The sequence below is a fragment of the Xanthomonas sp. CFBP 7698 genome (assembly GCF_003600855.1).
Taxonomy (GTDB): Bacteria; Pseudomonadota; Gammaproteobacteria; order Xanthomonadales; family Xanthomonadaceae; genus Xanthomonas; species Xanthomonas cannabis.
On record NZ_PRDN01000001.1, the window covers coordinates 1,731,616 to 1,789,286 of the forward strand.

At 65.3% G+C, this 57,671-nt stretch carries 44 protein-coding genes, 1 other RNA gene and 1 riboswitch (2 of these 46 only partly in view); of the genes, 19 read left to right on the forward strand and 26 right to left on the reverse strand.

Annotation, left to right across the window (positions count from 1 at the left end):
* A protein-coding gene (locus XnspCFBP7698_RS07280; RefSeq protein ID WP_104580710.1) for a YecA family protein crosses the window boundary here: on the reverse strand, positions 1 to 208 show its 5' portion. Its footprint begins 335 nt before the window's first position; only the first 208 of its 543 coding nucleotides appear in the window; the start codon lies at positions 206 to 208; its stop codon lies off the left edge, out of view.
* Positions 209 to 443: 235 nt separating this feature from the next.
* Between XnspCFBP7698_RS07280 and XnspCFBP7698_RS07285 the strand changes: the two genes are divergently transcribed.
* The 8 genes from XnspCFBP7698_RS07285 to XnspCFBP7698_RS07320 all read left to right on the forward strand — a co-directional run bounded on the left by XnspCFBP7698_RS07285 (position 444) and on the right by XnspCFBP7698_RS07320 (position 5,246).
* Entirely contained in the window at positions 444 to 665 is a 222-nt protein-coding gene (locus XnspCFBP7698_RS07285) for a TIGR02449 family protein (protein WP_039410450.1), read from the forward strand.
* Positions 662 to 961 (forward strand): cell division protein ZapA, encoded by a 300-nt coding sequence (locus XnspCFBP7698_RS07290; RefSeq protein ID WP_039410433.1) that lies wholly within the window; start codon positions 662 to 664, stop codon positions 959 to 961. Before XnspCFBP7698_RS07285 ends, XnspCFBP7698_RS07290 begins: the two co-directional genes overlap by 4 nt.
* Positions 962 to 1,057: 96 nt before the next feature.
* A non-coding RNA gene (gene ssrS, locus XnspCFBP7698_RS07295) (6S RNA) lies at positions 1,058 to 1,241 on the forward strand.
* A gap of 409 nt (positions 1,242 to 1,650) precedes the next feature.
* Positions 1,651 to 2,241: a 5-formyltetrahydrofolate cyclo-ligase gene (locus XnspCFBP7698_RS07300; protein WP_104580709.1), complete on the forward strand. Its 591-nt coding sequence runs from the start codon at positions 1,651 to 1,653 to the stop codon at positions 2,239 to 2,241.
* Positions 2,238 to 2,708: an EVE domain-containing protein gene (locus tag XnspCFBP7698_RS07305; RefSeq protein WP_166749225.1), complete on the forward strand. Its 471-nt coding sequence runs from the start codon at positions 2,238 to 2,240 to the stop codon at positions 2,706 to 2,708. Before XnspCFBP7698_RS07300 ends, XnspCFBP7698_RS07305 begins: the two co-directional genes overlap by 4 nt.
* 100 nt (positions 2,709 to 2,808) lie before the next feature.
* Complete coding sequence (rpiA, locus tag XnspCFBP7698_RS07310) at positions 2,809 to 3,456, forward strand: ribose-5-phosphate isomerase RpiA (RefSeq protein ID WP_039410440.1); 648 nt, start codon at positions 2,809 to 2,811, stop codon at positions 3,454 to 3,456.
* Positions 3,457 to 3,877: 421 nt separating this feature from the next.
* On the forward strand, positions 3,878 to 4,324 hold the full coding sequence (locus XnspCFBP7698_RS07315; RefSeq protein WP_047696879.1) for a DUF192 domain-containing protein: 447 nt from the start codon (positions 3,878 to 3,880) through the stop codon (positions 4,322 to 4,324).
* 40 nt (positions 4,325 to 4,364) lie between these two features.
* Positions 4,365 to 5,246, forward strand: coding sequence for a SirB1 family protein (locus XnspCFBP7698_RS07320; RefSeq protein WP_039410446.1), 882 nt, complete (start codon positions 4,365 to 4,367; stop codon positions 5,244 to 5,246).
* 79 nt (positions 5,247 to 5,325) lie between these two features.
* Here XnspCFBP7698_RS07320 and XnspCFBP7698_RS07325 read toward each other — a convergent pair whose 3' ends face one another.
* On the reverse strand, positions 5,326 to 5,553 hold the full coding sequence (locus XnspCFBP7698_RS07325) for a rubredoxin (RefSeq protein WP_146093234.1): 228 nt from the start codon (positions 5,551 to 5,553) through the stop codon (positions 5,326 to 5,328).
* A gap of 36 nt (positions 5,554 to 5,589) precedes the next feature.
* Between XnspCFBP7698_RS07325 and thiE the strand changes: the two genes are divergently transcribed.
* A complete protein-coding gene (gene thiE, locus XnspCFBP7698_RS07330; RefSeq protein WP_104580708.1) occupies positions 5,590 to 6,210 on the forward strand; it encodes a thiamine phosphate synthase in 621 nt (206 codons plus the stop codon).
* A gap of 1,016 nt (positions 6,211 to 7,226) precedes the next feature.
* Here thiE and XnspCFBP7698_RS21620 read toward each other — a convergent pair.
* On the reverse strand, positions 7,227 to 10,406 hold the full coding sequence (locus XnspCFBP7698_RS21620; RefSeq protein WP_199680069.1) for a TonB-dependent receptor plug domain-containing protein: 3,180 nt from the start codon (positions 10,404 to 10,406) through the stop codon (positions 7,227 to 7,229).
* A gap of 305 nt (positions 10,407 to 10,711) precedes the next feature.
* Here XnspCFBP7698_RS21620 and hemL point away from each other — a divergent pair, with 305 nt between their 5' ends.
* Together hemL and XnspCFBP7698_RS07355 are read left to right on the forward strand one after the other, a co-directional pair.
* Positions 10,712 to 12,001: a glutamate-1-semialdehyde 2,1-aminomutase gene (hemL, locus tag XnspCFBP7698_RS07350; protein WP_104581667.1), complete on the forward strand. Its 1,290-nt coding sequence runs from the start codon at positions 10,712 to 10,714 to the stop codon at positions 11,999 to 12,001.
* A gap of 536 nt (positions 12,002 to 12,537) precedes the next feature.
* Entirely contained in the window at positions 12,538 to 15,309 is a 2,772-nt protein-coding gene (locus XnspCFBP7698_RS07355) for a LuxR C-terminal-related transcriptional regulator (RefSeq protein WP_104581666.1), read from the forward strand.
* Positions 15,310 to 15,461: 152 nt separating this feature from the next.
* On the opposite strand, the gene azu is transcribed toward XnspCFBP7698_RS07355, so the two are convergent.
* The 6 genes from azu to XnspCFBP7698_RS07385 form a co-directional block, all read right to left on the reverse strand.
* Positions 15,462 to 15,911, reverse strand: a complete 450-nt coding sequence (azu, locus tag XnspCFBP7698_RS07360) for an azurin (protein WP_047696891.1) — start codon at positions 15,909 to 15,911, stop codon at positions 15,462 to 15,464.
* Positions 15,912 to 16,131: 220 nt separating this feature from the next.
* Entirely contained in the window at positions 16,132 to 17,328 is a 1,197-nt protein-coding gene (locus XnspCFBP7698_RS07365) for a pyridoxal phosphate-dependent aminotransferase (RefSeq protein WP_104581665.1), read from the reverse strand.
* A gap of 30 nt (positions 17,329 to 17,358) precedes the next feature.
* Positions 17,359 to 17,862, reverse strand: a complete 504-nt coding sequence (locus XnspCFBP7698_RS07370; protein ID WP_047696895.1) for a RidA family protein — start codon at positions 17,860 to 17,862, stop codon at positions 17,359 to 17,361.
* 23 nt (positions 17,863 to 17,885) lie between these two features.
* Complete coding sequence (locus XnspCFBP7698_RS07375; protein WP_104581664.1) at positions 17,886 to 18,311, reverse strand: cytochrome c; 426 nt, start codon at positions 18,309 to 18,311, stop codon at positions 17,886 to 17,888.
* Positions 18,308 to 19,891: a flavin monoamine oxidase family protein gene (locus XnspCFBP7698_RS07380; protein WP_104581663.1), complete on the reverse strand. Its 1,584-nt coding sequence runs from the start codon at positions 19,889 to 19,891 to the stop codon at positions 18,308 to 18,310. The genes XnspCFBP7698_RS07375 and XnspCFBP7698_RS07380 overlap by 4 nt, the downstream gene beginning before the upstream one ends.
* Before the next feature lie 94 nt (positions 19,892 to 19,985).
* Positions 19,986 to 22,268, reverse strand: coding sequence for a TonB-dependent receptor (locus XnspCFBP7698_RS07385; RefSeq protein ID WP_199680112.1), 2,283 nt, complete (start codon positions 22,266 to 22,268; stop codon positions 19,986 to 19,988).
* A gap of 297 nt (positions 22,269 to 22,565) precedes the next feature.
* On the opposite strand from XnspCFBP7698_RS07385, the gene XnspCFBP7698_RS07390 reads away from it, so the two are divergent.
* Complete coding sequence (locus tag XnspCFBP7698_RS07390; protein ID WP_104581661.1) at positions 22,566 to 23,183, forward strand: HAD-IA family hydrolase; 618 nt, start codon at positions 22,566 to 22,568, stop codon at positions 23,181 to 23,183.
* 330 nt (positions 23,184 to 23,513) lie between these two features.
* On the opposite strand, the gene XnspCFBP7698_RS07395 is transcribed toward XnspCFBP7698_RS07390, so the two are convergent.
* Positions 23,514 to 24,740 carry an acetylornithine transaminase gene (locus tag XnspCFBP7698_RS07395; RefSeq protein ID WP_104581660.1) on the reverse strand — a complete coding sequence of 409 codons (1,227 nt, stop codon included), beginning with the start codon at positions 24,738 to 24,740 and terminating at the stop codon, positions 23,514 to 23,516.
* A 72-nt stretch (positions 24,741 to 24,812) separates the two neighbouring features.
* Here XnspCFBP7698_RS07395 and XnspCFBP7698_RS07400 point away from each other — a divergent pair, with 72 nt between their 5' ends.
* Entirely contained in the window at positions 24,813 to 25,685 is an 873-nt protein-coding gene (locus XnspCFBP7698_RS07400) for an ion transporter (protein WP_104581659.1), read from the forward strand.
* Between the two features lie 607 nt (positions 25,686 to 26,292).
* Here the strand turns inward: XnspCFBP7698_RS07400 and XnspCFBP7698_RS07410 are convergent.
* The 4 genes from XnspCFBP7698_RS07410 to XnspCFBP7698_RS07425 all read right to left on the reverse strand — a co-directional run bounded on the left by XnspCFBP7698_RS07410 (position 26,293) and on the right by XnspCFBP7698_RS07425 (position 30,187).
* Complete coding sequence (locus XnspCFBP7698_RS07410) at positions 26,293 to 27,246, reverse strand: YiiG family protein (RefSeq protein WP_104581657.1); 954 nt, start codon at positions 27,244 to 27,246, stop codon at positions 26,293 to 26,295.
* Positions 27,247 to 27,342: 96 nt separating this feature from the next.
* A complete protein-coding gene (locus tag XnspCFBP7698_RS07415) occupies positions 27,343 to 28,185 on the reverse strand; it encodes a YiiG family protein (protein WP_233548933.1) in 843 nt (280 codons plus the stop codon).
* Between the two features lie 363 nt (positions 28,186 to 28,548).
* Entirely contained in the window at positions 28,549 to 29,364 is an 816-nt protein-coding gene (locus XnspCFBP7698_RS07420; protein WP_104581656.1) for an NAD(P)-dependent oxidoreductase, read from the reverse strand.
* Positions 29,365 to 29,527: 163 nt separating this feature from the next.
* The gene (locus tag XnspCFBP7698_RS07425) at positions 29,528 to 30,187 is read right to left on the reverse strand and encodes a serine/threonine-protein kinase (RefSeq protein ID WP_047696911.1); all 660 of its coding nucleotides are present in this window, start codon (positions 30,185 to 30,187) and stop codon (positions 29,528 to 29,530) included.
* A gap of 162 nt (positions 30,188 to 30,349) precedes the next feature.
* Between XnspCFBP7698_RS07425 and XnspCFBP7698_RS07430 the strand changes: the two genes are divergently transcribed.
* Positions 30,350 to 32,455: a bifunctional DedA family/phosphatase PAP2 family protein gene (locus tag XnspCFBP7698_RS07430; RefSeq protein ID WP_104581655.1), complete on the forward strand. Its 2,106-nt coding sequence runs from the start codon at positions 30,350 to 30,352 to the stop codon at positions 32,453 to 32,455.
* Positions 32,456 to 33,315: 860 nt separating this feature from the next.
* On the opposite strand, the gene XnspCFBP7698_RS07440 is transcribed toward XnspCFBP7698_RS07430, so the two are convergent.
* The 4 genes from XnspCFBP7698_RS07440 to XnspCFBP7698_RS07455 all read right to left on the reverse strand — a co-directional run bounded on the left by XnspCFBP7698_RS07440 (position 33,316) and on the right by XnspCFBP7698_RS07455 (position 37,213).
* Positions 33,316 to 34,200 (reverse strand): bestrophin family ion channel, encoded by an 885-nt coding sequence (locus XnspCFBP7698_RS07440; RefSeq protein WP_047696914.1) that lies wholly within the window; start codon positions 34,198 to 34,200, stop codon positions 33,316 to 33,318.
* Between the two features lie 147 nt (positions 34,201 to 34,347).
* The gene (locus XnspCFBP7698_RS07445; RefSeq protein ID WP_104581367.1) at positions 34,348 to 34,944 is read right to left on the reverse strand and encodes an LON peptidase substrate-binding domain-containing protein; all 597 of its coding nucleotides are present in this window, start codon (positions 34,942 to 34,944) and stop codon (positions 34,348 to 34,350) included.
* The gene (mpl, locus tag XnspCFBP7698_RS07450; RefSeq protein WP_199680071.1) at positions 34,944 to 36,311 is read right to left on the reverse strand and encodes a UDP-N-acetylmuramate:L-alanyl-gamma-D-glutamyl-meso-diaminopimelate ligase; all 1,368 of its coding nucleotides are present in this window, start codon (positions 36,309 to 36,311) and stop codon (positions 34,944 to 34,946) included. The genes XnspCFBP7698_RS07445 and mpl overlap by 1 nt, the downstream gene beginning before the upstream one ends.
* A 338-nt stretch (positions 36,312 to 36,649) precedes the next feature.
* On the reverse strand, positions 36,650 to 37,213 hold the full coding sequence (locus XnspCFBP7698_RS07455; RefSeq protein WP_039407312.1) for an adenylate kinase: 564 nt from the start codon (positions 37,211 to 37,213) through the stop codon (positions 36,650 to 36,652).
* Positions 37,214 to 37,372: 159 nt separating this feature from the next.
* Between XnspCFBP7698_RS07455 and XnspCFBP7698_RS07460 the strand changes: the two genes are divergently transcribed.
* Positions 37,373 to 38,629, forward strand: coding sequence for a 6-phosphofructokinase (locus tag XnspCFBP7698_RS07460; protein WP_104581368.1), 1,257 nt, complete (start codon positions 37,373 to 37,375; stop codon positions 38,627 to 38,629).
* A 257-nt stretch (positions 38,630 to 38,886) separates the two neighbouring features.
* On the opposite strand, the gene XnspCFBP7698_RS07465 is transcribed toward XnspCFBP7698_RS07460, so the two are convergent.
* Positions 38,887 to 39,558, reverse strand: a complete 672-nt coding sequence (locus tag XnspCFBP7698_RS07465; RefSeq protein WP_104581369.1) for a hypothetical protein — start codon at positions 39,556 to 39,558, stop codon at positions 38,887 to 38,889.
* Between the two features lie 232 nt (positions 39,559 to 39,790).
* Positions 39,791 to 40,315, reverse strand: coding sequence for a hypothetical protein (locus XnspCFBP7698_RS07470; protein WP_047696920.1), 525 nt, complete (start codon positions 40,313 to 40,315; stop codon positions 39,791 to 39,793).
* A 247-nt stretch (positions 40,316 to 40,562) separates the two neighbouring features.
* Here XnspCFBP7698_RS07470 and XnspCFBP7698_RS07475 point away from each other — a divergent pair, with 247 nt between their 5' ends.
* Positions 40,563 to 42,590 (forward strand): sodium-translocating pyrophosphatase, encoded by a 2,028-nt coding sequence (locus tag XnspCFBP7698_RS07475; protein ID WP_104581370.1) that lies wholly within the window; start codon positions 40,563 to 40,565, stop codon positions 42,588 to 42,590.
* A 272-nt stretch (positions 42,591 to 42,862) separates the two neighbouring features.
* Here XnspCFBP7698_RS07475 and XnspCFBP7698_RS07480 read toward each other — a convergent pair whose 3' ends face one another.
* Entirely contained in the window at positions 42,863 to 43,345 is a 483-nt protein-coding gene (locus tag XnspCFBP7698_RS07480) for a hypothetical protein (protein ID WP_047696924.1), read from the reverse strand.
* Between the two features lie 197 nt (positions 43,346 to 43,542).
* Between XnspCFBP7698_RS07480 and ppa the strand changes: the two genes are divergently transcribed.
* On the forward strand, positions 43,543 to 44,079 hold the full coding sequence (ppa, locus tag XnspCFBP7698_RS07485; RefSeq protein WP_005990841.1) for an inorganic diphosphatase: 537 nt from the start codon (positions 43,543 to 43,545) through the stop codon (positions 44,077 to 44,079).
* Between the two features lie 146 nt (positions 44,080 to 44,225).
* On the forward strand, positions 44,226 to 45,341 hold the full coding sequence (locus XnspCFBP7698_RS07490; RefSeq protein ID WP_039407294.1) for an HDOD domain-containing protein: 1,116 nt from the start codon (positions 44,226 to 44,228) through the stop codon (positions 45,339 to 45,341).
* 532 nt (positions 45,342 to 45,873) lie between these two features.
* Here XnspCFBP7698_RS07490 and XnspCFBP7698_RS07495 read toward each other — a convergent pair.
* The 4 genes from XnspCFBP7698_RS07495 to thiC form a co-directional block, all read right to left on the reverse strand.
* Entirely contained in the window at positions 45,874 to 48,765 is a 2,892-nt protein-coding gene (locus XnspCFBP7698_RS07495) for a TonB-dependent receptor (RefSeq protein ID WP_199680073.1), read from the reverse strand.
* Between the two features lie 48 nt (positions 48,766 to 48,813).
* The gene (locus tag XnspCFBP7698_RS07500) at positions 48,814 to 49,707 is read right to left on the reverse strand and encodes a helix-turn-helix domain-containing protein (RefSeq protein ID WP_047696928.1); all 894 of its coding nucleotides are present in this window, start codon (positions 49,705 to 49,707) and stop codon (positions 48,814 to 48,816) included.
* 110 nt (positions 49,708 to 49,817) lie between these two features.
* Positions 49,818 to 52,160: a winged helix-turn-helix domain-containing protein gene (locus XnspCFBP7698_RS07505; protein ID WP_104581372.1), complete on the reverse strand. Its 2,343-nt coding sequence runs from the start codon at positions 52,158 to 52,160 to the stop codon at positions 49,818 to 49,820.
* Positions 52,161 to 52,583: 423 nt separating this feature from the next.
* A complete protein-coding gene (thiC, locus tag XnspCFBP7698_RS07510; protein WP_104581373.1) occupies positions 52,584 to 54,461 on the reverse strand; it encodes a phosphomethylpyrimidine synthase ThiC in 1,878 nt (625 codons plus the stop codon).
* A 92-nt stretch (positions 54,462 to 54,553) separates the two neighbouring features.
* A riboswitch (TPP riboswitch) is annotated at positions 54,554 to 54,651 on the reverse strand.
* A 298-nt stretch (positions 54,652 to 54,949) separates the two neighbouring features.
* Between thiC and XnspCFBP7698_RS07515 the strand changes: the two genes are divergently transcribed.
* Positions 54,950 to 56,884, forward strand: coding sequence for a prolyl oligopeptidase family serine peptidase (locus XnspCFBP7698_RS07515; protein WP_233548948.1), 1,935 nt, complete (start codon positions 54,950 to 54,952; stop codon positions 56,882 to 56,884).
* Between the two features lie 12 nt (positions 56,885 to 56,896).
* On the opposite strand, the gene XnspCFBP7698_RS07520 is transcribed toward XnspCFBP7698_RS07515, so the two are convergent.
* A protein-coding gene (locus XnspCFBP7698_RS07520) for a methyl-accepting chemotaxis protein (RefSeq protein ID WP_047696935.1) crosses the window boundary here: on the reverse strand, positions 56,897 to 57,671 show its 3' portion. It continues 1,064 nt past the right edge of the window; only the last 775 of its 1,839 coding nucleotides appear in the window; its start codon lies beyond the right edge, outside the window; the stop codon is at positions 56,897 to 56,899.

The following is a 57,671-nucleotide window of genomic DNA, read 5'->3' on the forward strand; positions in this document are numbered from 1 at the left end:
CGGTGGCCTGGCGCAGCCGATCCAGCGCGCCGCCCTGCCTGGGCGCCGCCTGGGCGTTGTCGGCCAGGATGCGGGCCAGCCAGTCGCCACTGTCGGCCCCACCACCGGACAACCACCCGCATAGCCCGCCGTGCAACTCCGCCGCAGAGGACGCCAGCCCGAGCTGACGGCTTTCAGTTTGCACAGCGGTTACATCAGGCAGATCCATCGGGTCATCCAGGCTAGGAACAGAAGGCACCCGCGCGAGGCGGGCGACGAGACTTTCCAGTGTATCAAGGCCGCCCGTCCCAACCGCGTTCCGGTCGCTCCATGCAGCGTTCCAGGGGCCACGCGCTGCAGCGGGTCAGGCCGGCGGCAGCCCTTGGCAGGCTTGGCTTCATGGTGCGTGACCGGCCCGTGAGCGGCGCTTGACCGTGACGCGCGCGCGCCCCTATCGTGAGCGCATGGACAACGCTGCCGCCCTCGCTCAGATCCGCGCACTCGCCGCCCGCGTGGAGGCGCTTGTGGAGCGGACGCAACGGTTGACCGACGAGAACCGCAGCCTGCGCCATCAGCAGGAACAATTGATCGGCGAGCGTTCGCAACTGCTGACCAAGAACGAGCAGGCACGTTCGCGGGTGGAAGCCATGATCGTGCGGTTGAAGTCACTGGAGCAGCACACGTGAGCAGCAACGAACCGGTCAGCGTGCGTATTCTGGATCGTGAATACACGGTTGGCGTGACTGCCGACGAACGCGAGAGCCTCACCGCTGCAGCACGCCTGCTGGATTTGCGCATGCGCGAGATCCGTGGCAGCAACCGCATGGCAGCGGTCGATCGTGTGGCGGTGCTGGCTGCGCTCAATCTTGCCCATGAGTTGCAGCAGTTGCGCGACCAACAAGCGCTCTACGATCGTGAGTTGGCGAATACGCTGGACAGCTTGAACCGTCGACTGGACGGCCTGGCCGACACACCGCGTTGAGCGCGACGTCGCACTGCCGTCGCAAAGATGAATTTTTGCGACCGCGTGCCGACGAATGGGCTAGCCATCGCGCAGCAGAGGTCTATACTTCACCTGCGTTCTCTGCTGTAAACGACAGCGTGCAAAACATTCGCCTTGTCCCTTAATTACGACCACGGGGGCGCGACGAAGCCGGGTGTGCAAGTCCGCCTTGTAGCGGGAAGCCCGATGGCCTCACAACGTCCCCACTTGAACCCCGGGTTCAAGGTCGTTTCGCCCGCATCGTCACTGCGGAGAATGCAAATCTGAAACGGCGCCTTCGGGCGTCGTTTCTTTTTGTGTGTCTGGCGCATGCCTTTGAGCACGACGCCTGCCGCGCGCAGCGAGGCAGCCCTTCGTGCCCCGGGGCGCTGCTGCGGGATTGGCCTGTCAATGATGCGACAGCCTGGGGGGCAGCCTCAGGAGCGCACGTGCGCAGCATCTCATCGGACGGAACGCACGAAGACATGTCCTCTACGCCAAGCGCGTGAGCACCGCGCTCCGCCAACCGGCCAACGAGGCGATTGCCCGGTGGCACGTACAGACCTGGTGCCCGACGTTCCGACCGGACGCCGGACGTTCAAACGGGATGTTGAACATTGCGGACATGGCGCTAGGCAGCTGGACGTGGGCCATCGACAATGTGCGCATTCGACCGCTGCGAGACACCGATGACCCAGGACCGAGACGCGCTGCGTCAGCAGTTGCGTGCGCAACGCCGCAGCCTGCCGGCCACGCAGCGACTGGCCGCCGCCGATGCATTGGCCGAACGCTTGCTGGCGCTGCCGTTCGCGCCGCAGGCCGGTGCGGTGGCCGGGTATTGGGCGATGGATGGCGAGATCGCACTGCACCGCTGGCAGCTGAGCTTGCCGGCCGGCGTGCGCTACTGCCTGCCGGTGCTGGACGGACGTGTGCTGCGCTTTGCGCCATGGCGGCCGGGCCAGGGACTGGTCAGCAATCGCTACGGGATTCCCGAGCCGGACGTGGATCTGGCCGATACGCTGGCGCCACAGGACATGGCCTTGGTGGTGACCCCGCTGACCGGTTTCGACGCGGCGTGCCGGCGGCTGGGCATGGGGGGCGGCTGGTATGATCGCAGCTTCGCGTTCCGGCATCGCCAGGCGCCGCCGCCCTGGCTGGTCGGCGTCGGCTTCGCCGCGCAGCAGGTGCCTGCCTTGCCCACCGAATCCTGGGACGTGCGCGTGGACGCCATCTGCACCGAACACGCCACCTTCCTGAAAGACGACAGCCTCTCTGCATGACTGCCCGCAAGCGCTACTGGTTGATGAAGTCCGAGCCGGACACGTTCTCCATCGATGATCTGGAACGCGTCGGCACCGAGCCGTGGAACGGCGTGCGCAACTACCAGGCGCGCAATTTCATGCGCGACGGCATGCAGGTGGGCGACGGTGTGTTCTTCTATCACTCCAACTGCAAGGTGCCCGGCATCGTCGGCATCGCCAAGGTCGCCAGCACTGCGTATCCGGACGACACCCAGTTCGACCCAAAATCCGACTACCACGACCCCAAGTCCACGCGCGAAGACCCACGCTGGATGCTGGTGGACGTGGCGTTCGAGCGCAAACTCAAGCGCACGATTGCGCTGGATGAAATCAAGCAACACGCCGATGCACTGGGCGAAGGCTTCCCGCTGATCGCGCGCGGCAATCGCCTGTCGATCCTGCCGGTGACCACCGCGCAGTGGAAGCTGTTGCTGGCGATGGAGTAGCCGTGATTGAGAATTCGGCATTGGGGATTCGCCCATCGCCGCCCCGCGTGACCTGCTCTTACGAATCCCAACTCCCCAATCACTAATCCCGAGCTCCCAAATGTCCGACGCAAAACGCCTGGCCGCCGAGAAGGCACTCGATTACGTGGAAGACGGCATGATCGTCGGCGTCGGTACCGGCTCGACGGTGGCCTACTTCATCGATGCGCTGGGCCGTATCGGCCACCGCATCAAGGGCGCGGTCTCCAGCTCCGAACAGAGCACCGCACGCCTGCGCCAGCACGGCATCGAGGTACTGGATCTCAACCACACCGGCAATCTGTCGGTGTACGTGGACGGCGCCGACGAGTGCGACCCGAACCGCTGCCTGATCAAGGGCGGCGGTGCGGCACTGACCCGCGAGAAGATCATTGCCGAGGCCAGCGAGCGCTTCATCTGCATCGTCGACCCGAGCAAGCAAGTGCCGGTGCTGGGCAAGTTTCCGCTGCCGGTGGAGGTGATTCCGATGGCACGCAGCCTGGTCGCCCGCCAGATCCTGGCGTTGACCGGCGGCCAGCCGGTGTGGCGCGACGGCGTGGTGACCGACAACGGCAACGTGGTGCTGGACGTACACAACCTGCAGATCACCGATCCGGTGGCGCTGGAGCGCAGCTTGAACCAGATTCCGGGCGTGGTCTGCGTGGGCCTGTTTGCGCGCCGCCCAGCCGATGTGGTGATCGTCGGCGGCACACCGCCGCGCGTGCTCTGACGCACGACGCGGTCGATTGTTCGTGCGCCCGACGGCGCGCAGACATCCGACACCTGGGCCGCGCCGGCAACGCGGCGTTGCAGGTGGTCTCTTCACAGCGGTGGCCGGTGCGGCGACTCTCGAACGCTGCCCGCCCGGCGCAACTCGCTCGCTGTCTGCATACAGAAGTCCGCACGCGGCGCATCTGTAAGCGGAACGTGTCGCCCCGCTCGCAGGCGGATGCAGCGCGCTACCGTTGCGGAGCGACCTTCCCGCATCCCGCGCGCTGGACGAGGCGGCACCGTGGCCGCGCGATGTGCAGCGGGCAATCGGCCCGTCCCGATGCCTTGCCCGGCACCGCACTGCATCGCCTGCCGCCGCGACTTGACGCACGCCGGTGCATGGCAGAAGGTGCGCCATCCCCGCCTCATCGGTTTGCCGCATGCGCCCTGCCCGCTTCCTTGGTCTTGCCTGTCTGCTCCTGCTTGGCGGCTGCGCCAGCGGCGGCTCCTGGGTGGAACTGGCCGGTACGCGCTATCAGGTAGAACTGGCACAGAACGATGCCGACCGGACCAAGGGGCTGATGTTCCGCGACGCCATGGACGAAGACCGCGGCATGCTGTTCATCCACGACCGCCAGGAACCGATGGCCTACTGGATGAAGAACACCAAGATCGCGCTGGATATCCTGTATTTCGACAACCAGCGCCGGCTGGTGTCGCAACAGCGCGATGTGCCGCCGTGCTCGGCCGGCGACGCCTGCCCGCCCTACCCCAGCAAGGCGCCGGCCCGCTATGTGCTGGAGCTCAATGCCGGCCAGGCCGCCAGGCTCAACCTGCAGGACGGCGCCGAACTCACTTTCAGCCCGGATATTCCCAAGCTGAAGTGATTCACAGCGATGCGGTGTCTCCTGTCAGGAAGTACCGGACTTGAACCCCGCGCCGCTTGCCGACACTCTTGTCAGCATGGTCGACATGCTCCCACTTCCCCATTGGACCGCGCTCGCCAGCCTGGACGACGATGCGGTGCCACTGATGTCCACCGCGTTGCTGATCGCACGCGACGAGTATCCACAACTGGATGCCGAGCTGTATGACACACTGGTGCAGAGCCACGTCGAGCACCTGCGCCGCGAGGTGGAGGCGATCGATCTGTGGCCGCTGAAGATGGCGGCAGTCAACCGCTACCTGTTCGATGAACTGGGTTATTCGGGCAATCACGACGAGTACTACGACCCCCGCAACAGCTATCTGAACCAGGTGTTCGAGCGCCGGCTGGGCAATCCGATCTCGCTGGCGATGGTGCAGATCGAGGTGGCCCGGCGCCTGGGCATCCCGCTGGCGGGGGTGTCGTTTCCAGGACATTTCCTGGTGCGCCTGCCGGTCGACGACGGGGTCCTGGTGATGGACCCGTTCAACGGTGGCCGCCCGCTGGGCGTGGACGAGCTGCGCGAGCGCGCCCGCCCGCACCTGGGCGGCGAAATCCCCGACGACCGTGCGCTGGCGCAGATTCTCGACCCCGCACCGCACCGCGCGATCCTGATCCGCATTCTGCGCAACCTGCACGGCGTGTACGCCGATGCCGAGCACTGGGACCGCGCCGCACGCAGCGCCGACCGCATCCTGAAGCTGGTGCCCGACCAACCAGAGGCGCTGCGCGACCGCGGCATGGCCTATCTGCATCTGGGCCATCGCAATGGCGCCCGCCACGATCTCTCGCGCTACCTGCTACTCAACCCGAGCGCGCAGGACGCGGCCCATCTGCACGAGCACCTGGTGGAACTGAACAGCCAGCGCGCGCGGGCGCACTGAGCCCCGAGCACCCTCTAGCCGCTCAGCCGCACGGCATGGCGCGGCAGGTGGTCGATGCCCGGTCCGGGCAGGCAAGCGGTCAGTCGACTTCCACCATTTCGAAGTCGTCCTTGGTGACGCCGCAATCGGGGCAGGTCCAGCTCTCGGGCACGTCCTGCCAGGCGGTGCCGGGCGCGATGCCTTCTTCGGGAATGCCGTCGGCCTCGTGGTAGAGGAACCCGCAGACCACGCACATCCAGGTGCGGTAGGTGGTGGTGGATGTGTCGCTCATCGGATAATCGCGGTCACGCAACGGTGGGGCCAGCATTGTCCCATCCCATCCACCGCTTTCGGAAGCGCTGCCATGCCCCAACGCCTTGACGCCCGCGGCGTGTACCTGATCACCCCGGACGAGCCCAATACCCAGCGCCTGCTCCTGCGCACCGTGCCGTTATTGCCAGCAATCACCTGGCTGCAATATCGCAACAAGCAGGCCGATGGGGCGCTGCGATTGCGCCAGGCCAGCGCCCTGCGCGAGGCCTGTGCGGCGCACGGTGTGCCCTTGATCATCAACGACGATGCGCAACTGGCCGCGCAGGTCGGTGCACAGGGCGTGCATCTGGGCGAGGACGATGGCGAGGTGGCAGCCGCACGCGCGCGGCTGGGGCCGCAGGCGATCATCGGGGTGTCGTGCTACGACGAGATCGAGCGCGCGCGCGCCGCCGCCGCCGCGGGTGCCAGCTATGTCGCGTTCGGTGCGTTTTTCCCGACCACCACCAAGCAGACCACCCGGCGCGCGACGCCGGCGCTACTGCAGCAAGCGGCCGAGCTTGGTCTACCCCGGGTGGCGATCGGCGGCATCGCAACTGCGCAGGTGCCCGCGCTGGTGACTGCAGGTGCCGACCTGATTGCCGTGGTCAGCGGCGTGTATGCGGCGCCAGATCCGGTCGCAGCAGTGCAGGCATACCGCGCAGGGTTTGCGTGATAATGCGGCAAGCGTTGAAGACGATCGATGCTGGCTGCGTCGTACGCCGTCGCGCAGGATTGATGCCCTGCTTGCACCAGGCACACCGACCATCGTGACGGGGCCTTGCCCGCTCACCGTCGCGGGACCCTTGGCGTCCCGCAATCGGTGAGGACACCGCATCACCCACCTGGCTGGTCGTTTTGTCGAAAAACGAAGATGCCGCGTCGCCAGCTTGCCGGCTGCTTGTTGAAACCTGTGCGCACCGACCATCTCCGTTGGTCCTTGCCCGCCCACCGTCGCGGGACCCTTGGCGGCATGGATGGCGGGCCAGAGCTACATGGACGTACTTGCAGCGTGTCCCGCGATGGTGGGCGGGCAAGGGCCCTGCAGCAAAGGCGAAGATGATCCGCTTTCCACCTGTTCTGCCGGTATTGAGCAGTCAGGTCGAGACGGCTGCACTGTGCTTATCGCGATCGCTTGGCTGTCTTCACGTCTGGTCGAATGCGCGGTGCCCTCACCGCTTGCGGGACACGCCGTGAATCCGTCCCTGGAGGCTCGGTGGCGGCATCCATGCCGCCACACGGTCCCGCAATCGGCGAGGACACCACGCCAGACAGTTGGTTGGTGGTTTTGTTGAAGAGCAAAGGCACCGCGTCGCCATTTGCCAAGCGCTGGTTGAGAGCCTTGCCCACCGACCATCTCGACTGGTCCTTGCCCGCCCACCGTCGCGGGACCCTTGGCGGCATGGATGCCGCCACGGAGCTACATGGACGTACTTGCAGCGTGTCCCGTGATGGTGGGCAGGCAAGGGCCCTGCAGCAACTTCGCAGATCATCCGCTCTGCGAAGTTGCTGCAACCTGCGCGTCGGGGCTGTTCGACTACATCGGACAATCTGCTTAGCCAAGCCATCACCCAGGCTGCGTGCCTTCACTCGTCACGGTGACATCAATTCGGCCGGCCATCACCCAAAACAAAAACAGCGACGCGTGCTTTCACGCGTCACTGCCGGGACTGCCGTTGTCGCGTGATCCGATCAGAAATCGTAACTCAACGTCACCCGGCCAGAGCGCGGTGCCTGGTAGGCCACCACCTGATTCCATAGCGGGTTGGTGGTGTTGTCGGGCAGCTGCGAGAACGGATAGATGTTCGTCGCGGTCTGCTCGTTGGTGATGTTGAACACGTCGAAGCGCAAGGCCAGCTTGCCGTCGGCAAAGGCCGGCTTGTAGGTCACGCCCATGTCGAGCTGGGCGATCCAGCCCAGGCGCCCCTGCGAGCCCGGAGGCGATGCCACGCCGGTGCCGGTTTCCGGGTTGTAGCAGTAATGGTAAGGACCGCCGGTGATGGCGCTGCCGCCGTAGCCGGCCGGATCGCGGCCGCTGTATTCGGTGCCGTAGTAATTGCCCAGGCAGTTATGCGGCGCGCCGGAGATCAGGCTGAAATTGGCCGAGGCGCCCCATTGCGGGTTGAACTGGTAGAAGCCGAACAGCTTGAGCTGATGGCGGTGATCGTTGGATTGATCGCCGTTGAAATGTTCCATCAGTGCTGCGTGGTCCCAGCTCTGCGTTGTGGAAACCGACGCCTGGCCCTGATAGCTGCCGAGTGCGCCGCCGGTACGCCACAGGTCCGAACGCACCTGGCCTTCGGTGGTGCCGTAGCTATGCGACCACACGTAGTTGACCTTGGCGTACCACTGGCCGTCGAACGGACGTTCCAGGTTGAATTCCACGGCCGAATAGTTGCGCTTGAACTTCGGGAAGCCCGCCGCTTCGCGGCTGACCGACACCTCGTGGAACTGGCCGTCGGTGCCGATCACACCCCAGGTGTTGGTCTGGCCGGGATTGATCAGCGAGGCGCCTGCGACTTGCGAGAAATCAATGGTCACGCCCTGAGCGGCGGCCGCGTTGATCAGCGCAGTGTTGGAGACGTCGTAGTTCTGGTCGTCGATACCGGCATTGAGACGCCGGTGGGTACCACGCACGCCGAGCACCCAGCCGCTTTCGAGCTGCTTGGTGAAACCCAGGATGACTTCGTCCTGGTTCTCGCCTTCGATGTCCTTGGCCACTGCGGTGCGCACATCGGCGATGCGGCCGAAGCGCGAATTGGCCGACACGGCCGAGCCGAGCTGCTGCGCCAACACCGGCGTGCCGTCGGCATTGATGCCGCTGTAGGTGAAATAGGTATCGGTGGTGGTGGCCGGTGTGAACAAGCTGACGGCCGACAGCGGCAGACCGAGGTAATAGCGGCCAACGTTACCGAACACCTTCAGGCTGGAATCGCCATTGACGTCCCAGCTGAAGCCCAAGCGCGGCGCCCACGCGTTATCCACTTCAATGTAAGGGTCGCCGAACGGGGTGTAGTTGGTGAACTCGTCCTTGCGCAGGCCGATGCTCAACAACAGGTTGTCGGTGACCTGCCACTTGTCTTCGATGTAATAGGCGCGTTGCTTGGCCTCGTAGGAGTACAGGCTGGTGTTGATGTTGCGCACCACGTAGTAGCCGCTGGACCCGTTGACCGGATCGACCAGGCCCGGGCTTGGCGCGCCGATGCCGCCGGCTTCGTTGGCCGACTGGCTGACCAGCCCTCCGGTGGCCAACCCGTTGGGGTCGTTGGTCTGGCCGTAGGTCCAGGCAAAGCCCGGCCCGGACAGCACCGAGCCGACGTCGATGCCTTCGGACTTCTGGTTGTCGATACCGAAGTTGAGCGTGTGGTGGCCGAGGCGCCATTCCAGATTCAGGCGCTGATTGTCTTTCTTGTATTCGCGATCCGGCGAACTGACCGAGGTGACCAGCTGGTTGCCGATGCGTGGCGTGCCGCCGGTGTAGGCCGGATTCTGCAACGCCGCGCTATTGATCACCGGTCCCCCGGCCGCGTTGTAGTTGAACGGGGTCAGCTCGTCGGGTGTGCGCATCTTGCCGTACAGCGCGGTCACGGTGAGGTTGTCACCCAGGTAGCCGGTGTACTTGCCGGTGAACAGCGTGGGGCCGGTCTTCCAGGTGGATTCGTCGGTGAAATAGCTGCCACGCGTGCGGTTGACATAGTCGTAGCGATAAATCGAACCGTTGGTCTCCGCCTCATCGCTGGCACCGGTCACCTCGATCAGGTGGTTGTCGGTGATGTTCCAGTCCACCTTGGCGTACCAGCGCTTCTGCTTGTAGTCGTAGTCGGTCAGGCCGCCGGTGCGGCCGTTGTCGGTGTCGCGATTGGTGCCCACGCGCACGCCATCTGAATCCACCTGCTCTGCGGCCAGGAAGAAGAACAACTTGTCCTGGATGATCGGGCCACCGACGTAGGCGCTGTAAGTGGTCTGGTTGGCCTCGGCTTCGCTGGCCGGCTGGTACAGGCCATTGGCCGCACGCGCGTAGCGGTAGGCGGCGTTGTTGACGGTGCTGGCCTGGCTGTCCGAGCGCCAGTAGATGTCGCGCTGGTTGGCACGCAGGCCGTTCGGCTCCCAGATCACCGCCGCGCCGAACTTCCACTCGTTGGTGCCGCGCTTACCGATCTGGTTGATCACACCGCCGTTGGCGCGCCCGTACTGCGCGCCATAGCCGCCGGTGAAGATTTCCTGCTGGTCGATGGCACCGTACGGCAGGGTCAGGCCGCCGAGATTGTTGCTGATGGTGGTGGTGTTGAAACCGTTGAGGTAATACGCGTTTTCGCTGGCGGCCGAGCCGCCGAAGCTGGGCAACGAGCCGCCGAGCGGGCCGTTGTCGAAACCGCCGCTGTTGACCACCACGCCCGGCGCCAGCAGCGCGATCGCTTCGGCGGTACGGCCCAACGGCAACTGCGCCAGCTGCTCGGCGGTGACCACGGTGCGGGTATCCACGCTGCTGACGTCGATGGTGGCCAGGCTGGCCGCGTTGACGGTGACGCTGTCCAGGGTTTGCACGCCGCTCCCCGCGGCGCTGGCGGCGAACGACACGTCGGTGTTGGCGCCCACGGTAATGGCCACGTTCTCGCGGGTTTCCACGACCGCGCCGTCGCGCTTGACCGTCACCTTGTAGGTGCCCAACGGCAGATTGCCGGCGGTGTACCGGCCACGCGCGTCCACCGGCACTTCGCGGCTGAGGCCACTGTTGTTTTCCACTACCACGCTGGTGCCGCTGCCCTGCCCCACGCTGCCGACGATGCTGCCGGTGGTCGACTGCGCGTGTGCACCGCCGATGGCCACCACCAGGGCCAACGCCAGCGCACGCTTCTGGATACTACGGTTCATGCTTTCTCCCCAAGTCTGGAACGGTCGGCAAGGCGACTGGATGAACGGGGCCAACGGCCGCCGGAATCACACTTTCTGAACATCTGCAGCGGGGCGCCAATGACCGCATGCCATCAGCTCATGCCCAAACGCCCGGTCCCCTCGTGTCCGATCATAGGCAGCCGGGTTGCCCTACCCGCTGGCTCCGACGGGTAGGCGGGCCTCTGCCGGGTAGGCGCGCGAGGCCGCAGGCCTGACAATGGCGAACGCGATGCCCGCTGCCGGGCATCGATGTCCCCACTGGTATTCCTCAAGGATCTGCGCGCATGAACCACACCCGCTCCCACGCCCTGTTCGCCCAGGCGCAGACGCTGCTGCCCGGCGGCGTCAACTCACCCGTGCGGGCGTTCAAGTCGGTGGGCGGCGAGCCGTTCTTCGTGGCCCGTGCCGACGGCCCTTACCTGTACGACGTCGACGACAACCGCTATATCGACTACGTGGGCTCATGGGGCCCGATGATTGGCGGGCACAACCACCCGACGGTGCGCGAGGCGGTGGAACGCGCGATCCGCGACGGGCTGTCGTTCGGCGCGCCGTGCGCGGCGGAAGTGACGATGGCGCAGACCATCACCCGGCTGGTGCCCTCGTGCGAGATGGTGCGCATGGTCAACTCGGGCACCGAGGCCACGCTGTCGGCGGTGCGCCTGGCGCGCGGCGCCACCGGGCGTAACCGCATCATCAAGTTCGAAGGCTGCTACCACGGCCACGGCGACTCGTTCCTGGTCAAGGCCGGCAGCGGCATGCTGACCCTGGGCGTGCCCACCTCGCCGGGCGTGCCGGCCGGCTTGAGCGAGCTGACCGCCACGCTGAGCTTCAACGACTTCGAAGGCGCCACCGCATTGTTCGACGAAATCGGCGCCGACGTGGCGGCAGTGATCATCGAGCCGGTGGTGGGCAATGCCAACTGCATTCCGCCACTGGCGGGCTATCTGCAGCACCTGCGCACGTTGTGCACGCGGCATGGTGCGCTGCTGATCTTCGACGAAGTGATGACCGGCTTCCGCGTGGCGCTGGGTGGCGCGCAGGCGCTCTATGGCGTCACGCCGGATCTGACCACCTTCGGCAAGATCATCGGCGGCGGCATGCCGGTGGGCGCGTACGGCGGCCGGCGCGAGCTGATGGAGCAGATCGCCCCGGCCGGGCCGATCTACCAGGCGGGCACCTTGTCGGGCAATCCGGTGGCCATGGCCGCCGGCCTGGCGATGCTGGAACTGGTGCAGGAACCGGGCTTCCACGCCCGCCTGGGCGAGGCGACCGGCGTGCTATGCGAAGGCCTGGAAGATGCCGCGCGCGCGGCCGGCATTGCCGTCACCACCAACCAGGTGGGCGGCATGTTCGGGCTGTTCTTCAGCGACGAGATCGTGGAGAGCTACGCGCAGGCCACCGCCTGCGACACCACCACCTTCAACCGCTTCTTCCACGCGATGCTGCAGCGGGGCGTGTACCTGGCGCCGTCGGCGTACGAGGCCGGCTTCATGTCCAGCGCGCACGACGAGGCCGTGATCGAGGCCACGCTCGCCGCGGCACGCGAGGCGTTTGCAGACGTCGCACGCTGACGCGTGACGGGGTAAGACGGCGGCCGCGCCGCGCTTCGCCTTCAGCACGTGCCGAGGGCGCAGGTGCGGCGCTGAGGCAGCCAGCCGAACCAAACGCCGGCAGCCGATAACGGCCGCCCTGATGGCGCCGGACGTGGATGCCGGCGCGGGCCCAGCGGGGCCGGGCATGCACCGCAGGGCCAAGTGAATGCGCAGGCCGCGGGCTGGGCGCGCCGGTCGGTGACGCCGGATCACACACACCTGTTCTGCGCACGCCGCTGGCGCGAGCAGACGCAACCACAACCCGATCCACCCGATGGCCCGCCTCGACCCTGGCGGCGATGGCGTGAAAACCGCTACACACTTTGCTTTTGTCGTGAGGCTGTCATACCTTTCTGAAAGGTGCTCAGGGACGGGCATGGGTGGGGACCCGCGAAGCAGCCGATCCGTCGTTGTCGCCGTCTCGGTGACCTGCGTGCCGTCGCCGCTGTTTCATCACGTTGTGCAGCGTGTCGAGCCGGCGCGCTGTTGACGCTTGCCACGGCCGCCCTCGCCTCATGCTCAAGCCTGTTGCGTTGCTCACTCCGCGCCCGTCACCGCCGCGCGACCCCGCTCTTCCCGATTGGCTGCTTGCCAGCAAGCTGGAGCCGCCTTCGCCGCACACGGGCGCGGTGATGCGCGAGGCATTGCTGAGGGCACTGGATCAGGGCCAGATGCGTCCGTTGACCCTGCTGCTGGCCCCGCCTGGGTTCGGCAAGACCACGGTGCTGGCGCAATGGCATGCGCAGCTGCGCGCGCGTGATGCGGCGTCGGTGGCCTGGCTGTCGCTGGACGAAGCCGATGCCGATGCCGCGCGCTTTGTGGGTCATCTCGCCCTGGCGCTGCAGGGTGCAGGCGCCGACGCCGCGCTGTGCACCAGCGTGATGCACCACTGCGAGCAGGACCCGCGCGATGCGGTCGCGGTGCTGATTCGCGCCCTGCGCGCGGCACCGCGGCGCATCAGCGTGATCGTCGACGACTACGACCGGCTTGGAGGCGGTCTGGTCGATGAGCTGGTGCTGCGCCTGGTGGAACACAGCGGCGGGCGCCTGCATCTGTTGCTTGCCACCCGTCGCGTGCCGGCGCTGCCGCTGGCGCGGCTGGAATTGCAGGCACAGCTCGGTCGCATCGGCAGCGCGCAACTGGCACTGGACACCGACGAAGCACGCACGCTGCTGGGGCCGCAGGTCGCGGCGCCGGTGGTGGAGACCCTGCTGCACTACACCGAAGGTTGGCCGGTAGCGCTGCATCTGGCGCGGCTGTGGCTGGAGGGCGATGCACAACGTCAGCAGGAAGTGACCGCACGCTTCTCCGGGCGCAGCACGCAGATTGCCGCGTATCTGGCCGAGCAGGTGGTCAACGACCTGGATGCACCAACGCGCGACCTACTGTTGCGTACCAGCCTGCTGGAACGCCTCAACGCCTCGCTGGCCGATGCGCTGCGCCAGCGCGACGACAGTGGCCGGCTGCTCGCCCGGCTGGAGCATTTCCACGGCCTGCTGGTGCCGCTGGATGGCGAACGCGAATGGTTCCGCTATCACCCCTTGTTTGCCGACTTCCTGCAGCAATTGCTCGATCGCGAACACCCTGGCCAGGCCGTCCAGCTGCATCAGCGTGCAGCCCGCTGGTTTGGCGACCATCAGCACCTGGCCGACGCGGTACGACACGCCGCGCATGGCCAGTGCGGCGATCTGGCGGCCAGCTACATCGCGCGCGCCGGCACCTGGCAGTTGCTGCTGACGCACGGCCTGCACGAGGTGCGTGCATTGCTGCGCCACTTCGACCACCGCACCATCCGCGAGACGCCGGCGCTCAACCTCACCCAGGCGCATCTGCACATCAAGCTGGGCGAGTTCAGCCACGCGCGCCTGTTGCTGGAACGCTTCCGCGATTTCCCTGCGGCCCTGCGCGAACCGCTGCAGCGCGACTACACCGTGGTGGTGGCCGTGCTGCGCGACCGCCTGGACGAAATCTGCGGCAACCCCCATGGCCTGACCCAGATCGCGGCACAGGCGCGCGCACTGGACGAGGACGACCAGCTTGGCCGCGGCATGCTGCTCTGCATCTGCGCCACCACCGCCATCGCCCAGAGCGCGTTTGCAGTGGCAGAACGCTACGCACTGACGGCACGCGAGGCAATGCAGCGCGGCGGCAGCGATGCGGGCGCCGGCCAGGCGCTGCTGGCGCTGGGCCAGAGTTTTTTCTACCGCGGGCAGCTCGGCGACGCCGAGGCATGCTACCGGCAAGCGCTGCACGGGTGCGCGCACACGCCACAGCCGGACCGCGTGCTGGAGGCGGCCGGCCAGTGCCTGCTCGCGCAGCTGCATTACGAGCGTGGCCACCACGACGACGCGGCGGACCTGCTGCATCCGGCACTGGAAACGCTCGAGCAACACGATGCCGGCGTGGATGTGCTGGCAGCCGCGTACGACACCGCATTGGGACTGGAGCGCGTGCGCGACCATAGCGGACGCAGCGCCCTGGCGGTGCTCGACCATATCGAGCAGATCGCCCACGGGCGCAAGCTGATGCGGCTGTCCGAGCTGGCATCTGCGTGGCGCTTGATGCTGCTGCTGGAACATCCCGGCAACGCGGCCATCGATGTGCTGATCGCGCGCACCGGCGGCGAATCCTCGCTGGCACACACATTGCGCGCGGCGCACCGGTGGCGCGATCGCGCGGCGATGGGGTTCGCACTGGCACGCTGGCACCGCCTGGCCGGACGCAGCAGCGCAGCGCTGGTCATCCTCGGCCAGATCGAGCAGGCCTGCCTGAGCAACGACAACCTGTGCCATCTCGCGCGCACCCGCGCCCGCATCGCGCTGGTGCTGCAGCAACGCGGCGAACTGCTCGCCGCCCTACCCCACCTGTACAGCGCCCTGGACCACGTGGCGCTGACGCAGAGCTGGCAGGCGATCGTCGAACTCGGCCTGCCCGCCAAGGCGATGCTGCGCTCGCTCCGGCAGCACGACCCGCACACCGTGGGCGGCACCACGCGTGCCTTGACCATCCAGGCCCTGCTCGAACGCCTTAGCGGCGACGACGATCCTTCCAGCGACGTGTTCAGCGAGCGCGAGCTGGAAGTGCTGGCGCAACTGGCGCGTGGCTATTCCAACAAGCAGATCGCCCGCCACCTGCACCTGTCGGAAAACACGGTCAAATTCCATCTCAAGAATCTGTACCGCAAGCTCGATGCACGCAGCCGCGAAGGCGCATTGGCGCAGGCGCTGCAGCGCGGCGTGTTACGCAGCGGGGACGTCCAGCACGCAACGGACGCAGCGCCACCGTGAGGGGCGTGCACGTCATGGTGCCTGCCTGGCGCGCCTGACATGGCGGGAACGGCGCGCGACCACGTAGCGATGCAGCAGCGTCGTTCACACGATGCCGGAGGCAGCCAACCGATGCACCGCGCCACAGGGACCGGCCCGGTGGCGCGCCGCGGTCATCCGAAGCTCAGCGTGCCCTTCATCATGGCCCAGTGCCCGGGAAACGAGCAGAAGAACGTGTACGCGCCGCCCTTGGTCAATGCGCTGGTGGGAAAGCTGACGGTGGTGCTGTCGCCGCCGCCGATGACTTTGGTATGCGCGATCACGCGCGCATCGGCCTTGGGCAGGTAGCTGTCGGCAATGGTGGAGCGCACGCCGGCGTTGGCAACCGCCTGGAAATCGGCGGACTTGGTCAGCACCCAGTTGTGGCCCATCACCGTGGCGGCCATCTTGCCGGAGTGCTTGAGCGTCAGGTCCACCTGCGTGCAGTCGGGCGCCAGCTTGATGGCGCTCTGGTCGAACTTCATCTGGTCGTTGCCGGTGATGGTCACCGCACATGTCCGGGCCCAGGCCGAAGGTGCCATCAGCACCAGGCCGAGCACGGCAATCGTCGAAAACAGCTTCAAGGCACACTCCTGCGATAAGAAATACGCGATGCATCCAACCCCACCGACGCTCGCGCTGCGCCGGCCTTACCAGGGTACTGCCTGGCCGCGATCTACAGAACCTCGCCTGCAGCTCGCGTGCGCGTAGCGAGCACGGGCAGCGAGCAGATGCCACCGGGGCATCGCGTGTTGCAGATCGCGCCTGCCACCGCGCACACCATGCCAGCGCGCAATCCCTGCCTCAGGCGTAATGGAAACACCCATCCAGTGACGCATGCGCCGCGACCTGCGGCACCGGCAAGGGGCCGCGCTTGCCGGCCATCACCTGCACGAAGGCCTGCTTGAAGCGTGCCATCTCCGCCTCGGTACCCACCGTGATCCGCGACCAAGTGGGCCACACCGGCCAGCTGCGGCCGATGAAGACCCCATGCGTTGCCATGTCGTCCTTGAAGCCTGCGGCCGGCCGCTTCACATCGACCATGAAGCAATTGCTCTCCGATGCCGTGCAGGCATAGCCCTGCCGGACCAGGAAATCGATGACATCCTGCCGGGTGGCCGCGGTGCGTGCACGCCGCTGCGGCACCAGCGCCGGATCGCGCAGGCTGGCCAGGCCTGCGGCCGCTGCGGTCACCGGCAGGCTGTTGACGCTGTAGAACATCAGTTTGGCCAGCAGCTCCGGGCGTGCGGCCGCGTACCCCAAGCGGATGCCGGCCATGCCGTAGAGCTTGGAGAAGGTGCGCAGCACCACCACGTCCTCGCCGGCAGCGACCATGTCGACCACGCTGCGCGTGCTCTGTGCGAAGTGGATGTAGGCCTCGTCCACCACCAGCACGCTGCCCTTGGGCTTGTGCGCGAGCGCATAGTCCAGGTCCTTGCGCGCAGTCACCGAGCCGGTGGGATTGTTGGGGTTGCAGATGTAGATCACGCCTGCGTTGGGGTCGGCCGCGCACATGGCCTGCACGTCGTGCGAAAAATCCTTGCGCAACGGCACCTTGATCAGCCGCGCACCATTGCGGGTTGCCGCGCGCCAGCCCGATTCATAGGTTGGGTCGGCGGTGACCAACGCCGCACTCGGCGAAGTGAAGGCCAGCATCGTGTAGTCCAGCGGTTCGGTGGAGCCGGCGTAGGCCATCAAGTGGTCGACCGGCAGCGTGAGTTCCGCGGCCAGGGTATTCATCAGTTCCATTTGCACATCGCGCAAATAACGCCCGCCTTGCGGTGCGATCTGCGCGATGGCCTTCACTGCGGCCGCCGACGGTCCGTCGGGGAACTCGTTGGAGCCGATCATTACCGGTGCCAGCGTGTTGGCCGCGGTCGGTGCAACGGCGACGGAACGTTCGGCGGCACTGGCCAGTAGCGGCACCGTGCCGGCACCCGCAGCACCGGCGAACAGGGCCGAGTCCCGCAGGAACATGCGGCGCGACATATCAGGTTTCATCACAACCTCCAGCAAGGCGCCGATAACGGCTCAGGGACGTACGGCGACCACTTCGATCTCCACGCGGTACAGCGGGTTGCCCAACGCCGCGATCTGGAACGCCGAGCGCGCCGGCAGGTTGGGCTGTTCCTTGGTGCCGAAGAACTGGCGATACCCTTCCATGAAACCGTTGAAGTCCATCTTGCCGCCCAGCGCGGGGTCGCCGACCAGAAAGACCTGCATCTTCACCACATCACCCATGCCCAACCCGATCGCGGCCAGCTGTTGCTTGATCTGGTTCAACACGCTCACCGTCTGCGCCTTGGTGTCGCCATATGCGGCAGCGGAGTCCTTGGGCGCACTGGCATCCACCACTGCCGGCACCTTGCCGCTGACGTACACCGTGGCCTTGCCGGCGGGGATTTCCACCGCCGCGGCAATGGGGAAATCGCTGTTGGGAATCTTGTGGCGAATCACCTCGGCCGCGTCGGCGGCGGCAACGCCCGCAGAACAGATGAGGGTGGCGATGAGGGCGCGTGCGATGGGACGGTACATGGCAACTCCTTGGCAGGGAAAGATCAATGGCGTAGCAGCTTCACGTCGTCGGCGGTGACACGTTCGCTGTGATCGTTGCCGAAATGGGTGCGCACATAGCTCACCACTTCGGCCACCTGGCGATCGTCGAGCATGTCACCGAAGCCGGGCATGCCGGCGTGGCCGTCGAGCACCATCATGGTCACATAGGGGCCGGCCGCCAGCTTGGGGTTGGCGGCAAGCGCGGGATACTCGCCCGCACCTTGCGCACCGTGCCCGGCAGGCATGTGGCAGCCCTGGCAGATGGCCTGGTACACCTCCTGTCCCGATGCCTTGGCAAAGCCCTGCTGCGGAAACAGCTGGGTGGCATCGGAACTTTGCGCCCGCGCATCGCGCAGGCCCGACGGCAACAGCAACGCGCCGATGACCAGCGCGACGGCGGCGACCAGCGTGCGTGGCAACAGGCTCATGCGCGGCCTCCTGCGGCAAGCACCCTGCGATGCAGACGGCCGACGACATCGTGCGCAGACAGGATCGCGCCCTCCTGCCAGGCCGGGATGTACGACACGTGCTCGCCGGCCAGCGCCAGGCGCCCGTCGATCTGGCATAGCGGTTCGTAATGCTCGGCGCGCGCCTGCTCGGTCCACATGCCGAAGCAGCCATGCGTGAACGGCACGCGGTGCCAACCGACGGCGATGCCGTTTTCGAACTCACGTGGATACTGCGGATGCAGCTGCGTACCGTATTCCACCGCCTTGCGCACGCGCTGCTCCGGCGTCATCGAGGTGAACTGGTAGGCATCCAATCCCCAGACATAAGCACCGAGCAATACACCTTTGCCGGGGCTGTGATAGCCGGTGCTTGGGTAACTGATCAGGGTGATCGGCAGATCGGTGTAGCTGATGCCGCCGTAGATCGCTTCGTCCTCTTCCCAGAAACGGCGTTTGAATTGCAGCCCCACCTTGACCGATGCCGCGTACGGCACCTTGCCGATCGCGGTGGTCATCGCGTCGCTGGCGGTCACCGGAATGCGGCTGAGTACCGACAACGGAATCGTGCAGATGCACCACTCTGCGCTGGCGATACGTTCTTCGCCGCCATGCGCCGCATCCTGCCAGGACACGCGCACGCCGCTGCCGTCCTGGTCGATCCTGGTGACCTTGGCGTTGTAGGTGATGGCATCGCCAAGCTGACGCGCGAACGCCTTGCCGATCTGGTCCATGCCGCCCACCGGCTGGAACATGGTGGTCTGCATTTCGTAGTTGTTGCCGGCCGCCAGCGTGGTCCACAGGCGCGAGCGCAGCACGTCCTGCACGCTGAAGGGGTCGGAGAACTCCGGTTTGCCCGACAGACCGCCACCGGGATACCGCGCAAAGCCGCGCCGCTCGCTGCTGTCCTTGCCTTTGACGTAGCCAAACTTCTGATCGAGCGCGCCCCAGGTGCGCAGCGATTCCAGCAGCAGTTCCTGATCCTCGCGGCTGACGGCCGTGTCCAGGGCGTGCTGCTGCGTGCACTTGGCCAGCAACTCCGAGACATGGCCCTTGTAATCGGCATCGATGGCGCGAAAGCGCTGCGGTTTGCCGCCGAAGCCTTTTTCGCTATGCAACAGCGCGTTGTAATTGACTTGGTTGAAGGCTTCCAATGCCACCCCGAACTGCTTGCAGTAACTCAACACCGCCTTGTGGTGATGCGGAATGCGCCACGGCCCCGGGTTGAGATACAGCCCGTCGTCGAACTGGCAGTGCTGGGCGGCACCGCCCAGCTCGGTGTAGCGGTCGCCGCCACGCAGGGTCCAGTTACGCCCGCCGGGCCGGCCGTTGTATTCCAGCACCTGCACGCGGTAGCCGGCCTTGCGCAACTCGAAGGCGGCGCTCATGCCCGCAAGACCGGCGCCCAGGATCAACACCGATGCGCCCTTGGGGTCGCCATCCAGCTGCAATGGCCCTTTGAAATTGGATTCGGCCGCCATGCCCAGGCTGCTCATCGCCTGGTACATCATGGCGCCGCCGGCGGTCATGCCGATGCGCGCCAGCAATTGCCGCCGCGTCATCGCCCCAGAGTAATTGCCTTGCGTCACTGCATAGTCCCCTGCATGTCATGGACAAACGCACGCGACCGGCCGCACGGCCGGTCGCGGCTGTGTTTCAAAACCGGTAGGACAGGCTGGCGAACAACTGGCGTGGCGCGATCAGCTGATACGAGCCGGAGCTTTCATTGGGAAACACCGCACCGATCGCATCGTCCTTGTCGAACAGGTTGTAGACCGACAACTGCAACCTGCCGCCTGCCAGGAATCCCCCGTCGCCGCCCTGATAGCCCACGCTGCCGTTGACGATGAAGGTGGCATCCACCTGATCGGTGTTGAGCGTGTCGCCGTAGCGCTTGCCGGTGTATTTGGTATCGAGGTTGGCGAAGAAGCGCTCGCCTTCCCAGCCACCGTTGACGCTGAACATCACCTTCGGTGCGTCGGGCACATCGTTGCCCTTAACTTGTACCAGATTGCCGCTGACCGGGCCGAAATAGTCGTCCTGGAATTCGGACCTGTTCCAGGTCAACGATGCACCCAACCGCCAGCCTGGCGCCGGCTTCCACATGCCCGACAGTTCCGCGCCATAGGTCTGCACGTCGCCGACATTGGCGTACACCGTGGGAGCCACCACCAGCGGGTCCGGGTCGGTCAGCGCGATGATGCGGTTTTCGTAGTCGATCTTGTAGGCGGCCAGATAGCCGCTCCATTGCGTGGATTCGGCGCGGATGCCGATATCGATATTGGTGGACTCCTCCGGGGCGATGTCCGGATTGAACGCGCCGGAGGTCAGCGCCAGGCGCGGTGCCGAGCTGAAGTTTTCGGCGTAGTTGGCAAACACCTGCACACCATCGGCCAGCTGGAAACTTGCACCCACCTGCGGCTGGAACCAGTCGCTGTTCTTGATGGTCACATTGCGCCGCACACCGATATTGAAATCGTCCAGGTTGGCGATGCCGTTGTAGTCGCGTTTGACATCCAGGCCCTTGGCACCGAACTCCATCGTCAAGCGGTCGTCGAGCAGGCGCAGCGTGTCCTTGATGTAGAGCTGCTTCACCTCGGTGGAGAAGTGGTTGTCGTAGTAGATGACGATCGGCAGCGCGCCCTTGAGCAGCGCGCCAGTGGCCGGGTCCAGGTTGTACAGCGGACGCACCTGATCGAAGTCGTAGTTTTCGTACCACGCGCCGACTTCGAGCTTGTTGTGCTCGGTCTCCCACGACACCGCCGTGGTCACGCCGTAGCGATCGCCACCCATGATTTCTTCGCGCCGCGTCATCGCACCGACGCGAGTGACAGTGCCGTTGGCATCGACGATCTGCGGGTCGTTGATGGCGATGTCGGTACGCCCCGGCGTGCCGGCGATGGCATCGTTGTACAAGCCGGTGGCCGTGCTCGGCGGTGTGCCGCCGACGCCGTAACCATGCTTGTTTTCGTAATAGCCGGTGAAGGTGAAGCCGATCGCATCGTTGAACAGGAAATCGCCGTGCAGGCTGAGCAGCGAATCGCGCCGGCCGTTCTGCCATTCGCTGTAATGCTCGGCGTCTACTTCCGGGTTGCCGGTGATGCGTTCGTGCAGGTCCCACGCCACCGACCCGTCGGAGTTGTACGACTGCACGTCGTAGTCCTTGCGGTTGTTGTAGATCCAGCCGAGCGTCAGGGTGCCCGCGTCCCAGGCCTGGCGAATCTTGGCTTCGAAGTGATCGCTCTTTTGCGTGGCCGGTTCCATGTCCCACACCCCGCCCTGCGTGCGCGAGGCGGAGAGATACGCGCTGGGGCCGCCTTCCCACCAATCCGGCGTATCCAGGCGCACGAAGCTGCGCACCAGATCGTCCGAACCGATGGTCTGGGTGAGATTGCCGCTCCAGCTGTCGCCGCCCTTCGGCGGCAGGCTGGTGTAGCGGATCGCACCACCGAGTGCGTGATACGACGGCTGGGTGACATCGCCCGAGCCGGCCGACACCGTGACGTCGAGCAGGTTCTCGCTGGACACGTACCGGGTGATCGGCCCGCCTTCGCGGGTGTCGAAGGTCTCGATCGGAATGCCGTCGAGCGTCACGCCGATCTGATTGGCGGAGAACCCGCGGATGGTCATTGAGTCGCCAAACTCGTATAGCCCGAATGGGTCGGTGGTCTGCACATTCACGCCGGGCAAGCTGGCCAGCAGTTGCTGCGGTGCCACGCCCGGCACCTGTGCCTGGATCTCGGCAACCGAAATCGATGCGGTGGTCCGCGTGGAGCCGGTGCCCACCACGCTGACCGCATCCAGCGTGCGCGCATCCTGGGCGGCGGCTGGCAGGCTGTGTGCGCCGGCCAGCAACAAGGTCATCGACGCCAGCGTGTGGCGCGAGCGGGTGGTGCTGAGGATGGCGGCGACCGAGGCCGCCAGGTGATCGGTATTCAGGCACTTTCGCATGCAATCAAACCCCTGGAGACGTGTAGCGTGCTGAGTGACCGGGCGCTCCCCCGAGACCGGCTGACACCGCAAATGCGGCATGCATCGACCATAACCAGCACAGTTCCGCCGCAACCGCGGTGCGGAGGGTAGGGTTGGCGCAGGCGGGTAGGTTCCTGCCGGATTCAAGACTCTGAATACGTCTCGCGGCGACCTACCTGCGCGGTTTCGGGCATAACAGGTCTTGCGCGCTTGCCATGCCGCGACAGATCGACAACGCTGCGCAGCCACCGCACGAGTACATCTATGCCGCCCGCACCGCCGTCGCTGCTGTTGCTCGATTTCGATGGCGTGCTCGCGCACTACGCGCGGCCACGGCGCATGGCCGCGCTGGCGGCGGCGGCGGGCTGCACACCGCAGTGGGTGCACGAGGTGCTGTTCGTGCAGGGCCTGGAGCGCGCCTACGACGCCGGCACGATCGACACGCAGGCGTATCTGGCGCAGTTGAGCCAGGGGCTCGGGCACACGATCGATCGCGCCACCTGGCTCGCGGCCCGCGTCGCCGCCTGCCGCGCCGACCCATCGGTCGTGACGCAGGTGCTGGCGGTGTCGGCGACCACGGCGGTGGCGGTGCTCACCAACAACGGCCCGCTGATGATGGACGCGATCGAGCGGATCGTGCCGCCGCTGTTCCCGCTGTTGCAGGGCCGCGTGCTATGCAGCGGCGCACTTGGCGGCCGCAAACCAGATGTACAGGTGTATCAGCGTGCGCTTGCGCAGCTCGGCGAACGCGCCGAGCGCACGCTGTTTGTCGACGACCTGTTCGTCAACGTGCGCGGCGCACGCGCGGCCGGCCTGCACGCCGACACCGTGCGCGACGCCCGCGCCTTACGGCGGGTGTTGAAGCGGCACGGCGTGGGATAAGTGTCGGGAATCGGGAATCGGGAATCGGGAATCGGGAATCGGAAGCGTTGCAGACCGCAGCCAAGAGCGGTACTGCATGCAGCTCCGACAACCCAGCGCACGCCACCAGACAACACCGCGATGCCTTCAGCCCCTCTCGCCTCGGGAAAGGGGTTGGGGCGAGGGTACGAAGGACGACACCCAACTCGCAGCAGCGAGCTGAGCCCCCGCATTACGCCGGAACCTCAACATCAAATAAGCGACAGACCACGCAATCACGCCTGCCAGACTGCGCACGCTCACCCCAAGCCAAGCCCCATCATCCTGCACTTCGCAGGACGCAGGCATCCATCACGACTGCGCGACATACTCGGCAATCGCCAGCCGCAAACGCGCCAACCCCTCAGCCAGCTCGGCATCGGTCAGACTGAGTGCCGGCACAAAGCGCAGCACATCCGGTCCAGCCTGCAGCACCAGCAAGCCGTGCTTGGCGGCCAGATCCAGGATTGCCCCCGCCTGACCGGCATGCGCCGGTGCCAGCACCGCGCCCAGCATCAGGCCGCGTCCGCGGATCTGCGCAAACAGATCGAACTCGGCATTCAATGCCTCCAGCCCTGCGCGCAACGCCGCCGATTGGCGCTCCACGTTGGCTGCAATCTCCGGCGAGGCCAGCTTACGCAATGCCACCCGCGCTACCGCCGCGGCCAGCGGATTGCCGCCGAAGGTGGTGCCGTGCGCGCCGAACTGCATGGTCTGCGCTACCTTGGGACCGGCCAGCATCGCACCGATCGGAAAACCGCCGCCCAGCGCCTTGGCCAGCGTCACGATGTCCGGCGTCACCTGCTCCTGCCAATGCGCAAACAGCGTGCCGGTGCGGCCCATGCCGCATTGAATCTCGTCCAGCACCAGCAAGGCGTCGTGCTGATCGCACAGCGCGCGCGCACGGGCCAGGAAGCCCGGCGCGGCCGGCATCACCCCGCCCTCGCCCTGGATCGGCTCCACCATCACCGCCGCCACGTCGCCGCTCGCCATGGCCGCTTCCAGCGCCGCCACGTCGTTGAAGTCCACATAACGGAATCCACCCGGCAGCGGCTCATAGCCTTCCTGGTACTTGGGCTGCGCGGTGGCTGTCACCGAGGCCAGCGTGCGGCCATGGAAGCTGCCGCGGAAGGTCACGATGACGCGCCTGTCGGCCGGGCGCCCCTGGCTGCTGGCCCACTTGCGCACCAGCTTGATCGCCGCCTCGTTGGCCTCCGTGCCGGAATTGCACAGGAACACGTTTTCCGCAAAGCGCGAGGCGGTGACCAGTTCTTCGGCCAGACGTAGCGGCGGCGCGCTGTAGAAGATGTTGCTGGTGTGCCACAGCTTGCCGGCCTGCTCGGTGAGCGCGGCCACCAGGTCCGGATCGTTATGGCCCAGCCCGCTGACCGCAATGCCGGAGGACAGGTCCAGGTACTCGCGCCCCGCATCGTCCCACACGCGACTGCCCTGACCGCGCTCCAGCACCACCTGGCGCGGGCGATACACCGGCAGGTAGTAGTGCGCGAGGGACAGGGGCGAATCGGCAGCGGTGCTCATGATGGTGGGTCACAGACGCGGAAGGGAGACCGGCATTCTCGCGCATTCGCGCGGCTGCGGCACAATGCGCGCATGCGCCCCTTCTCCGATCCTCAGCTCACCCCCGCCACCGACGACGGCTGGCGCCGGCAGTGGTTCGACATCATCTACCGGCACGACACCCGCCCTTCGCGCAATTTCGACCTGTTGCTGGTCGCGGCCATCCTGGCCAGCGTGGTGGTGATCATGATCGACAGCGTGCCGCGCATCCATGCGCACTCGGCGCACTGGCTGGTCCCGCTGGAATGGGCGTTCACGGTGCTGTTCACCGTCGAATACGCGCTGCGTCTGTCGGTGGTGCGGCGCCCGCTGCATTACGCGCTCAGCATCTGGGGCGTGATCGACCTGCTCTCGATCCTGCCCAGCTATCTGTCGTTCTTCGTGCCCGGCGCACAGACGCTGCTGGTGGTGCGCGTGCTGCGCATCCTGCGGCTGTTCCGCATTCTCAAGCTCACCCGCTACATCCAGGAAAGCGGGCAATTGGTGGACGCGCTGTGGCGCAGCCGCCGCAAGGTGCTGGTCTTCCTGTTCAGCGTGCTCACCATCACCGTGATCGCCGGCGCCACGATGTATGTCATCGAAGGCCCGCAGCACGGCTTCACCAGCATCCCCACCAGCATGTACTGGGCCATCGTCACCATGGCCACTGTGGGCTTTGGCGACCTGGTGCCGCAGACCACGCTGGGCCGTTTCGTCACCTCGGCGCTGATCCTGATCGGCTACAGCATCATCGCCGTGCCCACTGGCATCTACACCGCCGAACTGGCCAGCACGCTGCGCGACGGTGGCCACACCGGCAAGCGCGATACGCGCAACTGCGCCCGTTGCGGGCTGGAAGGCCACACGGCGGACGCACGCTATTGCCGGCAATGCGCCGAGCCGCTGCCGGAGATCTCCAACGGCTAACGCGGTGCTGCGGACCTGGTGCGGCGAACGCAACTATTTCGCGGCCTTCCACAGCCCAAGGCCCCACCGAGTAGCGATGGATAGTTCGGATAGATCAGTCGTAGAGCGATGATCTGTCGCTTGGCTGCAGGGCCCTCGCCCGCTCACCATCGCAGGACACGCCGTGAATCCGTCCCTGGAGGCTCTGGCGCGGCATCCGTGCCGCTCAAGGTCCCGCGACGGTGAGCGGGCGAGGACCATCGACGATGGTCGTTGTGCCGGTGCAAGCAGAGCATGACCTGCGTGTTCGTATAAAGCGCCACCACTTAGACGCACCACTCAGTTGTTCAAGACAATCCAAGAATGAGCAGGCTTCCAATGAAGCCACCTTGAATCTTACTGGTGCGGTGCCCTCGCCGCTTGCGGGACCCTTGGCGGCATGGATGCCGCCAAGGAGCCTCCATGGACGGATTCACGGCGTGTCCCGCAAGCGGTGAGGGCACCGCGCACTCGACCGACTAGGTTTTTAACTCCATCTAAATCAGGCTACTCGAAATAGCCGTGCCTTTGAAACTTGCTACTCACCTGATCGATCCGATCCACAACGCGGCAGCGAAAGCGCACAGCCTCAGTGCGACATGCGATTACTCATGTCGATCAGATCGTTGTAACTGGCCAGCACTGCCTGGCGCGTGCCGCCCGGTGGGAGCGAGCCGCTTTCCAGCAGCATCTGCTCGCTCTTGTTCAATGGTGTCTTGGTCCGGATACGCTCGACCAACCGCCCCGACTCGCGCGCCAGCTTGTCGGCAGAGCGTTCCATGTGGCCCCACATCGCATCGCCCTGGCCGACCTTGGCCTTCTGCGCCTCTTCCAGAATGCTTTGATAGCGCGCGAGCTGGGACTGCGCTGCGGCAAGATCCGGCGTGTCGTTGTCCAGCACCTGCACCAGCTGCTTGCCCTCGCCGATAATCTTCAAGTGATACCAGGACGCGCTGCGGCCTTCCTCTTTTTCGATCGTATCGATCTGGGCCTGACGCCGCGTGTCTTCGTTATGTTCAAGCGCGGCGTTCATGGCCTCGCCGGCTTCGAAGAATGCGTGATAGGCCTGCATCAGCGGCGCGTGCAGCGCCTTCATGCCCTTGCCGTCATCGCGCAGATAATCCTCCCGGTCGTAGTAGCGCACCGCTTCCCCGATACGGTCGTTGAGCGTGGTGAAGCGTTCTTGATAGGTCTTGGCCACCGGGTCGAGCTCGGGGTTGGCCGGCGTTTGCGCCAACGCCGCGGTCATCGGCGCGCCGCATTCGTCCACGTGATGCGACAGCACCGTGCCCGGGGCCCGGATACCGCGTTCCTTGCCGGTCGGACCCGCCTCGGGGTCCTGCATCCAGCCGATATATTGCTGGTAGCTCTCATGGATCGGCTGCTCGACGCCGTTGAAACACGCGATGTAGGCATTGATCTTGTCGGCGCCCTCCACCGCAGCGGCAGGTGCGTTTTTCTGGCAGCCGGCAAACAGCGCGGCAAAAGCGATCGCTGCGGTGAGTGGCACATAACGAAGTTGGTGGATCATCTTGTGTTCCATTGATGGTTGAAGAAGAAGGCCGCCGCGGCGTGCGGCCGAAAGGTATCTGGCGCAGCCGATCGCCCGGCACATGTGTGATGGCTGAGGCAGCACTGACTATTGACGATTGCTTTCGGACACCAGCGCGTTGTAGGTGTCGAGCAACTTGCGCGACGAGCCTTCGGGCGCCATCAGGGGGTTATCCAGCCAGCCCTGCTCCATCTTGCTATACGGCGTTTTTTCGACCACGCGTTTCACCCGCGCCTTGGCTTGCCTGCGGAAGTTTTCCGCGGCGGTTTCGAAGCTGTTCCAGCTCAGTTTGCCCGGCTCCTGGTTGGCCACCTGGGCGTGCGCCTCATCGCAGAGACGGTTGAAGCCGTCCAGCAGCGCGTTGGCACGTGGCACGTCGAACGACTCTTCTTCCAGCGCATCGGCGATCTCCTTGGCGTCGAGCATCATCGCCAGACGGTAGTACGCGCGCGTACGGCCCCCGCCCTGCTCCAGGGTTCTGAGTTTTTCGCGCTGCACCGCGTCGTTTTGCAGGTCCAGTTCGGCACTGAAGGCGGTACTGGCATCGGCGTAGGCGGACAGCGCCTCCATCAGCTGCGGGTGCAGCTGTTTGCCCTTGGCGAACTGGTCGTCTTCGTAGTCCTGGCGCGTGTAGTAATCGGCCAGCGCGTGACTGATCGGCTGCAGTGCCTTCAGGGCCGCACGATAGTCGCCTGCTGCCTTGTCCAATGCCGGTAGCACCGGTGTCACCCCAGCGGCCGCGCGGACCGGTGCGTCGCACTGCTTCATGTCGTGATCGTCGATATCGTACGGACCGGTCATGCCGGACTCTCCACCGGTCGGACCGGCGAACGGGTCCTGCATCCAGCCGGTGTAATACCTGGCGCCGGCGTGGACCTTTGCGTTGACGCCGTTGAAGCAGTCGATGTAAGCGGCAAGCTTGGCAGTCACGCCCTGCACGGAATCCGCCTGTCTTTCAGACGTTTTGGCACCGGCAAGTTCGGCACCAGTTGCAGGCTGCTGCGGCTTGCCGCCACACGCGGCCGCCAGGACAGATGCCGCCAGGACGAGCACACGGAACTTCGGAGACACGCGCGACACATCCTTGTTGGAAACGTTTTCAGCCGGGCACCATAGCAAACCCTGCCGTGAACCTCGTGTGCTCGCTTCAGGTGGTATGCGAGGCTGCCGGATCTGCACGGCGCGACCGCTGGTCGAACGCACCCACACGCTAAAATCGCGGTACCTGCGTGCGCCGCTTCCCGTTCGCGCTCCGCAGCCCGCCAACGACGCGGGCAGTGATGTTCGCTGCACTCAATCCAGAAACAGATCCGGCAACAACGCATGCGACGGGTCGACCGCGTAACTGCTCAGGTCGGTGATGCCGGCCTGGGCCAGGACGTCGTCGTCGATCAGGAACTGGCCATGGAATCCGGCCGCCTCGCGCGTCAGCACCGCATGCGCCGCATCGGCCACGATCTCCGGGCGACGGCAGGCCGCGGCATCCACGCCGGGCAGCATGTTGATCGCATCGGTGGCGATCACCGTGCGCGGCCACAACGCATTGACCGCCACGCCTTGCGGGCCGAACTCGGCGGCCAGCCCCAGCGTGACCAGGCTCATGCCCATCTTCGCCAACGTGTAGCCGGTATGTGCACCCCACCACACCGGATTCAATGAAGGTGGCGGCGCGAGGGTGAGGATGTGCGGATTGGATGACCGCAACAGATGCGGCAGGCAGGCTTGCGCGCACACAAAACTGCCCCGCGCATTGACCTGCTGCATCAGGTCGAAGCGCTTCATCGGCGTCTCCAGGACGCCGCGCAACCAGATCGCGCTGGCGTTGTTGACCAGGATGTCGATCCCGCCAAACGTCTCCACGGTTGCAGCAACGGCGGCCTGCACCTGCGCGTCGTCGCGGATATCGCATTTGAGCGCAAGCGCCTGCCCACCTGCCGCAGTCACCGCCGCGGCCGCGCTATGGATGGTGCCGGGCAATTTGGGATTGGCCACCGCCAATTTGGCCGCGATCGCCACATTAGCCCCATCGCGCGCCGCGCGCAGTGCAATCGCCAAGCCAATCCCGCGCGAGGCGCCGGTGATGAAGAGGGTTTTGCCTTTTAAGGTCATGGGATTGGGGAATCGGGATTAGGGATTCGTCAGAGCTTACAGCCGGTGACCGGCGCCGAATCGGAACGCGTCATGTGCAGCTGCTGGATTCAACCGACCAGCCACCAGCCCTGCACCATCCGCCTTTACGAATCCCAAATCCCGAACAACCAATCCCCGCCCCTCAGGGCTTCGGCCCCTGCCCCTCGTTGTCTTCCCAGTGCAACACGCGACGGGTCACGAAGCGGTAGACCGGTTTGCCGGTAGCGAACCAAAGTTCGCGCACCCAGGAGGTACGCTTGAGCACGCGACGTTCCACCGGCGTGATCGAGGCCGGGCAGTACATGCGCTTGTGCTTGAGCAGATGGCGCAGATCCTCGCGTGCAAGCAGGCGCATCCAGCGCGCGCGCGGGTTGCCGCGCACGGCCAGCTGGAAATCGATCACCGCCGGGCTGCCGTCGTCCTGTACCAGCCAGTTGGCTTCCTTGGCGAGATCGTTGTGGGCAACACCACGCCGATGCAACTGCTGCAGCAACCGGCGCGCACTGTGGAAATAGGCCAGGTCGCCACGCGGCGGACGCTGGTACATGGCATCGCCCGCCAGATAGCTGCGGTCCAGATGACGCCCGTCCCAGTGCAGCAACCGTGGCGTGCGCGGCAGCCCGTCCAGCTGGCGCAAGGCCAGCGCTTCGCGACGCGCCAGCCACCAGGCCACACCGCGCAACAGCCGCGGCGCCACGCTCAGGTCGCGCCGTACGAATACCCGACCGGCGTCGCGGATCAACAGGATGCGTCCGAACGTATCGGACTTCAGTGGCAGATTGCCGGTGCGGTCGTCACTCATCCCCCATTGTAGGCGGGCACCGTGCACCGCCATACCGCCCCGGGCGTGCCTGCAGGTGGCACCGGCAGGCGCCGGCGCCTGGATGCAACCTCAGGTGAAGCGGACAGCCGGATGTGAGCACCGCGCAAGTCAGCCGTCGCCGTGCCCACCTATAATTCGGGGATGAACTCATGGATCGACGCCACGCTGGAGTGGATCGGACACCACCCCACCTTGGCTGGCGTGGTGATCTTTGCCATCGCATTCTGTGATGCGGTGATCGTGCTCGGCGCCATCGTGCCCGCGCTGCCCCTGCTGTTCGCCATCGGCGTGCTGATCGGGCTTGGCCAGATCAACGGACCGTATGCGGTGGTCTGCGCCACGCTGGGCGCGTTCGTCGGCGATGCGCTGAGCTTCTGGGTAGGCCACCGCTGGGGCCATCAACTGCATACCTACTGGCCGTTTCGCCGCTATCCGCAATTGCTGGAACGCGGCGAGTTGCTGTTCCGGCGCAACGCCTTCAAGAGCATCCTGATCGCCCGCTACGTCGGTGCGGTGCGGCCGTTCGTGCCGGCCATTGCGGGCATGTCGCACATGCCGTTCAAGCGCTACCTGGTTGCCAGCGGCCTTGCCTGCGTGTCGTGGGCCTTGCTGTTTCTGGTCCCGGGCTGGGTGCTGGGAACCGCCTACGACGCGGTGGCGGCCGTGGCCGGGCGCTTGTTCGTGGTCGTCACATTGCTGGCCGCGGTCATCGGCCTGGCCTGGGCGGTGGTGTTGTATTCGTATCGCTGGTCGGCAGGCCATCTGGATGCCTTGCTTGCACGCTTGCTGGAGTGGTCGCACCGGCACCCCGTGCTGGGCAACTGGTCGGTCAGCGTGTTCGACCCGCGCCGTCGCGAGTCGGTGCCGCTGGCGATGATGGCGCTGATGCTGCTGCTGCTGGGCTGGGGCTGGTTTGTGTTGCTGATGGTGGTGCTGGCGCATGGCGAACCGCTGCGCGTGGACCTGGCCGTGCACGACCTGATGCTGGCGCTGCGCAACCCGCTGGCCGACTACCCGATGGTGGCGCTGGCCTCGCTGGGCGACTGGCAGGTGCTGCTGCCGGCGATTGTCGCGGCCATGGGCTATCTGGCCTGGCGCCAGCGCTGGATGGCAGTGACGCACTGGGTGATCGCGCTGGCCTTCGGTCTGGCACTGACCCAGCTGCTGGGCGCCACCGTGCAGGTGGTGCGCCCGCCGGCAGCCAGCAGCGGCTTCGGGTTTCCGTCGGTAGCGGTGACCATGGCCACCATTGGTTTCGGCTTCTTCGCGCTGCTGATCGCGCGCGAGCTGCCCGGGCGTCGTCGGGTATGGCCGTACCTGGTCAGCGGCGCCATCGTTTCGCTGATCGGCTTTGCGCGCCTGTACCTGGGCGCGCACTGGCTCAGCGACGTGGTCGGCGGCATGTTGTTCGGTATCTTCTGGCTGCTGGTGCTCGGTATCGCCTACCGCCGCCGCGCCACGCGCGCGTTCTGGGTCAAACCGGTGTCGTGGATCTTTTACGGCGTGTTCGTGAGCTGCGCGATCTTCTTTGCGCCGCGCAATCTCGAGACCAAGCTGGCCAAGTTCGAACCGCCGCCGCCGTTGCTGATGGATCTGCCCGCCAGCGATTGGTGGAACGGCCAATGGCGCCTGCTGCCGGCGCGACGCAACGAGTTCGACGACGACCAGCGTTGGCCGCTGGACGTGCAAGTCGCCGGGCCGCTCGCACCGCTGCAGCGCCAGCTGGAATCGCGCGGTTGGCGGGCCCAACCGCAGGCGGGTTGGGAACAGGCGCTGCATCTGCTCGATGCCAGCGGTCGCCCGGACGAAGTGCCGATCCTGCCGGCCACGCTGGATACCCAGGTCGAAGCCTTGCTGATGGTGCGCCACGCGGCGCCCGGGCACGTGCATGTGCTGCGCCTTTGGCCCGCGGCCGCGCGCCTGCAGCCCGGTGCACAACCGCTATGGGTCGGCAGCACGCAGACCTTGCGCTACAGCCGCCACTTCAGCCTGATCGGCCTGTGGTATCCGCTGCGTGGCGTGGACCCGGCCCTGAGCGCGTTGCGCGATGCACTGAGCCCGCTGCCGCATCGCGTCGAACAGCGTCGACGCTCCAAGTTCCCGGTGATCCTGATAGACAGCACCTCGGGCAATGCGGTACGTGGCGAGGACAGAAACAACCCTGCAGCGCAGGCAGAAATCACTGCGTCCAGGCCGGCGGCATCAGGACCGCCACAGCGCGGTGATCGATCGGGCAGCAATCGCTAGCGGGCTGCATTCGCGCAGCCCGCTTGAAAAGAGCTGGCAGCACTACCTCTTGAAGGCTGTCTCGGTGGCGGTCATGTCCTGGCGTCGCCCAGATGCAGCTGAACTTTCAGGGTGAAAGGCGCTGGTCGCTGGTTGAGATCCATGCACACCGACCATCTCGACTGGTCCTTGGCCTGCAGCCAAGTCGCAGCATCGAGGGCGCGGCGCCCTCACCGCTCGCGGGACACGCCGTGAATCCGTCCATGGAGGCTCGATGGCGGCATCCATGCCGCCAACGGTCCCGCAATCGGTGAGGACACCACGCCAGACAGTTGGCTGGTGGTTTTGTTGAAAAGCAAACACACCGCGTCGCCAGCTTGCCAGTCGCTGTTGAGATCCATGCAGACCGACCAACTCTACTGGTCCTTGCCCGCCCACCGTCGCAGGACCCTTGGCGGCATGGATGCCGCCAAGGAGCTACATGGATGTACTTGCGGCGTGTCCTGCGATGGTGGGCGGGCAAGGGCCCTGCAGCAAAGGCGCAGATGATCCGCTCTCTGCCTGATCCACCAGTATTGAGCAATCAGGCAGCGACGACTGCATCGTGCGTGTCGCGAGCGCTTGGCGATCTTCACGTCTAGTCGAGGGCGCGGTGCCCCCACCGCACCAGACAGTTGGCCGGCGGTCTTGTCGAAGAGCAAAGACACCGCATCGCCAGCTTGCTAATCGTTGGTTGAGATCCATCCAGAGCCACCATTTCGACTGGCCCTGCAGCCAAGCAACAGATCCGGCGCGCTACAACCGTCCGCACCACCTGTTGAGGCAACAGGCCAATGCGCCTCAGCGCCGTTCGGACGATCCCGTTGGGCAAGCGCGAACACTCACCACAACACGCCATCCACCGGCTGCATCGGCTCCGGCGCCTGCTCGCCGATGGCCTGCAGCGCATCGATTTCAACCGTGCGGCACATGGTGTCCAACGGCAGATCGTGGATGGTGTTGGCAAATGGGTCGACCAGCTCGTCGCCGATCTTGAGTACGGCCAGGAACATCAGCCCGGCCACTGTCGATCCCACCGGCGTGGCGTACTGCAACGTCTCCACCAGACCGATCGGCAGCAGCACGCAGAAAAGCCGCGTAAACAGGTTGGGATAGAAGCGATATTGATACGGCAGCGGCGTATTTTTCAGGCGTTCCATCCCGCCCTGCGCATTGGCGATGTCCACCAGGATGCGCTCCACGCTGGCCTGCTGGATGCTGTCGATCCAGCCATCACGCCGCGCCTGCTCCACACTGCGCCCGGTGGTATCGAGCAGACCGTTGGCCACGTTGGTACGCGTGACTACCGCGGCCACTTCATCGGCGTCCAGGCGCGGCTCCAGGGCCATCGCAACCGGCAGGCGACGCAGCTGGCAGCGCAATGCGTTGACATAGGCGATCTGTCGCAGCGCAATCGTGCGCCCCAGCGCTGCAGCTTCCGGCGCGGACAGGATGCTCACACTCAGACGCACCAGGTTGCGCGATGCGTTGATCATCTGGCCCCACAGCACCCGCCCTTCCCACCAGCGTTGATAGGTGGAATTGGCGCGAAAGCCCAGGAACAACGCCAACGCCGAACCGAAGATGGTCAACGGCAGGGCGGGCGCCCGGAATGGCAGCACGTAATAGATGATCGTGATCAATACGTCCCAGACGAACAAGACGGCCAGGGTCCGCCAGACCTGGTTGAACACATCCGCCACACGCGGTTTGACATCGATGATCAAGGCTCACTCCGTGGATCGATAGCGCGTGCCGCGATGACGCGCATCCGGTGCGTGGATGCCATCACTAGCGCACTCAAGCGCGGCGATTGTGCCGTTGCAGCGGTGCAAGCGCGGTGAGGGAAGCACGCGCGCAGGCGCATGGCTCGCTTACGGCATCCAGTCCAGTAATTGGTCCAGGCGCCGATGCGGATCGTCCTGCTGCAACAGCGACAGACGTTGTTGTTCGGTCAACGGCAACAACTCGGCCAGCCGCCACCCCACCCACGCAGACTGATCCAGCAGGCCCGGGCCCACCGATGCGAATTCGCCACCGACCTGCTCGAGCATGCGCTCCAGCACGGTTGCCAACAGGCCATGCTCGGGGCGCAATTCGTCGTCGGGATCGGGCTCGCACCAGCTCACCTCGCCCACCACCAGACCGTTGTCGCGGATACGCGAGCGCTGTACATGAAAGCGCCGCGTGCCACGCAGCCGCAGCACCAGCACTCCATCGGCCCCGACATCGAAATCCTCGATGCGCACCTTGGTGCCAAATGCGGCCGGCGTCGCCGGTGCCCCGACTTCGTTGCCATCCAGAATCAGGCACACACCGAAACTGGTACCGTTGCGCCCGCATTCGCGCACCAGATCCAGGTAGCGGCGTTCGAACACGCGCAGCCCCATCGCAGCGCCGGGCAACAGCACGTTGTGCAGCGGAAACAGCGGCAGGGCGCTGGTTTCGGCACTGGCGGTGACCGGTGCCATCAGGACAACTGCGCCAGAAAACGACGCGGCGCACCATCGAACCCGCCGTTGGACATGAACACCACGTGGTCCCCCGGCTGCGCAATGTGGCCGAGCGTCTGCAGCAATGCGTCCACATCGTGCGCCACGCGTGCATCGCCACGCACCTGCGCGATGATCGGCGCCGCATCCCAGGGCAACTCGGGCCGATGCAGGAACACCACCGCATCTGCGTCGTGCAACGACGGCGCCAACGCCTGCGCGTGCGCGCCCAGCCGCATCGAGTTGCTGCGCGGCTCCATCGCCACCAGCACGCGCGCCGCACCCACTTTCGCGCGCAGTCCCTGCAAGGTGGTCGCAATGGCGGTGGGATGATGTGCAAAGTCATCGTAGACAGTGATGTCGCGCGCCCGGCCCAGCACTTCCAGCCGCCGCTTGACGCTCTGAAAACGTGCCAGCGCCGGCATCACCGTCGCCGGATCCACGCCCACCGCATGCACGGCCGCCAGGGCAGCCAGGCCGTTGAGTACGTTGTGCCGGCCCACCAGCGGCCAGCGCACCTGGCCGATCTCCACGCCACGATGCAGTACCGCAAACACGCTGCCATCGGCTTCGATCAGGCGTGCACTCCACTCGAGCGTTGCGTCGAACCCGAAGCGTTCCACCGGCGTCCAGCAGCCCATCGCCAACACCTCGGCCAGGCGCGCGTCCTCGCCGTTGACGATCAGACGGCCACGCGCCGGTACCGTGCGCACCAGATGATGGAACTGGCGCTGGATCGCCGCCACGTCAGGAAAAATGTCCGCGTGGTCGTATTCCAGGTTGTTGAGGATCGCCACCAGCGGCCGGTAGTGCACGAACTTGCTGCGCTTGTCGAAGAACGCGGTGTCGTACTCGTCGGCTTCCACCACGAATTCGCGCCCCTGGCCCAGCCGTGCCGACACGCCGAAATCTTCGGCCACCCCACCGATCAGAAAGCCCGGCGCACGCCCGGCCGCCTCCAGCAGGTAGCTCAGGATGGTGGTGGTGGTGGTCTTGCCATGGGTGCCGGCGACCGCAAGCGTGTCGCGGCCCGGCAGCACCCGCTCGGCCAGCCACTGCGCACCGGAGGTGTAGCGGCGGCCGGCATCCAGCACCGCTTCCACAGCCGGATTGCCACGCGACAGCGCATTGCCGATCACCACATCGGTGGCGTCCGGCGAGATGTTGGAGGGCGCGTACCCCTGCGTCAGCGCGATGCCCAGCGTTTCCAGCTGGGTGGACATCGGCGGATAGATGGCCTGGTCGCTGCCTTCCACCTGCCAGCCCAGCTCACGTGCCAGGGCGGCCACACCGCCCATGAAAGTCCCGGCGATGCCGAGGATGTGGAGTTTGGTCATGCCGTACATTGTCGCCGATCGCCGGAGTTGCGGGACATTCCAGTCCGCGCCACCTCCAGCCGTCAGGAAACCCCTACCGTACTGTCGGGAATTTCCCGATATGCGAACTGCGTCACATCCATCACTATGCTGAACGCCAGTCGCAGCACCCTTTGGTCCTACTCCCCAAGAGGCCAAATCCCCAGGGAGCTCATGCTGTCGGGGCTCTGAGCAAGCCCATTACTGGCGTTATTCTGCCCCGGTCGTCTCGTACGCCCGGGGTTTTTCTTTTGGGCGAACCGATTGCGGGCGCAGATGGCAGCGCGGTGACTGCAAGGGACCGGGCCTTGCGCCCGGTCCGTGTCGACTCAGCGGCCGAGCGCCTTGCTGATGCGCTCCAGCACTTCATCCAGCGAGCCCACGCCATCCACGCGTGCCAGCTTGCCGCGCTGCTCATAGAAGCCGATCACCGGCGCGGTGGAATCGGTATAGACCTGCAGGCGCTTGCGCACCGATTCCGGGTTGTCGTCTTCGCGGCCTTCGGCCTTGGCGCGGCCGGCGATACGCTCGACCAGCAGTTCGCTGGCCACGTCCAGCTGTACCACCGCATCCAGTGGCTGACCGATCTTGCTGAGCAATGCATCCAGCGCATTGGCCTGGGCCACGTTGCGCGGGTAGCCGTCCAGGATGAAACCCTTGGCCACATCGGCCTGGCCCAGGCGCGCCTCCAGCATGCCGAGCAGGATGTCGTCGGAGACCAGATCGCCGCGTGCCATCACTTCCTTGGCCTTCAGACCCAGCGGCGAGCCGGCGGCCACTTCGGCGCGCAACAGGTCGCCGGTGGAAATGTGCGGGATGTCAAACGTGTCTTTGAGACGTGTCGCCTGGGTGCCCTTGCCCGAACCGGGCGGTCCCAACAGAACCAATCGCATCAGTGGACTCCACTTTCGAATAAAAACGCGTTGCGGTTGGCGGCGTTAGACTCAAGCCTTCGCCAGCGCTGACCGTATGGTCGTGCAGCTTACCGCATCCGGGGAATGTCCCGGCACTGTCCCCTGCGCCATGTTTCCATGTGAGGAGCCTGTCCCCCTATGACCACTGGCAACTTGTTGTATGCCCAATCCGGCGGCGTCACTGCTGTCATCAACGCCACCGCCGCCGGCGTGATCACCGAGGCGCGTGCGCGCAAGGTCAAGGTGCTGGCCGCCCGCAACGGCATCCTGGGCGCGCTGCGCGAGGAGCTGATCGACACATCCAAGGAATCCGCCGCAGCCATTGCCGCCCTGGCGCAGACACCGGGTGGCGCCTTCGGCTCCTGCCGTTACAAGCTCAAGTCGCTGGAAGAAGACAGCGCCAAGTACGAGCGCCTGCTCGAGGTGCTACGCGCGCACGACGTGCGCTGGTTCCTCTACAACGGCGGCAACGATTCGGCCGACACCGCCTGGAAGGTTTCGCAACTCGCCAAGGCCTACGGCTACCCGCTGCACTGCATCGGCGTGCCCAAGACCATCGACAACGACCTCGCTGTGACCGACACCTGCCCCGGCTTCGGCTCGGCGGCCAAGTACACCGCGGTGTCGGTGCGCGAGGCCGCACTGGATGTCGCCGCCATGGCCGACACCTCCACCAAGGTCTTCATCTATGAAGCGATGGGCCGCCACGCCGGCTGGCTGGCCGCCGCGGCAGGCCTGGCCGGGCAAGGCCCCGACGACGCACCGCAGATCATCCTGCTGCCCGAACGCGCCTTTGATCAGGCCGCCTTCCTGGCCAAGGTGAAGCAGGTGGTGGACAAGATCGGCTGGTGCGTGGTGGTGGCCAGCGAAGGCATCCAGGATGCGCACGGCAAGTTCGTCGCCGACGCAGGCGGCGCGGCCGACTCGTTCGGCCACGCACAACTCGGCGGCGTCGCCTCGTTCCTGGCCGCACAGGTCAAACAGGAACTCGGCTACAAGGTGCACTGGACGCTGCCCGACTACCTGCAACGTTCCGCACGCCACCTCGCATCCAAGACCGATTGGGAACAGGCGCAAGCCGTCGGCAAGGCCGCCGTGCAATATGCGCTCAAGGGCATGAATGCCGTCATCCCGGTGATCGAACGCGTCAGCGATGCCCCGTACCGCTGGAAGATCGTGCCCGCTCCCCTGCACAAAGTGGCCAACCACGAAAAGAAGATGCCGCCCAGTTTTCTACGCAAGGACGGCTTCGGCATCACCGAGAAGGCGCGCCGCTACTTCGCCCCGTTGATCAAGGGCGAAGCCCCGCTGGCCTACGGTAGCGATGGGTTGCCCAAATACGTCAGCCTGAAGAATGTGGCGGTGACGAAGAAGTTGCCGATGTGGGAGGGCTGAGCTCAGGCAGGCGGCTGTGCTCCTGGGGCCGATGCGTCGGCACCAGGACCGACAGACGCTGGCATACGGTGCGTCGGTAACGCAGTTTGATGGTCCGTCGATATCGGCCTTTCCCTTTCAGGGACGCCTTCAGGCTAGACCAGTAGCAGGCAGCCGAGCGCCGCGCCGATGTTTTCGCATTGCAGCTCGGCGCCAGGACGCCGGCAGCGACAGATGCACACCCAGCTGTGCCTCGCGCCTCGATCCGGCGAGCGGCGTTATGGCGCCATCGCCACGTTGATGCCCAGCGTGATCCATCCACGTGGTGCGTTGAGACGGTCACCGCCGGCGACCAGATCGATGCTGGATGCCTTGCCTACTAGCCTGCGCAGTCCGACTTGCCCCCCCTGCCCGCGATGATCGTCGACGAACGCCTCGCCCAGCACGATCCATGACGCGGTGACGGTGCGCTCGACTCCGATACCAGCATTGGTAGTGTCTGGCCCGGCATGGGATGCAACGAGGCCGGCATTGAGGTGGAGTCGCGTGGCCGCGGCCTCGCCGAATGACCAGGTCAACGGCACCGTGATGTAGCTGGCACGTTGGTGTGGATCCTGCCACGACCGTTGCATGCCCACTGACAACGCCAGGCCCAGGACGTGGTGATCGGGATCGCGCAGGACCCGCTTTGCGCCGATATCCACGGACGTCGCACCGTGCCGCATAGTGCTGAGGCCCATGGCGATCTCCGTGCCAGCGACATTGCAAGCCGGCACAAGCGTGCTTGACGCACTGGCCGGCATTGCCCGCCACCACGCCTCCAACTGACACTGGCCACGCGGCGTAACGCCCGCATCGTCGACGACCATGCTGGCCGCTGCACGCGCCGACAACGGATGCCACAGCGCGAGGGCCACCAGCAGCACGGGGAAATGACGCAATTGCTTCATGCGGGTTATTCGATAAAGACGCACTGGACCGCCGTCGACGTGACACAGACCGCCGGCTCGGCATCGCAACAGGCAGGTCCAGACACGTCGCCGGGCCTGGCCCTGCCTGGCAGCAGGCATCAGCCGGGCATTGGGTTGGCGTTACTGCCAGGGAATGGGCCGTCTGATGAAGGGGCTTCCCTCCTCCACGGGCGCGCCGGAGGCGGTATCACTGCAGTCACCCAGCTTTACCTCACTGGCAGGCTTTGCCTTCCATGACTTGCTGCGCAGCGAACATCGGCACCTGCGGGATCTTGCCTGCAGCAGCCTGCTGCTTGGCGTCTTCCAAATAGATACGCGACTGGCCCTGGCCGTCGAGTTGCGGCTTGGCGTCCACCGGCTTGCGCCAGATGCGCACCACTGCCTGCTGACTTGGGCAGGCGGCGCTGGGGACGCGGATCACGTCGTTGTAAATCCAGCCCGACGCGACGCTGGGAGCGGCCTTGGCGTAGTCCACGAAGCGTGCGCGGGGCTGGCAGTTGGGGCTGCTCCGCACGACAGACAAGGTGTACGGCTGCGCGGCGTTGCCGGTGAACACGCCTTCAAGGCGTGCACAGGCTTCCGGGATCTGTCGCAAGGTATGCACGGCACCGACAGCTTGCGCGGTACCGGGCGCACGCGCCTTCAACTCTGGCGCAGGCTCTGCGGCGAATGCGCTGCCGGTCAGCAGCAGGGTGGCAAGCAGCGCGGCATGCCTGGACGCGGTAGGGTTCGACATGGAGACTCCTGGATCGGCTCGATCACGTTGGCCGCAGGCTGTCACGTGACAACTGAACCACGCGCCAAAGCCCTGAGGGTGGCGGGTCTGCAAGGCGCGGCGCATACTCGATCGCGATCCGGCCAACTGAACATCGCGACGCGCATTGTGGCCCTTGCGGCCGTCGAGTCCGTATTGGCTGTCACTCGTCGCGTGCATCGCCCCTGGTTCGTCCCGACCGGATGACATCCATTCTCTGGGAGGGGTCATGCTGGAACACTACGGGTTGTTGCTCGCGCTGGGTTGTGCGGTCTTGGCAATCGTCTATGGAATCGTGTCGGCGCGCTGGGTGGTCGCCCAGCCGAGCGGCAACACGCGAATGCAGGAGATCGCCGCGGCGATCCAGGAAGGTGCGCGCGCGTATCTCAACCGGCAGTACCTCACCATCTCGATTGCCGGTGGTGTGCTGTTCGTGTTGGTCGGACTTTTTCTGAGCTGGTACACCGCAATCGGGTTCGCACTGGGTGCCGTGTTGTCGGGGCTGGCCGGCTATATCGGAATGAATGTCTCGGTGCGTGCCAATGTGCGCACCGCCGAGGCCGCGCGGCAGGGGATCGGCAAGGCGATGGATGTGGCTTTCCGCGGCGGCGCGATCACCGGGATGCTGGTGGTGGGGCTGGGCCTGCTCGGCGTGGCCGGCTACTACGCGGTGCTGCAGGCCATGGGACTGCCGTTGGAGCAGAACCTGCATGCATTGGTCGGGCTGGCCTTCGGGTCGTCGTTGATTTCGATCTTCGCGCGCCTGGGCGGCGGCATCTTCACCAAGGGCGCGGACGTGGGCGCGGATCTGGTCGGCAAGGTCGAAGCCGGCATTCCCGAGGACGACCCGCGCAACCCGGCGGTGATTGCGGACAATGTCGGCGACAACGTGGGCGACTGCGCCGGCATGGCCGCGGATCTGTTTGAGACCTATGCAGTCACCGTGATCGCCACCATGCTGCTCGGCAGCCTGACGCTCGCCGAGGCCGGCCCGCACGCCGTGCTGTATCCGCTGGTGCTCGGTGGCGTGTCGATCATCGCGTCGATCGTGGGCGCAACGTTCGTCAAGGTCAAAGCCGGTGGCTCGATCATGGGAGCGCTTTACAAGGGCGTGATCGTGTCCGGCGTGCTGGCTGCGCTGGCCTACTGGCCGATCACCCAGTCGCTGATGCGCGACAACCTCCATGGCGCTGCCGCATTGTATGTCTGCGCGCTGATCGGCCTGGTACTCACCGGGCTGATCGTGTGGATCACCGAGTACTACACGGGCACGCAATACACACCGGTGCAGCACGTTGCAGCGGCGAGTACCACTGGCCACGGCACCAACATCATCGCCGGACTCGGCATCTCGATGAAGTCCACCGCGCTGCCGGTCATTGCAGTGTGTGCGGCCATCTGGGGTGCGTTCCACTTTGGAGGCCTTTACGGCATTGCGATCGCCGCCACGGCAATGCTGTCGATGGCCGGTATGATCGTGGCGCTTGACGCCTATGGCCCGATCACCGACAACGCCGGCGGCATCGCGGAGATGGCCGAGCTGCCGCCGGAAGTGCGCGATATCACCGACCCGCTGGATGCGGTGGGCAACACCACCAAGGCGGTCACAAAGGGCTATGCGATCGGCTCGGCCGCACTTGCAGCGCTGGTGTTGTTTGCCGACTACACCCACAACCTGCAGGCCGCCAATCCCGGCCAGGTCTTCGCCTTCGACCTGTCCGACCACACGGTGATCATCGGATTGCTGATCGGTGGATTGATTCCGTATCTGTTCGGTGCGATGGCGATGGAAGCAGTCGGCCGTGCTGCAGGTGCAGTGGTGGAAGAGGTACGCCGCCAGTTTCGTGAGATCCCCGGCATCATGGCCGGCACCGCCAAGCCACGATACGACCGTGCGGTGGACATGCTGACCCGCTCGGCCATCCGCGAAATGATCGTGCCTTCGCTGTTGCCGGTCGTGGTTCCGGTCGTGGTCGGATTACTGCTCGGACCACGCGCGTTGGGCGGTTTGCTGATCGGCACGATTGTCACCGGCCTGTTCCTGGCAATTTCGATGACGACCGGCGGCGGCGCCTGGGACAATGCCAAGAAGTACATCGAGGATGGTCACTTCGGCGGCAAGGGCAGCGAGGCGCACAAGGCGGCAATCACCGGCGACACCGTGGGTGACCCTTACAAGGACACCGCAGGGCCGGCCATCAACCCGTTGATCAAGATCATCAATATCGTGGCCCTGCTGCTGGTGCCGCTGCTGTAGGCAGGTGGTCACCGGGGTTGCGGGACCTGGCGCCACCTTACCGGCTGCACAGGGCGCAGGCACGGAGCCTGCGGCCTGTGCGAATCCTATGGCGATCAACGGCAACGCTTGGAGCGCCATGACGGAGGCAGGGTCCCTGCCCGCGCCTGCGCCCAGGCAGGGCCGACCCGCATGACGATGGTCCCGTCGTGTCACCACTCACCTGCCGCCGGACACGCGGCTCTGGCTGGAGAGCCCTGACTCGCCCGAAAAGCGCGCGTCGCGACCATCGGTCACAGGCAGCCGATCAAGCCGTCGTAAATCGGCGGTGCGCCGCCCGGCAACGGTTCGAACAGCGGATTGGTCACCGCCAACGTGCGATACAGCTCGTCCAGGTGGGTACCGGCCTTCAAGGGCGCCGTGCAACGCCAGACTCGGCTATCCGAACGCAGGTAGCCACTGCCAGGGTCGACGCTGACCTCGCTGGCACCGAAGGTCCAGATGCAGCTGCGCACCACGCCGGTGACGCGGTGGACCGAGCAGCGAAAGCGTAGTGGTTGGTAGTCGCTGAATTCGCCACCGCAGAAGGTGTCGCCGCAGATATCGTCGAAATCCCGGTCGAGCCGCTGCTCCAGATCGATGAACGCCTCCCAGCCCTCGCCATTGGCCGGCCAGTCCACCGCATCGACATACGTTGGCGGTGGTGTTGCCGCGGCGGCAACCTGTGCAGCGAGAGACAGCAGCAAGACGACGAGCAAACGCGTGAGCCTGGTCATGACGATTTCCCGAGCGGTGGATGAGCCTGCAGCCTGCGCCGCCGGCCCGTTCGCAGCGATCGGGAAGCCACTCGCGATGAATGCGGGCTATGCCGCATCGCCCCCTCAGAAGACTGCCCATTCAGTGTCGCTGCAGCGCAACAGCCGAACGCGTAGAATCGCGCTCCACACACTGCTGACGTCTCGGAGCTACCCGCATGGGCCTTGAACTGGTCACCTCTGGCAAGAATCTGCCGGAAGAAATCAATGTAGTCATCGAAATCCCCAAGGATTCGGAACCGGTCAAGTACGAAGTGGACAAGGCCAGCGGCGCGATCTTCGTGGACCGCATCCTGTCGACCCCGATGCGTTACCCCTGCAACTACGGCTACGTGCCCAACACCCTGTGCGGCGATGGCGACCCGGCCGATGTGCTGGTGGTGCTGCCGCTGCCGCTGGTCCCGGGCTCGGTGGTGCGTTGCCGTCCGGTCGGCGTGCTGCGCATGAGCGACGAAGCGGGCAGCGACGAAAAGATCCTGGCGGTGCCGATCGAGAAGATCTTCTCCGGCTACGCGCACATCGAAGACATCAACCAGGTCTCCAGCCACTGGATGGAGCGCATCGGCCACTTCTTCGAGCATTACAAGGACTTGGAGAAGGGCAAGTGGGTCAAGCTCGACGGTTGGGGCGGCGCGGCCGAGGCCAAGCGCATCCTGGTCGAGTCGGTCGAACGCTATAATTCCGACGCGCCCTGAGCCGTTGGCTGTGACACTGCTCCGCACTGCGGAGCGACCGGGATCACGCTTTTGCCGTGATCCCGGTGACCGCCTTCGGCAGATTGGGTACATTTGCCGACTGCGTTTGGCCGGCGTCCGCCGCCGGTGACTTCTGGGGAAGTGTCTTGCGTATTCTGTTTGTTGGGGACGAAGCCAGTCTTCCGTCCGACCTGATCGACTATGTCGCCGATCTCGGCGATCAGTGGCAGGCGCAGCAGGTGGCCGATGGAAATTCGGCGATCGAAGCTGCCGCGTTGTCGCCGTTCGATGCGGTCATCGTTGCACCGGTGTTGCCGGACCTGACTGCCGCCACCTTGCTGGGGCAGATCCGCACCTTGCGCCCGGACACCATCCGGATCGCACTGATCGATGCGCAGGATGGCCAGCGCACGCCGCCAGCCCGCATCATTGGCGTGGCCCATCGTTTCCTGCCGATGCCACTGGCCCCGGAAGTGCTGCTCGAGGCGGTGACCAGCCTGGAAGAACTGCGCGATCTGCTCAGCAACCCGCGCTTGCGCGCTGCCATCGGGCGCATCGAAAAACTACCCTCGCCGCCGCATCTGTATCTGAGTCTGATGCACGCGCTGGAAGAAGACGATGGCGCTGATGCGGCCGACATCGCCAAGTTGATCGCCGGCGACCCGGCGATTGCGGCTAAGGTGCTGCAATTGTGCAATTCGGCGTTCTTTTCCGGCGGCCGCAGCATCACCGACCTGCGGACTGCGGTGACCCGTCTGGGCGTGGCGACCTTGCGCGACCTGGTGCTGGCGAGCGAAGTCTTCTCGGTACAGACATTGACCCCGGCCGAGCGTAGCGCGATGCAGCGTCGCGCCCTGCTCTCTTCGCGACTGGCAGCAAAGGTGTTGCCACCGACCAGTGCAGAGTTGGGGTCCACGGCGGCCCTGCTGGCCGATATCGGCCTGCTGCTGCCCGGCGTGCGCGACGAGCGCGAGCCGCTGCTGGAAGGCGGCGACGAGCGCCTGGGCCACACCGAAGCCGGCGCGTATCTGCTGGGCCTATGGGGCCTGCCGATGCCGATCATCGAGGCAGTGGCGTTCCATCGGCATCCGCAGCGCTCCAGCCTGCGCAGCTTCTGGGTCACCGGCGCGGTGCACGTGGCCACCGCACTGGCCAGCGGCGAGGCGGTGGACGAAGAGTATCTGTCCAAGGTGGGCGTGATCACCCGCCTGCCGGCCTGGCGCGAGCAGGCCGATACCTTGCTGGGGCTTGCCGAAGCGTAAGCGGCGACGGTAAAGACGGCGATAGAAGGACGAAAGGCGCGATGACATCGCGCCTTTTTCTTTTGGTGTTTCGCCACAGCGTGACGCGGGCAGGATGCACGATGCACATCTGAAGGGCGCCGGCCTGCAGGGTCAGCAACTCCGCGCGTGGCAGGACCCCACGGACATGCAGACCCTGCAATGATGCAGCCGAATCCATCCCAACGCGGTAGCGATTGGCCTTTGGACCAAGCATGGCACCAGCCATGGCTTCAGGCACCTGCGGTGGTGACGCTGGTAACCGGCATCAGTCCATATCGGACTGCTCATACGCAGTCGGACAATCGTAAATCCCCCACGCACCGCTGTGGTGTCGCAGCGAGCCCTCCACAGGCGCTGGAGCAGCGCGTACGCATCGCACCGGAGATGCAGCAGCTTGGCGCTCACCAGCGCGCCTCATAGGCACGCCGCACGGAAGGCCCGCTCAGTGGCGGGCACAAAAAAGCGGGCCTTTCGGCCCGCTTTTTTCGACACACTTACATCGCTTCGATGATCAGAAGCGCTGGTTGTACTGCACGAACAGGAAGCGGTCGTAGTCGAGCATCGGATCGATCGCCGCGGTGCTGCTGTTGGTAATCGAATAGGTGATCGGCGGCTGCTTGTTCCAGATGTTGCGGGCGCCGACGGTCACGCTGCCGTCCCACGGAGCCTGCCAGGTGACCGAGACGTCCTGATAGGAGATCGAGCCCTTCTTGTTGGAACCGGTGCCGCCGCCCCAGCCCGGATTCGGCGTCTGGTAGTTCGGGTTGTTGCACTCGATGCCTGCCGCTGCATCCCAGCAGTAATCACGGAAACCGCCGTAGTAACGCAGGTTCCAGTTGGCCGACAGCGAACCCAGCGACCAGTCCAGACCCAAGGTGGCACGCACGCGCGGGAAGTTCCAGTAACCGGCCGAGTTTGCCCACTCTGCGCCGGCTTCCGCCTGCGACTTGTAGGTTGCCAGGTAGTTGGTGTCCAGGTTGACGGCGAACTTGCCGTAGGCGGTTTCCGGCATGCGGTAACGCACGCCGAAGTTGTAGCCTTCGGTTTCCAGACGACCCAGGTTGACGTTACCGCGGCTCAGCGTGGTGACCTGACCACTGATCGGGTCGCGACCGTAGTCGGCACAGTAGCTGGCCAGGTTGTTGAGGTAGCAGTTGTTCAACACATCATTGGCAGTGAGCGAAGTGATGATGTTGGAGATCGAGATGCGATACCAGTCCAGCGAGAAATCCAGGCCCTGCACCCAATGCGGGCTGTACACCATGCCCACGGTACGGGTGATGCTGTATTCCGGCTCAAGCTCGGCGTTGCCCACGCCCGAATTGAACGGCGCGTTGCCCTGCACGTCGCGACGGGTCACCGGGTTGCCCGCGGTGTCGGTCTGACGGTAACCGGCCGGCAGGCCTTCGCCGGCGCAGCGTGCTGCCACGCCTGCGTTGCCCAGGGAGCCGAAGGTGGCGTCGCACGGATCGGTGAAGGTATCGAACGTCTGCGAGCCGCCACCGAAGGTGTCCGACAGCGTCGGCGCACGGAAACCGGTGCAGTAGGTACCACGCACCAGCAGGTCGTCGATCGGCTTCCAGGTGAAGCTGAACTTGCTGTTGGTGGTGTCGCCGAAACGGCTGTAGTTGCTGTAACGCGCAGCCACGTCGAACGACAGTTCCTTGGCGCCCGGCAGATCCTTCAACACCGGGATCAACAGCTCCAGGTAGGCTTCGTTGGTCTGGTAGCGACCTTCCGTGGCCTGTGCAGCCAGGTCGGTGGTGTAACCGGCGCTGGACAGCTGATCCGGATAGTCGTAACCGCTGATTTCGCGGTGTTCGACGCCTGCGGCGAAGCCCAGCTCACCGGCCGGCAGATCGAACAGGCCACCGGTGACGTTGGCGGTCCACTGCTTGCTCAGGCTCTGCTGCGTTGCCTGACCCAGCGCATTGATGTACTGCAGCGCGTTCGGCGTGGAGGCCGACGGGCCACCCAGGATGTTGAACGGGGTGCACTGACCTAGCGCATTGCTGGTACCCAGGGCGATCGGAGCCGCTGCGGTACCGCACTGCACCTGACCCTGCGCATTGAGGAACGAAGGACCCAGTGCCTTCTGCAGCGCCAGCAAGTTGATGTTGCCGCGCGACACCTGCGTCACATCGTACTTGTTGTAGTTGAAGCCCACGTCCCAGTTCCAGCCGTGGCTACCAACGTCGAATACGCCTTCCAGCGCCGCATCGAAATGCAGGGTCTTGACGTTGCTTTCGGTGGTGCGCGGCAGTTCGATGGTGCGGCGGAACCAGCTGGTGATGTCCTGGCCGACCGGGTTGTAGTAGCTGCTGCCACTGATGGCGACCGGGAACTGCGGCTGCGAAGACGCCTGCAGCGGGTAGCCGGCGATCTGACGGTTCGAGTCGCGCTCGGAGTACATCGCAGTCGACTTGAAGGTCAGGCTGTCGGTCAGGTTGTAGCTGCCGGTGGTGAAGATCGACTTGTTGCGGCTGGACTGCTGCAACATCATCTGGTCGACGGAGTTGTAGTAGTCGTCGGTGGTGATGTCGTTGTGGTAGTTGGCGATGTTGCGCGAATCCGCACCCACGCCACGGCCGTCGAACGAACCGGTGTGGTTGAGGATGTAGGTTTCGCCGTTAGAAGTGAAACGGCCCCACGGACCGGTCGCGCTCAGGCTGTCTTCGATGTGGTTCGGGCCGGCCGAATAACGGGTCAGCGCGCGATCCTTGGCCCAAACCGGATCTTCATTGGTGTAGTTGGCACCGAACACCAGCGAGGCACGGTCGGTGGTGGTGCCGGCGGTGAAGGAGTACTGCTCCTTGGAACCGTCGCCACGACCGTTCTGGCCGAAATACGCCGACGCTTCCGCGCCGTCATAGTTCTGGCGCAGGATGATGTTGACCACACCGGCAACGGCATCGGAGCCGTAGATCGCCGAGGCGCCGTCCTTCAGGACTTCGATGCGCTCGATCAGCGAGCTGGGAATGGTGGACATGTCGGTCAGGCCGTTCAGGCTGCTGGTCCAACGCTTGCCGTTCACCAACACCAGGGTGCGGTTTTCGTTCAGGTTGTAGAGATTGACGTACTGGCCGCCCTGTTCCGGGTCCGAGGTCAGCACGGCAGCCTTGCTGTAAGTCTGCGTACCGGCGATCGACAGGTTCTGGAGGATGTCGCCAACGCTCACCAGGCCGGACTTCTGGATGTCCTGCTGGGAGACGGTGAATACCGGCTGTGCGGTTTCGACGTCGACCGAGCGAATGCGCGAGCCGGTGATTTCGATGCGGTCCAGCGTCGTGGTCGACGGGGCGGCGGACTGCTCTTGTGCATTGGCGGCAAAAGCCGGCGTCAACGCGATCGCAATACCGGCGGGCAAAAGGCCCAGCCGCACTGCGGAAGTGCGAAGGTTCATCAATCTCTCCAGGGTTCGTTAGTGGCGCGTTAAGCGCCCCTGTGCAAATTACGATTGCGTGAACGCCGTCGCTTTGCGCGTCACGTTACGTGGCTTTGCCGAATCTGGCGGATTGGTCGCCTGGTCGCGGTAGTGCGATGCGGAGACACCAAAGCGCGCACGAAATGCACGCGCAAAACTGCAGCAATTGTCGAAGCCGCTGGCGGCTGCCACTTCGCCGATCATCATCGAGGTATCGCGCAACAAGTCGGAGGCGCGCTCCAGGCGCAAGCGGGCCGATAAGGCCTGCGGGCTCTCTTCGTACAGGCTCTGGAAGGTCTTGGAGACATACCAGCTGGAGAAGTTGGTCAGCTGCGCCAGTTCGCTGATGCGTACTACCCGGTCGCTGTTGCCTTCCAGGTACAGCCGCGCACGCTGCATGCGACCGAACACCTGACGGCGGCGGCTACGCGAGCGACCTGGGCAACGCTGCTCTTGTTCGATGAAGTCGCGCTGCATCGCCGCCAGGTGCAGCAACAACGGGCGCGCGGACGCGCCACCGTTCTGCAGGGCCGCATTGCGCCAGAGCCGTAACGCGATGCGCAGATCACTGCGCGACAAGTGGCTGCGCCCCGGGTAGAGCGTGGCATCGGTCAACTCGGCCAGCGACTGCAGGCTGTCGCCATCCAGGCTGACGCCCACGCACAGGGCACTGCGATCGGCCTGCACGGTGGGGTGCGAATCCTTGTCGAAGGCGATCCAGTCGCCGGCACGCAGACGAAAGCGGCCCTCTTTGGATTCCACCCAGGCACGGCCGCGCAGCTGCACCCACAGCGTGAAGGTGGCGGACGTCGTGCGGATGCTGCCCAGACGCGACACTGCCAGACACGTGGTCGAGGTCGACTCGCTGGCGCCGTCCAATGACAGCGCGAGCCCGCGATCGGCAGTGATGACCTGTTGCATGTTGGCAGCCCCGTTTACAAAAGAGGGCGCAGTGTTTTGCCGAATCTGGCGTGAGTCAGGAAGTTCCGACGAAGGTGTGCCGAAATCGATCCGAAGCCTTTCCGAATAAATTACGAGGCGACTTTTCTCAATATCGTCAACAAGTTGGATATGAAGCCGACGGAGACAGACGAACGTTCGGGCAGTGCCATATAGGCGATCGAACTGCCATCCTCTTCCGCCAGCGCGACATACATCGCGCCGCTGCGCTGGTCGAGGCTGAAGCCGTTGATGGTGGTGAACTTCGCCACGTCCAGGCATTGCGCATGCTGGCTGCGCAGCTCGCTGTCATGCGTCGCGCAACTGTCGCTGGACGACAGATAGTGCACCTGACCATTGGTTCCGGGCGCCCAGCTGCGATACCGCCAGCGCGTCGGCTGCTGCGGGTCCACCGGCTGCAGCGTATCGGCCGCCAGCGTCGGCGCGATCTGCCACAGCCCGCCGCCACTCAGATGCGTGAACAGCACCTGCCCGCTGACCCGGTCCAGCCGTAGCTGCGACACGTCCGCCAGTGTGGCCAGCACGCGCCACGGCGTACTGCGGCGGTCGTACAGCGTGGCGAAGGTGTGGCCATCGTCGGCCGCAGCCACGACCAGCAAGCGATCAGGATCGGGAAGATGGATCGCCTGCAACGGCCGCGCCTGGGGCACCGCAAGGCGCACGGCCTTGCCAGTCCCCGGGGTCACTTCGAACAGCGCCGCATGCCCGTCGGCATCGCTACCGCTGACCAGCACCTTGCGCGAGTCGGCGGACCAATCCGCCGCCTGCCGCGCATCTGGCCGCAGGCCTTCGATCAGCCGCACCGAGCTGGGCTGGGTGACGTCGCCCCACCACAGCCCATATGCACCGGAGCGGTTGGAGGCGAAGATGAGTTGGCGACCGTCCGGCGCGATCATCGGCTGGTCATCGCGCCCGCTGGAGGGAAACAGGCGGCGCCGGATGTAGCCGCCATTCATGGGGTCATGAATGACCTGATACACACCAAACTGCGGCTTGCGCTGCACGAAGACCAGGTGGTCGTGCGCCACGTCCGGCGCCTGCGCATCGTCCACGCCCAGGTCATGCAGGCTGCGATCGACCAGATCCAGCCGATACAAACGCGCCTCGCTATCCACGCGGCGCCCGAATACCAGCCCGCTCCCGTCGCGTAACCAGCTCCAACCGCGAATATCGGCATTGTCATGCGTCAACCGCTCGGCGGTGCCGCCCTGCGCAGGCATCCGCCACAGGTCGCCAAGCTGCGGGTTGCGCAGGAACACGATCCACTGCCCGTCCGGGGAATAGCGCGGCGCGTAGTCGAAGTCGCCCGGCTCCGCGCTGTAGCGCAGCGCCTGCCACTGCCCGGTGTCCAGATCCAGGCGCCGAATCCGCGCGCCCTCCTGTGCGCCGGTCATGCTGCCGAACAACAACGCACGCCCGTCGGGCGACCAGCTGAAACTGAGCATGTCCGCGCCATCGCAGCGGACCACCTCGCGCGCTGCGGCCGGGCCGCTTGCCGCCGCAATCATGACCCTGCAGCTTCCATCCGGAGCCTGCCTGGAGAACGCAATCTCACGGCCGTCCGGCGACCACGCAGGCAGGCGATCGGAGATGCCGGGCGCCGGTGTTTCCAGCACGCGCGGGTAGGCGTTGTCGGTCGTCTTGACCAGGATCGACGTCCCCGGACGATCGCTGGTCAACGATGCATACGCGACCATGCGGCCGTCCGGCGACAGGCTGGGAGTGAGATCGAATCCGCCGCCTGCGGTAATCACCTGGTACGGTCGTTTGGGGCTGCCAGGCACTGCGCTCGATGTCGCCACCGGGTCGGCCGGCGCATGCAGCCAGAGCGTGCGCAGCGCCAGTCCGAGCACCGCCAGCAAGGCCACGCCCGCGATCGCCAAAGCCATCCAGCGTCGCCGCCGCGGCGTCATCGTAGCAGCGCGCAAAGATGGACCTGCCGCCGGTGCGGGAACAGGGATGGTCGGCGCTGTTGCACTCACGCGCGCTGCAGGCGCGGGCAGCGCTGCATCCAGAACTGAGGGCGCCTGCGCATGCGACAGCGAATGCGCGCCCGGCACCTGCGCCACCAGCGAGTCACTCTCCGTCTCCCACGCCACCGGCGCCATCAGCCGATAGCCGGTCTTGGCAATCGTTTCGATGTGCTCCGAGCGCTGGCTCCCATGAGTGGCCAGCGCCTTGCGCAGCTGCGTCACCGCCTGGGTGACCACGTCGTTGGTGGGCAAGGTATCGGGCCACACATCGGCGAGCAGCTGCTCACGCGTGACCACCTGCCCCGGCTGCCGCGCCAGGCTCAGCAGGACCGCCAGGGATTTGGGCGCCAGCCGCGCCACACGTCTGGCTCCGGGCGCATGCACTTCGCGCGAGGCAACGTCGACCACGCACGAGCCGACACGCAGCCGGCCAGAGGGCATTGCAGTAACGGGAGGAACACTCATCGGCAAAAAACACGCATCGGCATGCAAGGACAACAAAGGACGCATCACGCAATCCGCGCGAAACGCCAAATTCAGCAAAGGACCACGACCAACTGTGTCATGCATCCATTTGGTGCAAATTTTACCCTATGCCCCGTTGCTTCCTATGACAGGCGGCGACGTCAGGCTCTCTCTCTCTCGCCGACGAATTCAAATAACGACGATGTTCCCTTCGCGCCTTCTGGCGCGATTTTTTTATCTGCGATTCAGGTAAAACCGTCGAGAGCCTTGTGTTGTGTAATCGCTTGCAGCGCGATCGCACCATGGCACTTGCGCACCACGACGCGATCTGTGCGCGAAAACCTGAATTCCTGCTAAGCGACCTCGTCGCGCGAGCCAGGCGGCGGGAGCCTGGCGGCATCAGGACGCGCGATACACCTGTGCGCCCTGCGCCAGGAACTGCGACGCCTTTTCTTCCATGCCGGCCGACAACGCGTGCTCGGCGCCCATGCCGTGCTCGGCCGCGTAGTCGCGTACGTCCTGGGTGATCTTCATGGAACAGAAGTGCGGCCCGCACATCGAGCAGAAGTGCGCCAGCTTGTGCGCGTCCTTGGGCAGGGTTTCGTCATGAAACTCCCTGGCCTTTTCCGGATCCAGCCCGAGGTGGAACTGGTCGTCCCAACGGAATTCGAAACGCGCCTTGCTCAGGGCGTTGTCGCGCACCTGCGCCCCGGGATGTCCCTTGGCGAGGTCGGCCGCGTGTGCGGCGATCTTGTAGGCCATGATGCCGTCGCGCACGTCCTGCCGGTTGGGCAGACCCAGGTGCTCCTTCGGCGTGACGTAGCAGAGCATCGCCGTGCCGAACCAGCCGATCATCGCCGCGCCAATCGCGCTGGTGATGTGGTCGTAACCGGGCGCGATATCAGTGGTCAACGGCCCCAGGGTGTAGAACGGCGCTTCGCCGCATTCGCGCAGCTGCTTGTCCATGTTTTCCTTGATCAACTGCATCGGCACATGGCCCGGGCCTTCGATCATGGTCTGCACGTCGTGCTGCCAGGCGAGCCTGGTCAACTCGCCCAACGTCTCCAGCTCGCCGAATTGCGCCGCATCGTTGGCATCGGCAATACAACCCGGGCGCAGGCCATCGCCCAGCGAAAATGCCACGTCGTAGGCTTTCATGATCTGGCAGATGTCCTCGAAGTGCGTGTAGAGAAAATTCTCCTTGTGATGCGCCAGACACCACTTGGCCATGATCGAGCCACCACGCGAGACAATACCGGTGACGCGTTTTGCGGTAAGCGGCACGTAGCGCAACAGCACACCGGCATGGATGGTGAAGTAATCCACGCCTTGCTCGGCCTGCTCGATCAATGTGTCGCGGAAAATCTCCCAGGTGAGCGCTTCGGCACGCCCGTCCACTTTTTCCAGCGCCTGGTAGATCGGCACCGTGCCGATCGGCACCGGCGAATTGCGGATGATCCACTCGCGTGTTTCGTGGATGTGCTTGCCGGTGGACAGGTCCATCACCGTGTCGCCGCCCCAGCGGATCGACCACACCAGTTTTTCCACTTCTTCGGCGATGCCCGAAGACACCGCGCTGTTGCCGATGTTGGCGTTGATCTTGGTCAGGAAATTGCGACCGATGATCATCGGTTCGCTTTCCGGGTGATTGATGTTGTTGGGCAGAATCGCACGGCCGCGTGCAATCTCGTCACGCACGAATTCCGGCGTGATGCGCTGCTGGATCGCCGCACCGAACGACTCGCCGGGATGCTGCTTGCGCAAGATCGCATCGGTCACCGCCTCCAACCGCTGGTTTTCACGGATCGCCACGAACTCCATCTCCGGCGTGATGATGCCGCGCCGTGCGTAATGCATCTGGGTGACGTTGGCGCCTTCCCGAGCCACACGCGGCAGACGACGCGCCGGGAAACGCACCGCATCCAGCCGCGCATCGTGCTCGCGTCCGCGCCCGAAGCTGGAACTCAATCCATCCAGCGCCACGGTATCGCCGCGCTCTGCAATCCACTGCGTGCGCAGCGGTGCCAGACCGGCAGCCAGATCGATGGCGGCCTGTGGGTCGGTGTAGGGCCCGGAGGTGTCGTAGACGCTGAGCGGCGCATTGTCTTCGCCACCGAACAAGGTGGGCGTTTGCGTCAATGCAATCTCGCGCATCGGTACCTGCAGATCCGCGCGCGAGCCTTGCACGAAGATCTTGCGTGAGCCGGGAATCGGCTGGGTCACAGCCTGGGACAGCGACTGGGCTTGTTGCTGCAAAACGGTGGGCGCGGCATTCATGGCATTCGTCCTGTGTGCTGGCCCTGCGAAGGAGTCGCAGTGCGGACGAAGCGGCGGCGCTCAACACTCAGGTGCCCGTGCAGGCACGGACCCTCGCATCTAACGAAGCTTCCCTACGCCGGTATGAGCCGGATCAGGTTCGAAGGGACTATCTCAACCGCAGCGCGCTGCGGTACCCCCACTTCGGCGGCGATTAAACCACATCGTCGGGTTGTAGACGCAGGCTTTTGCAGCATCCCGCCTCACGGTCGAAACCACTCAATGAACGCGCCGAATGACTGACATGCGGCGACATTCGCCTGGCACCCTGGCTGGCTAGCGTGTCAGCACAACAACCAGAAACCCGCTCTCTCTCCCTTGCCGCCGGCCTCCGGCGGCTTTCTTTTGCGCCCTCTTGCCACCCGCCATCCCGCTTCGTTATCTTCTTGTGAAACAGGGGAACGGAAGACACGATGCGCAGGATGCAATGGAGTGCCTTGCTGGCGGCAATGCTGCTGGGATCAATGACCTGCGCTGGAATGGCGGAGCCGCCGCCCGCAGAGGCATTCGTCGAATCCGGGCCGATCTCGTCCCCCTCGATGTCTCCGGACGGCAAGCATCTTGCGGTGAGTGCAGATCTCGGGGAGGGCAGTTACGCCCTGGTGGTCTACCGGATCGCGGACATGCAATCCACTACCATGCTGCGCCTGCCGCGCTACGAATTGCCGGTGCGTATTGCCTGGGTCAGCGATCGGCGTCTGGTCATTGGCAAGGGCCGCAAGCTCGGCTCGCTGGAGGAGCCGATGCCGATGGGCGAGATCATTGCCACCGACCTGGATGGCAGCAACCAACGCTATGTGTATGGCTACCAGCAAAGCACCCGCAATGCAGGGCTGGAGCGTGGATTCGGCTATATCGAAGGGTTGCCGAGCCGTCGCAATGGCCATTTCTACATGCGCCGCCTGTCGCTGGATTCGCGCCACTCGATGCTCTACGACGTGGATGCGAACACCACGACCCATCGGTTGATGGCCGACATCGATGTCCCGCGCCTGCGCTTCGTGCTCGACAATGAAGGCGTGGCGCAGTACGCATACGGCACCGATGACCAGGACAACTCACTGCTGTTTCGCCGTGCCGCAAACAGCTGGACGCCACTGACCCACATCCAGGCCAACTGGCGTCCGGTGGCGTTTGCCGAGCAGCCCGGGCGCGTCTATGGCTGGTACAGCGAAGGCGGCGGCCCGTCGTCTTTGATATCCAGCGACCAGGATGGTCAGCAGCGCAGCGTGCTGGCGTCCGATCCGTTCTACGACGTGGATGATCTGCAGTGGGGACCAACGCCATTTGCACCGTTCGCCGCGCGGCTTGGACCGGGCCGACCCACGCTGCGCTACTTCGCGCAGGACACGTCCCAGGCACAACTGCATCGCAGCCTCAGCGAGACGCTGGCGGGGCAGTACGTGGATTTCATCAACTTCACCGAGGATGGCAGCACCCTGCTGCTCAAGGCCTACAGCGACCGCGATGCCGGCGCCTGGTACATCTTCAATCGCCCGACCAATACGCTCAAGCTGGTCATCAAAGCCCGGCGCGCCCTGCCGGCGACGCTGATGGGCGAACGGCGCATGGTGCGGTTCCAGGCCCGTGATGGGCTGACACTCGATGGCGTACTGACCGTTCCGGCCACGGCCGGCCAGGGCGCGCCGGCTCCGATGATCCTGCTCCCGCACGGTGGCCCGCATGCCGACGGAGACGGTTGGGCGTTCGATACCGATGCGCAATTCCTCGCCAGCCGCGGTTATCTGGTACTGCAGGTCAATTATCGCGGCGGCCTGGGGCGCGGCAATACCTTCGAGCGCGCCGGCTACCGCCAGTGGGGTGAACGGATCCAGGACGATCTGGTCGATGGCGTGCGCTGGGCAATCGCGCAGGGCCTGGCCGATCCGGCGCGTATCTGCAGCTACGGAGCCAGTTTTGGCGCGTACGCGGCAATGATGGTGCAGGTGAAGGCACCCGAGCTGTTTCGCTGCGCGGTTGGCATGGCCGGCATCTACGACCTGCAGATGATGTACAGCAAGGGCGACATCAATCAGAGCGATTACGGCGTCAATTATCTGGAACGCGTCATCGGTCGCGACGCTGCCGACCTTGCTGCGCACTCGCCTGTCTCATTGGCCGATCGAATCAAGGCACCGGTACTGCTGGTGCATGGCGAAGAGGACGAGCGCGCGCCATTTGCGCAGGCCAAGAGCCTGCGTGCTGCGCTGACACGCAGCGGCAACGCGCCGCAATGGGTGTCCGTGCCCAAGGAAGGCCACGGGTTTTACAAGGAGGCCAATCAGATCGCGTTCTACCGCACGCTTGAACAATTCCTCGCCAAACAGCTGGGCAGTGCGGCAACTACATCTGCGAGCGGTCGGGTACCTGCCGCACCGCAGTAAGCGCAGCGCCGCTCACTCCAGCGTGTAACCCACCCGCAGGCCGCCCCAGTGCTTGCGATCGACGAAGATCGGGGCCGACAGGTCGAACATGATCTGACCGGTGTCGCGGCGGTAGACCTGCAGGCGGTACGGGTCGGTGTGTGCGCCGACGCTGCGGCCGACGCGGTCGGTGAACTTGCGCTTGGTGCGGTTGCCGACCAGGTCGCGCTTGGCATCGCCGGTCAGCGCTTGGGTGAAGCGCAGGTTGTGGGTGGGCACGTAGCCGTCGGGATTGGCGCAGATGGCAAACACGATCCACGGGTGCGCATCCAGCAGCGGCTCCTGCAGCGGCGGCAACACCTGATCGCAGAGCGCGTCGAAGTCGGTAGTGAACTTGGGCGGTTCGACACCGGCGATCGGCGTGTAGGTACGGGCAAACAATGCGGCTTCATCGATCTGGCCGCGCGCAATGGCCTGCGCCAATGCCGCCCCGATCTTGCCTGCGGTGGCCACGGCCAGCTCCTTGACGCGCGCGTGCCGGGGCACCTGCAGCGGGTCGGCCGGCAACCGGAACAAGCCCACGCAATCGCGCAGGGTTTCGGTACCGCGCTCCAGCGCTTCGCTGCGTTCGGCCACATGCGCGGCGTGCTGCAGATTGCTGCGCCCCAGGGCCACCACGCCATCCACGGCGCGCTCGATGCCGCGGATCTCGCCGTCCTGTGCCTGGATGCGCCCGGCCACCGTGGTCATCGCGCTGCTGGCCTGCCCAAGCACGCGGGTGATGCCGTCGAGCACCGCTTCGGTGCCG

Coding starts and splice junctions, on each gene's coding strand:
- XnspCFBP7698_RS07370 (WP_047696895.1), bottom strand. CDS start 17,862: ATGTACCGTCCCATCGCACGCGCCCTCATCGCCACCCTCATCTGTTCT.
- XnspCFBP7698_RS07305 (WP_166749225.1), top strand. CDS start 2,238: ATGACTGCCCGCAAGCGCTACTGGTTGATGAAGTCCGAGCCGGACACG.
- rpiA (WP_039410440.1), top strand. CDS start 2,809: ATGTCCGACGCAAAACGCCTGGCCGCCGAGAAGGCACTCGATTACGTG.
- hemL (WP_104581667.1), top strand. CDS start 10,712: ATGAACCACACCCGCTCCCACGCCCTGTTCGCCCAGGCGCAGACGCTG.
- mpl (WP_199680071.1), bottom strand. CDS start 36,311: ATGTACGGCATGACCAAACTCCACATCCTCGGCATCGCCGGGACTTTC.
- XnspCFBP7698_RS07395 (WP_104581660.1), bottom strand. CDS start 24,740: ATGAGCACCGCTGCCGATTCGCCCCTGTCCCTCGCGCACTACTACCTG.
- XnspCFBP7698_RS07400 (WP_104581659.1), top strand. CDS start 24,813: ATGCGCCCCTTCTCCGATCCTCAGCTCACCCCCGCCACCGACGACGGC.
- XnspCFBP7698_RS07315 (WP_047696879.1), top strand. CDS start 3,878: ATGCGCCCTGCCCGCTTCCTTGGTCTTGCCTGTCTGCTCCTGCTTGGC.
- XnspCFBP7698_RS07430 (WP_104581655.1), top strand. CDS start 30,350: ATGAACTCATGGATCGACGCCACGCTGGAGTGGATCGGACACCACCCC.
- XnspCFBP7698_RS07325 (WP_146093234.1), bottom strand. CDS start 5,553: ATGCTGGCCCCACCGTTGCGTGACCGCGATTATCCGATGAGCGACACA.
- XnspCFBP7698_RS07420 (WP_104581656.1), bottom strand. CDS start 29,364: ATGACCTTAAAAGGCAAAACCCTCTTCATCACCGGCGCCTCGCGCGGG.
- XnspCFBP7698_RS07460 (WP_104581368.1), top strand. CDS start 37,373: ATGACCACTGGCAACTTGTTGTATGCCCAATCCGGCGGCGTCACTGCT.
- XnspCFBP7698_RS07300 (WP_104580709.1), top strand. CDS start 1,651: ATGACCCAGGACCGAGACGCGCTGCGTCAGCAGTTGCGTGCGCAACGC.
- XnspCFBP7698_RS07380 (WP_104581663.1), bottom strand. CDS start 19,891: ATGACGCGGCGGCAATTGCTGGCGCGCATCGGCATGACCGCCGGCGGC.
- thiE (WP_104580708.1), top strand. CDS start 5,590: ATGCCCCAACGCCTTGACGCCCGCGGCGTGTACCTGATCACCCCGGAC.
- XnspCFBP7698_RS07410 (WP_104581657.1), bottom strand. CDS start 27,246: ATGGAACACAAGATGATCCACCAACTTCGTTATGTGCCACTCACCGCA.
- XnspCFBP7698_RS21620 (WP_199680069.1), bottom strand. CDS start 10,406: ATGAACCGTAGTATCCAGAAGCGTGCGCTGGCGTTGGCCCTGGTGGTG.
- XnspCFBP7698_RS07425 (WP_047696911.1), bottom strand. CDS start 30,187: ATGAGTGACGACCGCACCGGCAATCTGCCACTGAAGTCCGATACGTTC.
- XnspCFBP7698_RS07480 (WP_047696924.1), bottom strand. CDS start 43,345: ATGACCAGGCTCACGCGTTTGCTCGTCGTCTTGCTGCTGTCTCTCGCT.
- XnspCFBP7698_RS07475 (WP_104581370.1), top strand. CDS start 40,563: ATGCTGGAACACTACGGGTTGTTGCTCGCGCTGGGTTGTGCGGTCTTG.
- XnspCFBP7698_RS07455 (WP_039407312.1), bottom strand. CDS start 37,213: ATGCGATTGGTTCTGTTGGGACCGCCCGGTTCGGGCAAGGGCACCCAG.
- XnspCFBP7698_RS07470 (WP_047696920.1), bottom strand. CDS start 40,315: ATGTCGAACCCTACCGCGTCCAGGCATGCCGCGCTGCTTGCCACCCTG.
- XnspCFBP7698_RS07355 (WP_104581666.1), top strand. CDS start 12,538: ATGCTCAAGCCTGTTGCGTTGCTCACTCCGCGCCCGTCACCGCCGCGC.
- XnspCFBP7698_RS07390 (WP_104581661.1), top strand. CDS start 22,566: ATGCCGCCCGCACCGCCGTCGCTGCTGTTGCTCGATTTCGATGGCGTG.
- XnspCFBP7698_RS07495 (WP_199680073.1), bottom strand. CDS start 48,765: ATGAACCTTCGCACTTCCGCAGTGCGGCTGGGCCTTTTGCCCGCCGGT.
- XnspCFBP7698_RS07365 (WP_104581665.1), bottom strand. CDS start 17,328: ATGAAACCTGATATGTCGCGCCGCATGTTCCTGCGGGACTCGGCCCTG.
- XnspCFBP7698_RS07500 (WP_047696928.1), bottom strand. CDS start 49,707: ATGCAACAGGTCATCACTGCCGATCGCGGGCTCGCGCTGTCATTGGAC.
- XnspCFBP7698_RS07445 (WP_104581367.1), bottom strand. CDS start 34,944: ATGGCACCGGTCACCGCCAGTGCCGAAACCAGCGCCCTGCCGCTGTTT.
- ppa (WP_005990841.1), top strand. CDS start 43,543: ATGGGCCTTGAACTGGTCACCTCTGGCAAGAATCTGCCGGAAGAAATC.
- thiC (WP_104581373.1), bottom strand. CDS start 54,461: ATGAATGCCGCGCCCACCGTTTTGCAGCAACAAGCCCAGTCGCTGTCC.
- XnspCFBP7698_RS07375 (WP_104581664.1), bottom strand. CDS start 18,311: ATGAGCCTGTTGCCACGCACGCTGGTCGCCGCCGTCGCGCTGGTCATC.
- XnspCFBP7698_RS07505 (WP_104581372.1), bottom strand. CDS start 52,160: ATGCCCTCTGGCCGGCTGCGTGTCGGCTCGTGCGTGGTCGACGTTGCC.
- XnspCFBP7698_RS07285 (WP_039410450.1), top strand. CDS start 444: ATGGACAACGCTGCCGCCCTCGCTCAGATCCGCGCACTCGCCGCCCGC.
- XnspCFBP7698_RS07515 (WP_233548948.1), top strand. CDS start 54,950: ATGCTGCTGGGATCAATGACCTGCGCTGGAATGGCGGAGCCGCCGCCC.
- XnspCFBP7698_RS07465 (WP_104581369.1), bottom strand. CDS start 39,558: ATGAAGCAATTGCGTCATTTCCCCGTGCTGCTGGTGGCCCTCGCGCTG.